At 67.4% G+C, this 55986-nt stretch carries 56 protein-coding genes (2 of these 56 running past the window's edge); 41 read left to right on the top strand and 15 right to left on the bottom strand.

What is annotated here, in order from left to right; all coding sequences use genetic code 11:
• The 5 genes from efeO to AADH62_RS10910 all read left to right on the top strand — a co-directional run.
• Nucleotides 1-425: the end of an iron uptake system protein EfeO gene (efeO, locus tag AADH62_RS10930; protein WP_341579498.1), read on the top strand. The gene continues 808 nt to the left of window position 1, outside the view; only the last 425 of its 1233 coding nucleotides appear in the window; its start codon lies off the left edge, out of view; its stop codon occupies nt 423-425.
• 2 nt (nt 426-427) lie between these two features.
• Nucleotides 428-1717, top strand: a complete 1290-nt coding sequence (gene efeB / locus AADH62_RS10925; protein ID WP_341579497.1) for an iron uptake transporter deferrochelatase/peroxidase subunit — start codon at nt 428-430, stop codon at nt 1715-1717.
• 48 nt (nt 1718-1765) lie between these two features.
• The gene (locus AADH62_RS10920; RefSeq protein ID WP_341579496.1) at nt 1766-2665 is read left to right on the top strand and encodes an alpha/beta fold hydrolase; all 900 of its coding nucleotides are present in this window, start codon (nt 1766-1768) and stop codon (nt 2663-2665) included.
• Nucleotides 2666-2778: 113 nt separating this feature from the next.
• The gene (locus AADH62_RS10915; protein ID WP_341579533.1) at nt 2779-3975 is read left to right on the top strand and encodes an LLM class flavin-dependent oxidoreductase; all 1197 of its coding nucleotides are present in this window, start codon (nt 2779-2781) and stop codon (nt 3973-3975) included.
• Between the two features lies 1 nt (nt 3976).
• On the top strand, nt 3977-4618 hold the full coding sequence (locus tag AADH62_RS10910; RefSeq protein ID WP_341579495.1) for an FMN reductase: 642 nt from the start codon (nt 3977-3979) through the stop codon (nt 4616-4618).
• Between the two features lie 54 nt (nt 4619-4672).
• On the opposite strand, the gene AADH62_RS10905 is transcribed toward AADH62_RS10910, so the two are convergent.
• The 4 genes from AADH62_RS10905 to AADH62_RS10890 form a co-directional block, all read right to left on the bottom strand.
• On the bottom strand, nt 4673-6691 hold the full coding sequence (locus tag AADH62_RS10905) for a fructose-specific PTS transporter subunit EIIC (protein WP_341579494.1): 2019 nt from the start codon (nt 6689-6691) through the stop codon (nt 4673-4675).
• Nucleotides 6692-6711: 20 nt separating this feature from the next.
• Complete coding sequence (locus tag AADH62_RS10900; protein WP_341579493.1) at nt 6712-7677, bottom strand: hexose kinase; 966 nt, start codon at nt 7675-7677, stop codon at nt 6712-6714.
• Entirely contained in the window at nt 7674-8456 is a 783-nt protein-coding gene (locus AADH62_RS10895) for a DeoR/GlpR family DNA-binding transcription regulator (RefSeq protein ID WP_341579492.1), read from the bottom strand. The genes AADH62_RS10900 and AADH62_RS10895 overlap by 4 nt, the downstream gene beginning before the upstream one ends.
• Before the next feature lie 192 nt (nt 8457-8648).
• The gene (locus tag AADH62_RS10890) at nt 8649-9275 is read right to left on the bottom strand and encodes a DedA family protein (protein WP_341579491.1); all 627 of its coding nucleotides are present in this window, start codon (nt 9273-9275) and stop codon (nt 8649-8651) included.
• 138 nt (nt 9276-9413) lie between these two features.
• On the opposite strand from AADH62_RS10890, the gene AADH62_RS10885 reads away from it, so the two are divergent.
• Complete coding sequence (locus tag AADH62_RS10885; protein WP_341579490.1) at nt 9414-11495, top strand: glycosyltransferase; 2082 nt, start codon at nt 9414-9416, stop codon at nt 11493-11495.
• On the opposite strand, the gene AADH62_RS10880 is transcribed toward AADH62_RS10885, so the two are convergent.
• Nucleotides 11471-12166 (bottom strand): alpha/beta hydrolase, encoded by a 696-nt coding sequence (locus AADH62_RS10880; RefSeq protein WP_341579489.1) that lies wholly within the window; start codon nt 12164-12166, stop codon nt 11471-11473. The genes AADH62_RS10885 and AADH62_RS10880 overlap by 25 nt on opposite strands.
• Before the next feature lie 105 nt (nt 12167-12271).
• Here AADH62_RS10880 and AADH62_RS10875 point away from each other — a divergent pair, with 105 nt between their 5' ends.
• The 13 genes from AADH62_RS10875 to AADH62_RS10815 all read left to right on the top strand — a co-directional run bounded on the left by AADH62_RS10875 (nt 12272) and on the right by AADH62_RS10815 (nt 26780).
• Nucleotides 12272-13009, top strand: coding sequence for a GntR family transcriptional regulator (locus tag AADH62_RS10875; RefSeq protein ID WP_341579488.1), 738 nt, complete (start codon nt 12272-12274; stop codon nt 13007-13009).
• Between the two features lie 8 nt (nt 13010-13017).
• Entirely contained in the window at nt 13018-14568 is a 1551-nt protein-coding gene (locus AADH62_RS10870) for an ABC transporter ATP-binding protein (protein ID WP_341579487.1), read from the top strand.
• A complete protein-coding gene (locus tag AADH62_RS10865; RefSeq protein WP_341579486.1) occupies nt 14565-15626 on the top strand; it encodes an ABC transporter permease in 1062 nt (353 codons plus the stop codon). Before AADH62_RS10870 ends, AADH62_RS10865 begins: the two co-directional genes overlap by 4 nt.
• Nucleotides 15626-16555, top strand: a complete 930-nt coding sequence (locus tag AADH62_RS10860) for an ABC transporter permease (RefSeq protein WP_341579485.1) — start codon at nt 15626-15628, stop codon at nt 16553-16555. Before AADH62_RS10865 ends, AADH62_RS10860 begins: the two co-directional genes overlap by 1 nt.
• A gap of 113 nt (nt 16556-16668) precedes the next feature.
• Nucleotides 16669-17829 (top strand): BMP family ABC transporter substrate-binding protein, encoded by a 1161-nt coding sequence (locus AADH62_RS10855; RefSeq protein ID WP_341579484.1) that lies wholly within the window; start codon nt 16669-16671, stop codon nt 17827-17829.
• Nucleotides 17830-17837: 8 nt separating this feature from the next.
• Nucleotides 17838-18446, top strand: a complete 609-nt coding sequence (locus AADH62_RS10850) for a cysteine hydrolase family protein (RefSeq protein ID WP_341579483.1) — start codon at nt 17838-17840, stop codon at nt 18444-18446.
• Nucleotides 18443-19165, top strand: coding sequence for an isochorismatase family cysteine hydrolase (locus AADH62_RS10845; protein WP_341579482.1), 723 nt, complete (start codon nt 18443-18445; stop codon nt 19163-19165). Before AADH62_RS10850 ends, AADH62_RS10845 begins: the two co-directional genes overlap by 4 nt.
• Nucleotides 19162-20967 (top strand): allophanate hydrolase, encoded by a 1806-nt coding sequence (atzF, locus tag AADH62_RS10840; protein ID WP_341579481.1) that lies wholly within the window; start codon nt 19162-19164, stop codon nt 20965-20967. Before AADH62_RS10845 ends, atzF begins: the two co-directional genes overlap by 4 nt.
• Nucleotides 20968-21284: 317 nt before the next feature.
• Nucleotides 21285-23564 (top strand): polyribonucleotide nucleotidyltransferase, encoded by a 2280-nt coding sequence (locus AADH62_RS10835; RefSeq protein ID WP_228177733.1) that lies wholly within the window; start codon nt 21285-21287, stop codon nt 23562-23564.
• A gap of 200 nt (nt 23565-23764) precedes the next feature.
• A complete protein-coding gene (locus AADH62_RS10830; protein WP_341579480.1) occupies nt 23765-24790 on the top strand; it encodes an aldo/keto reductase in 1026 nt (341 codons plus the stop codon).
• 65 nt (nt 24791-24855) lie between these two features.
• On the top strand, nt 24856-25458 hold the full coding sequence (locus tag AADH62_RS10825; protein ID WP_341579479.1) for a histidine phosphatase family protein: 603 nt from the start codon (nt 24856-24858) through the stop codon (nt 25456-25458).
• Between the two features lie 42 nt (nt 25459-25500).
• Nucleotides 25501-26331: a 4-hydroxy-tetrahydrodipicolinate reductase gene (gene dapB / locus AADH62_RS10820; protein ID WP_341579478.1), complete on the top strand. Its 831-nt coding sequence runs from the start codon at nt 25501-25503 to the stop codon at nt 26329-26331.
• Entirely contained in the window at nt 26328-26780 is a 453-nt protein-coding gene (locus AADH62_RS10815; RefSeq protein WP_341579477.1) for a hypothetical protein, read from the top strand. The genes dapB and AADH62_RS10815 overlap by 4 nt, the downstream gene beginning before the upstream one ends.
• 9 nt (nt 26781-26789) lie before the next feature.
• Here AADH62_RS10815 and AADH62_RS10810 read toward each other — a convergent pair whose 3' ends face one another.
• The 4 genes from AADH62_RS10810 to AADH62_RS10795 form a co-directional block, all read right to left on the bottom strand.
• Nucleotides 26790-27698 (bottom strand): TIGR01777 family oxidoreductase, encoded by a 909-nt coding sequence (locus tag AADH62_RS10810; protein ID WP_341579476.1) that lies wholly within the window; start codon nt 27696-27698, stop codon nt 26790-26792.
• Nucleotides 27691-28116, bottom strand: a complete 426-nt coding sequence (locus tag AADH62_RS10805) for an OsmC family peroxiredoxin (protein ID WP_341579475.1) — start codon at nt 28114-28116, stop codon at nt 27691-27693. The genes AADH62_RS10810 and AADH62_RS10805 overlap by 8 nt, the downstream gene beginning before the upstream one ends.
• 117 nt (nt 28117-28233) lie before the next feature.
• Nucleotides 28234-28701, bottom strand: coding sequence for a DUF4395 domain-containing protein (locus tag AADH62_RS10800; protein WP_341579474.1), 468 nt, complete (start codon nt 28699-28701; stop codon nt 28234-28236).
• Nucleotides 28694-29131, bottom strand: coding sequence for a thioredoxin family protein (locus AADH62_RS10795; protein ID WP_341579473.1), 438 nt, complete (start codon nt 29129-29131; stop codon nt 28694-28696). The genes AADH62_RS10800 and AADH62_RS10795 overlap by 8 nt, the downstream gene beginning before the upstream one ends.
• A gap of 144 nt (nt 29132-29275) precedes the next feature.
• On the opposite strand from AADH62_RS10795, the gene thyX reads away from it, so the two are divergent.
• Both thyX and AADH62_RS10785 read left to right on the top strand, forming a co-directional pair.
• Entirely contained in the window at nt 29276-30001 is a 726-nt protein-coding gene (gene thyX, locus AADH62_RS10790) for an FAD-dependent thymidylate synthase (RefSeq protein ID WP_341579472.1), read from the top strand.
• A gap of 28 nt (nt 30002-30029) precedes the next feature.
• Nucleotides 30030-30794: an SDR family oxidoreductase gene (locus tag AADH62_RS10785; protein ID WP_341579471.1), complete on the top strand. Its 765-nt coding sequence runs from the start codon at nt 30030-30032 to the stop codon at nt 30792-30794.
• Nucleotides 30795-30805: 11 nt separating this feature from the next.
• On the opposite strand, the gene AADH62_RS10780 is transcribed toward AADH62_RS10785, so the two are convergent.
• On the bottom strand, nt 30806-31348 hold the full coding sequence (locus tag AADH62_RS10780; protein WP_341579470.1) for an NUDIX hydrolase: 543 nt from the start codon (nt 31346-31348) through the stop codon (nt 30806-30808).
• A gap of 56 nt (nt 31349-31404) precedes the next feature.
• On the opposite strand from AADH62_RS10780, the gene dapA reads away from it, so the two are divergent.
• From dapA to dapF, 13 genes are all read left to right on the top strand, one after another.
• Nucleotides 31405-32382, top strand: a complete 978-nt coding sequence (gene dapA / locus AADH62_RS10775) for a 4-hydroxy-tetrahydrodipicolinate synthase (protein WP_341579469.1) — start codon at nt 31405-31407, stop codon at nt 32380-32382.
• A gap of 23 nt (nt 32383-32405) precedes the next feature.
• Nucleotides 32406-34082, top strand: coding sequence for a ribonuclease J (locus AADH62_RS10770; RefSeq protein WP_341579468.1), 1677 nt, complete (start codon nt 32406-32408; stop codon nt 34080-34082).
• 54 nt (nt 34083-34136) lie between these two features.
• Complete coding sequence (locus AADH62_RS10765; protein ID WP_341579467.1) at nt 34137-34631, top strand: GNAT family N-acetyltransferase; 495 nt, start codon at nt 34137-34139, stop codon at nt 34629-34631.
• A 78-nt stretch (nt 34632-34709) separates the two neighbouring features.
• The gene (locus tag AADH62_RS10760; RefSeq protein ID WP_341579466.1) at nt 34710-37376 is read left to right on the top strand and encodes an FtsK/SpoIIIE family DNA translocase; all 2667 of its coding nucleotides are present in this window, start codon (nt 34710-34712) and stop codon (nt 37374-37376) included.
• A gap of 48 nt (nt 37377-37424) precedes the next feature.
• Entirely contained in the window at nt 37425-38015 is a 591-nt protein-coding gene (gene pgsA / locus AADH62_RS10755; protein WP_341579465.1) for a CDP-diacylglycerol--glycerol-3-phosphate 3-phosphatidyltransferase, read from the top strand.
• Nucleotides 38012-38503: a CinA family protein gene (locus tag AADH62_RS10750; protein WP_341579464.1), complete on the top strand. Its 492-nt coding sequence runs from the start codon at nt 38012-38014 to the stop codon at nt 38501-38503. Before pgsA ends, AADH62_RS10750 begins: the two co-directional genes overlap by 4 nt.
• A 178-nt stretch (nt 38504-38681) precedes the next feature.
• Entirely contained in the window at nt 38682-38990 is a 309-nt protein-coding gene (locus tag AADH62_RS10745; protein WP_195693428.1) for a helix-turn-helix domain-containing protein, read from the top strand.
• A 17-nt stretch (nt 38991-39007) separates the two neighbouring features.
• Nucleotides 39008-39229 carry a DUF3046 domain-containing protein gene (locus tag AADH62_RS10740; protein ID WP_341579463.1) on the top strand — a complete coding sequence of 74 codons (222 nt, stop codon included), beginning with the start codon at nt 39008-39010 and terminating at the stop codon, nt 39227-39229.
• 260 nt (nt 39230-39489) lie between these two features.
• Nucleotides 39490-40539, top strand: a complete 1050-nt coding sequence (gene recA / locus AADH62_RS10735; protein ID WP_341579462.1) for a recombinase RecA — start codon at nt 39490-39492, stop codon at nt 40537-40539.
• Nucleotides 40540-40544: 5 nt separating this feature from the next.
• A complete protein-coding gene (locus AADH62_RS10730) occupies nt 40545-41264 on the top strand; it encodes a regulatory protein RecX (RefSeq protein ID WP_341579461.1) in 720 nt (239 codons plus the stop codon).
• Between the two features lie 100 nt (nt 41265-41364).
• The gene (gene miaB, locus AADH62_RS10725) at nt 41365-42912 is read left to right on the top strand and encodes a tRNA (N6-isopentenyl adenosine(37)-C2)-methylthiotransferase MiaB (protein ID WP_341579460.1); all 1548 of its coding nucleotides are present in this window, start codon (nt 41365-41367) and stop codon (nt 42910-42912) included.
• A gap of 45 nt (nt 42913-42957) precedes the next feature.
• Nucleotides 42958-43869: a tRNA (adenosine(37)-N6)-dimethylallyltransferase MiaA gene (gene miaA, locus AADH62_RS10720; RefSeq protein WP_425355676.1), complete on the top strand. Its 912-nt coding sequence runs from the start codon at nt 42958-42960 to the stop codon at nt 43867-43869.
• A 50-nt stretch (nt 43870-43919) separates the two neighbouring features.
• Nucleotides 43920-44792 (top strand): diaminopimelate epimerase, encoded by an 873-nt coding sequence (gene dapF, locus AADH62_RS10715; RefSeq protein ID WP_341579458.1) that lies wholly within the window; start codon nt 43920-43922, stop codon nt 44790-44792.
• Nucleotides 44793-44808: 16 nt separating this feature from the next.
• Here the strand turns inward: dapF and AADH62_RS10710 are convergent, their stop codons facing one another.
• Nucleotides 44809-45450, bottom strand: coding sequence for a class I SAM-dependent methyltransferase (locus AADH62_RS10710; protein WP_292712090.1), 642 nt, complete (start codon nt 45448-45450; stop codon nt 44809-44811).
• Between the two features lie 85 nt (nt 45451-45535).
• On the opposite strand from AADH62_RS10710, the gene hflX reads away from it, so the two are divergent.
• The gene (gene hflX, locus AADH62_RS10705) at nt 45536-47083 is read left to right on the top strand and encodes a GTPase HflX (protein ID WP_341579532.1); all 1548 of its coding nucleotides are present in this window, start codon (nt 45536-45538) and stop codon (nt 47081-47083) included.
• On the opposite strand, the gene AADH62_RS10700 is transcribed toward hflX, so the two are convergent.
• The 3 genes from AADH62_RS10700 to lexA form a co-directional block, all read right to left on the bottom strand.
• Nucleotides 47046-48986: a S9 family peptidase gene (locus AADH62_RS10700; protein ID WP_341579457.1), complete on the bottom strand. Its 1941-nt coding sequence runs from the start codon at nt 48984-48986 to the stop codon at nt 47046-47048. The two genes, hflX and AADH62_RS10700, sit on opposite strands and share 38 nt — an antisense overlap.
• Before the next feature lie 10 nt (nt 48987-48996).
• Nucleotides 48997-50388, bottom strand: coding sequence for a hypothetical protein (locus tag AADH62_RS10695; protein ID WP_341579456.1), 1392 nt, complete (start codon nt 50386-50388; stop codon nt 48997-48999).
• Nucleotides 50389-50451: 63 nt separating this feature from the next.
• Nucleotides 50452-51132: a transcriptional repressor LexA gene (gene lexA, locus AADH62_RS10690; protein WP_341579455.1), complete on the bottom strand. Its 681-nt coding sequence runs from the start codon at nt 51130-51132 to the stop codon at nt 50452-50454.
• A gap of 266 nt (nt 51133-51398) precedes the next feature.
• Between lexA and AADH62_RS10685 the strand changes: the two genes are divergently transcribed.
• From AADH62_RS10685 to AADH62_RS10660, 6 genes are all read left to right on the top strand, one after another.
• Entirely contained in the window at nt 51399-51773 is a 375-nt protein-coding gene (locus AADH62_RS10685; protein ID WP_341579454.1) for a LysM peptidoglycan-binding domain-containing protein, read from the top strand.
• A gap of 43 nt (nt 51774-51816) precedes the next feature.
• A complete protein-coding gene (locus AADH62_RS10680; protein ID WP_341579453.1) occupies nt 51817-52911 on the top strand; it encodes a histidinol-phosphate transaminase in 1095 nt (364 codons plus the stop codon).
• Entirely contained in the window at nt 52908-53513 is a 606-nt protein-coding gene (gene hisB / locus AADH62_RS10675) for an imidazoleglycerol-phosphate dehydratase HisB (RefSeq protein WP_341579452.1), read from the top strand. Before AADH62_RS10680 ends, hisB begins: the two co-directional genes overlap by 4 nt.
• A 17-nt stretch (nt 53514-53530) precedes the next feature.
• Nucleotides 53531-54178, top strand: coding sequence for an imidazole glycerol phosphate synthase subunit HisH (hisH, locus tag AADH62_RS10670; RefSeq protein WP_341579531.1), 648 nt, complete (start codon nt 53531-53533; stop codon nt 54176-54178).
• A 63-nt stretch (nt 54179-54241) separates the two neighbouring features.
• Nucleotides 54242-54988, top strand: coding sequence for a bifunctional 1-(5-phosphoribosyl)-5-((5-phosphoribosylamino)methylideneamino)imidazole-4-carboxamide isomerase/phosphoribosylanthranilate isomerase PriA (gene priA, locus AADH62_RS10665; protein ID WP_341579451.1), 747 nt, complete (start codon nt 54242-54244; stop codon nt 54986-54988).
• Nucleotides 54972-55787, top strand: a complete 816-nt coding sequence (locus AADH62_RS10660; RefSeq protein ID WP_341579450.1) for an SseB family protein — start codon at nt 54972-54974, stop codon at nt 55785-55787. Before priA ends, AADH62_RS10660 begins: the two co-directional genes overlap by 17 nt.
• 33 nt (nt 55788-55820) lie before the next feature.
• On the opposite strand, the gene AADH62_RS10655 is transcribed toward AADH62_RS10660, so the two are convergent.
• Nucleotides 55821-55986, bottom strand: partial view of a DUF1844 domain-containing protein gene (locus AADH62_RS10655; RefSeq protein WP_341579530.1) — the end only. The gene runs 254 nt beyond the window's last position; the window shows 166 of its 420 coding nt (coding positions 255-420); its start codon lies beyond the right edge, outside the window; the stop codon is at nt 55821-55823.

The following is a 55986-nucleotide window of genomic DNA, read 5'->3' as shown; positions in this document are numbered from 1 at the left end:
AACTGTACGACTACGTGCACGGTCAGGAGTTCGTCGACACACTCGAGTCCCAGGGCATCGCGGGTGTTTCCAACGGCGCCATTGCCCTCCTCGATGAGGTAGCGACCGGGAAGATCAGCGGCGAGGAGGACTGGTGGTCGGGCACCGACCTGTACGACTTCGCCGCCAACGTCGAGGGGTCGAAGATGGCTTTCTCGCTCGTGCGCGACTTCGCGGTCTCGAGCGGCCCCGACGGGGAGCAACTGGTCGCGCAGATCGACGATGGATACGCTCAGCTGGAAGCGGAGCTGGCTGCGTTCGGTTCGCTCAGTGACGGCTTCGTCGCCTACGGCGCCTTGACGGAGGCAGACAAGCGTGCACTGTCCGATCAGATCAACGCGCTCGCTGAGCCGCTGTCGCAGCTGACGGTGACAGTTCTGGAGTGAGCATGACCGATCCTGCATCGCAGGAGCGCCCCGCGGCCGGGCTGAGCAGGCGAGGTCTGCTCGGCCTGGCGCTGGGTGCCGGCGCCGCCGGAGTCGCGGTGGGCGTCGGCGGTGCCGCCGTGGTGGCCCGCGTCTCGGATGCCCAGACTGCGGCGCGCGCCGACACCCATCCCTTCTTCGGGGAGCACCAGTCCGGAATCACGACGGAGGTGCAAGATCACCTCCACTTCGCGTCCTTCGACCTCTCGGGCACGACCAGCCGTGACGAGCTCGTCGAGCTGCTCCAGGACTGGAGCTATGCCGCGTCGAGAATGATGCTCGGACTCGAGGTCAGCGCCTCCGGAGCCGTGGGCGGCTCACCCGAAGCGCCGCCGGACGACACCGGCGAAGCGCTCGGACTGCCGGCGAGCAACCTGACGATCACCTTCGGGTTCGGCCCGGGGCTATTTCGCACCGACGAGGGGGTCGACCGCTTCGGCATTGCGGATCGGGCCCCGGCGGGACTCGCGCCGCTGCCACCATTCCTCGGTGATGACCTCGACCCCGATCACACGGGCGGTGACCTCTGTATTCAGGCGTGCGCCGACGATCCGCAGGTCGCCGTTCACGCCGTACGCAATCTCAGCCGCATTGCGTTCGGGCGGGCTCGCCTCCGATGGTCGCAGCTCGGTTTCGGCCGCACCTCGCGAACGTCAGCTCAGCAGCAGACCCCGCGCAATCTCTTCGGGTTCAAAGACGGCACAGCCAATCTCCTCGCCGGCGACGAGGACGCGCTCGCCGAGCACGTCTGGGTCTCGTCCGAGGATGGGCCCGCGTGGCTCGCGGGGGGCTCGTACCTGATCGCCCGCAAGATCGCGATGAAGATCGAGACCTGGGACCGGGTTCGCCTCGCTGAACAGGAACAGATCACCGGCCGCGCCAAGGGAAGCGGCGCCCCCTTGAGCGGGGGAGAAGAGTTCACCGCGCCCGACTTCGCTGCGCTGTCGGCATCCGGCACTCGAGCGATCGACCCGGCATCCCACGTCGCCCGCGCGCACCCCGACAACAATGGCGGGATCCGGATGCTGCGGCGGGGATACAACTACGTTGACGGCAACACCGCGCTGGGACGCCTCGATGCTGGCCTCTTCTTTCTCGGCTACGTGCGCTCGCCGGAGCGATTCATCACGGTTCAGAAGTCGGTCGCAACCGACCTCATGATGGAGTATCTGCTCACGATCGGATCGGGGATCTGGGCCGTGCCGCCCGCACCGAGTGAAGGATCGTTTGTCGGCGCCGCACTGTTCTCTTAGCCGGGAATGCTGCCCGTGCGCGAGGCGCTGGAGTAGTCTCGGGCGTCGATGACGCTTACCGATGACGCCCGCGAGCGGGACGCGGCGATTCCCGACCTCGACTGGCGGGTGTTCCCGCCCGGGACCGTTCGTGATGCGTTCGAAGCGCCGAGTGGACGCCTGGCGCGAGTGGCGCTCGGGGCCGGTGATCGGGGACGAGTCGTGCTCTTTCCCGGTGTGACCGGTTCCAAAGAGGACTTCACTCTCATGCTGCCGCTGCTTGCCGACGCCGGTTACCGTGTGGAGGCGTACGACCTGGCGGGGCAATATGAGTCGCGGGATGCCGGCCCCGAGAACCTCGATCCGCCCCGGGACCGCTACGACTATCCGCTGTTCATCGATGATCTGACCGCTGTCCTCGAGGGCGGCGCGCGAGCCCACGTCCTCGGCTACTCCTTCGCGGGGCTCGTGTCTCAGCTGATCGTCGCCGAGCGTCCGGAGCTGTTCGCAACGCTCACGCTGTTGTCGACGCCGCCGGCGACCGGACAAGTGTTCCGGGGGGTGAAGCGGATCGGCCGCTTCAGCAATCTCGCGGGCCCGCGAAGCGGCGCATCCCTCATGCTGTGGGGTATCCGGAACAACCTGAACCGCGTTCCCCCGCAACGCATCGCGTTCGTTCGTGAGCGATTCGCCCTGACGCGGCGAGAGAGCGTCGACGACATCGTCGGGCTCATGATGCGGATGCCGGATGTTGTCGATGCGGTGCGCGCGGCATCCGTGCCGACCCTCGTCGCGACGGGCGCGCATGACCTCTGGCCGACCGAGCAGTACCTGTCCTACGCGCAGCGCATCGGCGCGCAGGTGGCGGTCTACGAGACAGGTCATAGCCCGTGCGAAACGGCGCCGCATCAGCTGGTGCGTGACATGCTCGCGATGTTTGCCGAGATAGACGGCCCCATGGATCGGTGACGTCCCGGAAACAACGGGAATAGATTCGACGGGGTCGCGTTACACGAGATACATTCACTTGCATAGATCGGCCGCACACCCCGCGACCGGGAGCGGAGAGCACCATGAGCCAGATGCAGTTCGGGATCTTCACCGTCAGCGACATCACGGAAGACCCCACGACAGGTCATACCCCCAGCGAGGCAGAGCGGATCCGCGCGACGCTGCAGATCGCCAAGCACGCCGAGGAGGTGGGGCTTGATGTCTTCGCCCTGGGCGAGCACCACAACCCGCCGTTCTGGTCGTCTTCGCCGACGACGACGCTCGCCTACATCGCAGGCCAAACCGAGCGCATTCTGCTCTCGACTGCCACGACCCTCATCACCACCAACGACCCCGTGAAGATCGCCGAAGACTATGCGATGCTTCAGCACGTTTCGGGAGGTCGGGCTGACCTCATCCTCGGACGCGGTAACACCGGCCCCGTGTACCCCTGGTTCGGCAAGGACATCCGTCAGGGTCTGAACCTCGCGGTCGAGAACTACGCCCTGCTCCACCGGCTGTGGCGCGAGGATGTCGTCGACTGGCAAGGTCAATTCCGCACGCCGCTGCAGGGTTTCACCTCGACGCCGCGCCCGCTCGATGGCGTGCCGCCCTTCGTCTGGCACGGCTCGATCCGCACCCCCGAGATCGCCGAGCAGGCCGCCTACTACGGTGACGGGTTCTTCGCCAACAACATCTTCTGGCCCAAGGAGCACTTCCAGCGGCTGGTCGCGCTCTACCGTGAGCGGTTCGAACACTACGGACACGGCACCCAGGAGCAGGCGATCGTCGGGCTCGGTGGGCAGGTTTACATGCACCGCAACTCTCAGGAGGCGGTCCGCGAATTCCGCCCGTACTTCGACAACGCGCCGGTCTACGGCAACGGCCCGAGCCTGGAGGACTTCACCGAGATGACGCCGCTGACGGTGGGTTCGCCGCAGCAGGTCATCGATCGGTACGCGGCGATGCGGGAGCACTTCGGTGACTACCAGCGCCAGATGTTCCTGATCGACCACGCGGGTCTGCCCCTGGGGGCCGTCCTCGAGCAGCTCGACATCCTCGGCGGTGAGGTCGTACCGGTGCTCCGCAAGGAGCTCGCGAAGGATCGCCCGGAAGGCGTTGCTGACGCTCCGACCCACGAGAGTCTGGTGGCAGCTGCAGGCGGACCGCGCGAAGCCCGGCCCCGGCCCAACCGTGGCGACAACGTCACCGGCGGTTCCCCGTACCGCGACAGCGCGCCGCTGGCGGGTGCCGCATTCGGTGCCGCAGCGACACGTCAGGGGGCGTGAGATGACCACGCGCCGCATCGCGGTCGTCACGGCGGGGCTCTCGAACCCGTCATCCACGAGGCTGCTCGCCGACAGGCTGGCGGAGGCCGTTCGTGCACAGCTGGCAGAGCGTGAGATCGAGGTCGGGGTGGATGTGATCGAGCTGCGTGAGCACGCTCATGCGATCACCGACAATCTCCTCACCGGGTTCGCCCGCCCCGAGCTTGCTGAGGTGATCGAGACCGTGACCTCGGCTGACGCCCTCATCGCCGTCACGCCGATCTTCACGACCAGCTACTCCGGTCTGTTCAAGTCGTTCGTCGACATCCTGGACCCGGACTCGTTGCGGGGGATGCCGGTCCTGCTGGCAGCCACCGGCGGGTCACCACGACACTCGTTGGCACTCGAGTACGCGATTCGCCCGCTGTTCACCTATCTGCACGCCAACCCGGTCTCGACGTCCGTGTTCGCGGCATCGCAGGACTGGGCCGGCGGCGAGGGAGCATCCTCGCTTCGTTCGCGCACTGAGCGGGCCGCGGGAGAGCTCGCGGATGCCGTCGCTCGCCGGGGCGCGACAGTCGTTGAGGACCCGTTTGACCCGGCGAGCTACCTCGGCAAGGGTCGCTCGTTCGAGAGCCTGCTGGGCGGACTCAGCGCCGACTGACCCGCAGCACCACGATGCCCCGGCCGCACCCGACGGCCGGGGCATCGTGAGTTCTCAGGCGCGGACCGCACCGCTGGCCAGCACGCCGCTGGCCTCAGTGTCGTCGGCAGCTCCCGCGGCTTCGACAGTCGCGGCGCTCGGTCGGCGACCGATCCGCTTGAGGGCAATGACCGCGACAGCGGTGGTGATGGCGCCGATCGCGATCGACAGCAGGAACCACAGGAAGCTGCTGATCGCGAACCAGACGAACACGCCGCCGTGGGGTGCCTGCGAGGTGACCCCGAAGGCCATGGAGAGGGCGCCGGTGACGGCGCCACCGAGCATCGAGGCGGGGATGACGCGCAGTGGGTCGGCTGCGGCGAAGGGGATAGCACCCTCCGAGATGAAGGATGCACCCAGCAGCCACGCCGCGACACCGTTCTCGCGCTCCACCGGAGTGAACTGCTTACGCGCAAGCACCGTTGAGGCAAGGGCGAGGCCCAGCGGCGGCACCATGCCCGAGGCCATGACGGCAGCCATGATCTCCAGCGGCACCTGGTTCGCCAGTGACGCGGCCCCGAGGCCCGCGACCGCGAACGAGTAGGCGACCTTGTTGACGGGTCCGCCGAGGTCGAAGCACATCATGAGACCGAGGATGACGCCCAGCAGCACGATTCCGACGCCGGTCAGGCTGTTGAGCCAATCGGTCAGTGTCGTCATGAGCCAGGCGATCGGCCCTCCAAGGAACAGGATCATGGCTCCGGATGCGGCAATGGACGCCAAGAGCGGAATGATGACGACCGGCATCAGCCCACGCAGCCAGCGGGGTGCCGGGATGCGGGTGAGCGAGGCTGCCACGAGTCCCGCGAGCAAGCCACCGACAATGCCGCCGAGGAAGCCGGCGTTCATCATGACGGCGATCGTGCCGACGACGAAGCCGGGGGCGATGCCGGGCCGGTCGGCCATGGCGTAGGCGATGAAGCCCGCGAGCGCGGGGACCAGGAAGCCCATGGAGGCTGCGCCGATGACAAACGCGACGGCGCCGATGTAGGTCCAGAAGCCGCCGTCGGGCAGGTTCCAGAGTGAGGACGAAGCGACGATGTCGCTGGCCGTCGCGTTGATGTCGTATCCCGCGAGACCGAAGCCGATGGCGATGAGCAGACCGCCGCCGGCAACGAAGGGGATCATGTAGCTGACGCCGGTGAGCAGCCAGCGTTGCAGCTTGCGGCCCGCGTGTTCGCTGGCGGTATCGGAGGTCGCGGTCGTGGTTTCGCTACCCGCGACGCGCGCAGCATCCGGGTTCGCGGCCGCGGCCAGGGCCTCGTCGATCATGGCGCCGGGAGCTTCGACCCCGCGCTTGACGGGGCCCTGAACGACCGGCTTGCCGGCAAAGCGCGCGCGATCGCGCACATCCACGTCCACCGCGAAGATCACGGCGTCGGCGGCGGCGATGACGGCGGGATCGAGGGCCGTCGATCCGCTCGATCCCTGCGTCTCGACCTCAAGGCGGATGCCGCGCTTCTTCGCCTCGGCGACGAGGGCGTCGGCAGCCATATAGGTGTGGGCGATGCCGGTCGGGCAGGCGGTGACTGCGACGAGCACGCGCTGATCCGCCGCCGCCGCCGGTGCCGCGGTGGTCGCGGCAGGCGTCGGGGCGATCGCCTCATCGATAAGGCCAACAACCTCGGGCGCCGAGGTCGCGGTGCGCAGAGACTCCACGAACTCTTCCCGCACCAGTGCGCGCGCAATCGTGGAGAGGATCGCGAGGTGATCGGTGTCGGCTCCGATCGGTGCGGCGATGAAGAACACGAGATCGCTCGGGTCGTCGTCGCCGAAGTCCACCGGGTCCGAGAGGCGTGCGAACGCGAGTGTGGGCTCCGTCACGGCGGCGGTGCGGCAGTGGGGGATCGCGATACCGCCGGGCATACCGGTCGAGGTCTGCGCTTCGCGGGCGTGGGCGTCTGCCGCAAGCGCGTGGGCATCGGTGGTGCGACCCGCGCCGGCGACGATGGTGCTGAGGGCATCGATGACGTCCCCGGATGTCGCGCCCAACGCGACATCGAGAGCGACGAGCTCCGGGGTGATGATGGACATGTTCTCTCCTTTGATGAACGTCACGGGGAAGTGACCGTGGCGGGCAGGTGTATCTCGGTGACCGTGACCTGGTCAGGGTGGGTGTCTGAGGGGCGGGGGATGGTCGTCCCGGGCAGGGCGACGGCAGCGGCGCCGTAGGCAACCGCGTGCGCGAGCCGTGCCGCCGGGGAGCACCCGGCAGCATCGGCGATGAGGTAGCCGGCAAGGGAGGAGTCACCGGCACCGACGGTGCTGCGGGCGGTCACCGGTGGGTGGGTGGCGTGCCACGCGCCCTCTGCCGTGGCGAGAACGGCACCGGCAGAGCCGAGGGTTGCCAGGACGGCAGCGATGCCGCGCGCTCGCAGTGCATCGCAGGCGTCCGCGACCGCGTGCGGATCGGTGAGCGTCGCGGGGTCGGTTCCGGTCAGCTCGGCGAGCTCCTCGAGGTTCGGCTTGATGAGATCGATGGGTACCCCCGCGGTGCGCAGCGCGGTCAGCGGAGCGCCCGATGTGTCGACTGCCACGCGGATGTCGGGCGTCGCGATCCGGGCGGTGCGCGCCAGGTCGGCAAGCAGCTCGACATCCGCCGCCGGAGGCAGTGAACCGGCGAAGACCAGCCACTGTGCCCGGGGGGCCTCAGCAGCGACGACGTCGTGCAGGGCCGCTACAGCCGATGCGCTCAGCGGCGAGCCGGGTTCGTTGATCTTCGTCGTGGTGCCGTCGGGTTCGACGAGAGAGATATTGGTGCGCACGCTCGCGCCGGGATCGACCGTGACCACGGCCAGCCCGCTTTCGACGAGTTCACGAACATAGGGGTCGTGGTAGTCGGCGCGAACGATGGCGCGGGTCGCGACGGATGCGTGAGCCAGCGCTCGCGAGACGTTGACGCCCTTGCCGGCTGCCTGCGAGGTGACGGCGCTCGCGCGAAGGACCGCATCGCGAACGAGGGGCGAGGGGAGCTGAATGGTGCGATCGACGCTCGGGTTGATCGTGACGGTGACGATCATGCGCGCACCAGATCCACGTCGGCTGCGCGCAGGGCAGCGCTCAGGTCGGCATCCGGTTCGCCGTCGGTCACGAGGGCGTCGATGTCATCGAACCCTCCGAACCGCACGAGAGATTCTTCGCCGAGCTTCGATGCGTCAGCGACGACGATCACCCGCCGCGCCGAGGCTACCGCGGCCCGCTTGACCTCGGCCTCGGCTTCGTCGGGCGTGCTCAGCCCGAACTGGGCGTGCACGGCGTTGGTCCCAATGATTGCCACATCCGGCCGCAAGCCCGCGATCTGGTCGATGGCTCCTGCGCCGACCAGCGCGCCGGTCACCGCTCGCAGTCTTCCGCCGATCACGCGCACCGCCGGGGTGGTGAGGTGGCTGAGCGTCGACGCGGTGATCACGGAGTTGGTGATGAGCGTGAGCGAAGCGTTGCCGTCCTCTCGGGCGGCCAGAAGCCGGGCGACGCGTGCTGCCGTTGACCCGGCGTCGATGTGCACGGCCCCGCCGAGACCGCGGGGGATCAGATCGAGCGCCGCCGCGGCGATGCGTTCCTTGGCTTCGGTCGCCGTGGCTTCGCGGGCCGCCAGACTCGGCTCGGCGGCGCTCGTTCGACCCGCGGGAACCGCGCCCCCGTGCACGCGCAGGAGCACGCCGTCGGCCTGCAACTGATCAAGATCGCGGCGGATCGTTTCTTGTGCGACGCCGAACAGAGCTGACAGGGCGGTTACCGATGCCCGGCCCTCGTCGGTGACGATTCCCGCGATGCGCTGCTGGCGCTCCGTCGCGTACATGTGTTCTCCCACCCGGCGTCATCCGTGACGTCGAAATCTGTGTATGTGTGAGAGTAACTGTGAATGTGATGGTTTACAAGGGTCGATCTGCTTTTCGGGCGCGCGTCAGTGGCAGAGACGGGTGTGGCCACACGTGCAACGTCGCGCGTGGCCAGGTGGTGAGCGTCGCAGACGTCGGGCTGGCGGCCCGACTCAGACAGAGGGGCCCGCAGTGTCCGGGGGAGGCGTGTCTCGTGCAGAGGACACACGCGTGACGATGAGGTCGACGATCAGGCCCAGCGCGATCGCGGCGCCGATGGAGATGAGGACGGCCACCACGGGTCCGCCCGGAACCAGGCGTCCGACGATGGCGCCGACTGCAGCCTGATACACCGCCCACCCCGTGGCGGCGGTGGCGACGAGAACGAGGTATCGAGGAGCCGGAACTCGCGATGCACCAGCCGTCAGGTTCACCGCCAATCGGGCGAACGGGATGAACCGGGCGGTGAAGACCACCGTCGCGCTCGAGCGGTGCAGTCGCCGGTGCGCCCACCCGATCGCGGCGCTCACCCTGCGGCCCCGCATCCACCCCCACCGATCCAGCCCGACGCGGCGCCCGACGACGTACACGATCATGTCGCCGAGGAACGCTGCGACCGCGGCCAGTAGCACAACGCCCAGGAGTGGCGGTGAGCCGACGGTGACAGCGAGCGCACCGAAGGCGGTCACGGCGACCTCTCCCGGGACCAGCACCAGGAGGCTGTCGGCGAGGACGAGCGCGAACATGAGAGGGAGCGCCCAGGGGCTGCCGGCAACGTGCGTCAGCACCTCATCGATCACACTTCTGGGTAACACGCGAGGGTGAACGGAGACGGAACGGGGCACGTCCGGTGACGCGCTGGCGTGCATCCGGTGAACTCTCGGCGACCGGGCCCTCGTGAGCGTATTCGGTGGTCTGACACGCGTCACCCTGGAGGCGTGAGAGTCGCGGTATTGGCGGAATCGTTCCTCCCCCACATGAACGGAGTCACCGGCTCGGTGCTCCAGATCCTTCGTCATCTGGCAAGCGAAGGGCATGAGACGCTCGTCATCGCTCCCAAAGCTGGCGATGTCGAGGCCGACCTGCGCGGCGCCGACCTCTCTGGCGCTCGCACGACCATGCTCCGGTCCGTGCCCTTGCCCTCCTACCCTCAAGTTCGTGTGGTGTTCGCCCGCGCTGCGAAGCTGGCGGCGCACCTGCGTGAGTTCCGGCCCGATGTCATCCACCTGGCATCGCCGTTCGTGCTCGGATGGCAAGGAACCGCTGCCGCCGACGCGCTCAAGGTGCCCGTCGTCGCGGTCTACCAGACCGACGTGGTCGCGTATGCCCAGAAGTACGGGCTTCCGGCGGCGACCTCGATCGTGGAGTCGCACGTGACGCGACTGCACCGTCGCTCGACGCTGACGCTGGTGCCGTCCTCGGCGAGCATGTCCCAGCTCGAAAGTCTCGGCATTGATCGCCTGCGCCGGTGGGGTCGGGGAGTGGATGCCGTGCGCTTTGATCCCGCGCTCCGCAGCGCCAGCTGGCGCCAGCGTGTTGCACCGGGCGAGACGATCATCGGCTACGTCGGGCGGCTCGCCCCCGAGAAGCAGGTCGAAGACCTCGCCGCGCTGCACGATCTTCCGGGAACCCGGTTGGTGATCGTCGGTGATGGGCCGTCGCGACCCGCACTCGAGCGCGCCCTGCCGCGAGCGGTCTTTCTCGGACACCTCTCCGGCGATGCACTCGGCGAGGCGATGGCATCCTTCGATGTCTTCGTTCACCCCGGCGAGAGCGAGACGTTCGGCCAGACGATTCAGGAGGCTCTCGCGGCTGGAGTTCCGGTCGTCGCGACGGGAACAGGCGGTCCGGTCGATCTCGTTCGCAGCAGCGTCGACGGATGGCTCTATCGGCCGGGTGACCTGGCCGACCTCCACGCGCGCGTGTCAGACCTCATCGGAGACGAATCCAAGCGGCGAGCCTTTGCGGCCGCGGCCCGCGAATCCGTGCGCGAGCGCACCTGGGAGGCTCTGGGCCGCCAGCTTGTCGGTCACTACGCAGAGGCCCGGATGCTCCGCCCGATCGACGACTCTTTGTTCGCCCGTGCCGCGACGCGCCCCGCAGCTCCGCCCGCACCCGCGACGGAGGGAACCCCGCGGTGGTCGCGTTTCGTTGCCCTCGGTGATTCCTTGACCGAGGGGCTGTGCGACACATCGCGGATGCCGAAAGGTCAGTATCGCGGGTGGGCCGACCGTCTCGCGGATCTGTTGGCCGGCGCCCGAGAGGCGAGACTTCCAGCGAGCGCGGAGCCGTTCCGGTACGCGAACCTCGCTGTGCGCAGCCGCAAGATCCGGGACCTCCTCGACGAGCAGCTCCCGCGCGCGCTGGAGATGGCACCCGATCTGGTGTCGGTGTTCATGGGCGCAAACGACCTGGTCAGCCGCGGAGCCGATCCGCTCATCCTGGCGAAGGGGCTCGAACGGGCGGTCGTGGATTTGCGGTCCCGCGGGATCGATGTGCTGCTGGTGAGCATCGTGCTTCCCCGGCGACCAGCCGCCATGATCTTCGCCCGCCGCGTTGCGGTCTACAACTCCGAAATCAGACGCATTGCGGCCAGCACCGGCTGCATGCTGCTCGATCTTGAGGCCCAGCCGGCGATCAGTGACCTCGACATGTGGGCCGACGACAAGGTCCACTTCCGGTCGAAGGGTCATCGCTTCGTTGCCTACCGGGCTGCCGAGGCGCTCGGCGTCCCGTACGCTGACGAGCTGGCGACGCTCGACTCAGCTTTCCATGACGATGACGACCCGAACCCGCGCGGCTGGGTTCGTCGCGATGCGGTGCCCTGGCTCTGGCGGCGCTTGCGTGGACGAACGGCTGGTGACGGGCTGAGTGCCAAGCACACCGACTATGTGACGATCTCTCGGCGCTCGCTGCCTGCGGTGAGCCGATCGGCGCATGCACCCTCGGTGCCGGCCGTCGTCACCGGCCCCGGGGTTGCGCTCCCCGTCGTGGATCAGGGCGCCAACGGGCGACGCTGAGGGGGAGCTGGCGTCCCGCCGGTATCCGCGGCCGCGAGGTTCGCTGCGTGTCGTGCGATGGCGTCCGCGAAAGCCTCCGGCGCCTCCCGTGCGACGAAGTGCCCTGAACCGGGAACGAGGGTCCACGGATAGCCGAACCGATCATGCAGCGCCTTGGCCGCGTCGTGACGGATGCTGGGAGAGAGCGTCCCGACGGTGACCAGTGTCGCCGCGGCCGCAAGACTCGGGGCCGAAGGCTCGAATCCGCGGAACATCGGAAGCTCGCGAGCCACGGCGTCGGTATCGCCTCCCGCGTCGGCCAGCGACCAGGTCGGGCCGTACAGTGCTGCCCCGAAGGCCGCCACGCCGCCAGCGGCATACGCGGCAGACACCGGCCCGAGCAGGCCCGGCACCAGACTGCCCACCGCGGGTTCGTGGCAGAGCACTCCGGCTACGGGCGCCGCGATACCCGCTAAGCCCAGCGCTAACGTGGCACCTCCGCTCTGGCCTACCACGAGTGCACCCTCAGATCGCTCCGCGACGAAGCTGAGTTCGGTGTCGAGAGTGCCCGAGCACGGTCGGCGCACCGCCTCGACGTCCTCGAGTCCGCGCCGCTGCAGGGCCGCGAGGAGGGCGTCCCATACGGCGGGAGTCGTGGCGGCTCCGTGGACGAGGACGATGCGCAGCGACATGACGCCACGCTATCCCGCTCATTCGCCCCATTTCGCCGGGATCGGAAACAGGGCGTTTACATCAGCACACCGCAGGTGAAACAGTCCGCCGCCATGATCATGGCTATGGATACAGATCGGGATACGGCACGGGATACCGTGCGGGATGCCGTTCCCGGCGGCGAGAAGCGCACTCGCCGTGAGCAGGCTTACCTCAAGATTCGGCGGATGGCGCTGCAGGGCGAATTCCCGTTCTGGCAGCGCCTGCCCGAAGAGAGCATTGCGGAGCGGCTCGGCGTTTCGCGCACGCCGGTGCGGGAGGCGTTCGCGCGCCTGGACGCTGACGGCATCCTCAGCCGATACGACGACGGCGGCTACTACGTCGCCGAGCCCAATCTGGTGGATCTGCGCGACCTCTATGAGCTGCGTCTGACGCTGGAAGTTCGGGGCATCGTCCGCGCGAAGGAGGACGGCGTCGAGCACGATATCGAGGCGCTCGAGGCGCTGCGCGAGGAGTGGCTGGAGATCAAGGGCGCCTCCCATCGCGCGGACGGCTCCTTCATCGAACGTGACGAGTCCTTCCATGTCGGCCTGCTCCGCGCCTCCGGCAACCTCGTGCTCACCGAGACTCTGGAGGCCGTGAACATTCGCATCCGCCCCGTGCGGATGCACGACTTCCTCGATGCCGAGCGCATCGAGATCAGCATCGACGAGCACCTCGAGATCCTCGACGCAGTCATCGCGGGGGAGATCGACGAGGCAGCGGTGCTGTTGAAGCGCCACATCGGGATCTCGCTCGATGTGGTGGAAGATCGCGCCGCTCGCGCGATGACCCAGATGATGCGACTGCGCAGGCGGAGGTAGAGAGTGCGATGACGAACGTCGTGGAATCAGCGTTCCCCCCAGATCAGAGCTCCACTTCGAACGTCCCGATACTCCAGGTCGAGAACTTCACGAAACACTTCGCCGAGGTCAAGGCCAATACCAACGTCAGCCTCGACGTCCGCCCCGGTGAGGTGCACGCCCTGGTCGGCGAGAACGGCGCGGGCAAGAGCACGCTGCTGAAGATGATCTACGGCGTGTACACGCCTGACTCGGGCACGATGTTCGTAGACGGCAAGGAGGTCACCGCAGGCTCCCCGGCCGAGTCCAAAGCTCTCGGCATCGGCATGGTGTTCCAAGATCTGCGTCTGGTGCCCGCTCTGAGCGTGACAGAGAACATGGCCCTGTCTTTGGAGACCGGACCCGTGCTTCGGCTCAACTCTCTCGCGAAGCGAATCAGCGCGGCCAGCGCCGAGTACGGTCTCGCCGTCGATCCGAAGGTCCTGGTGCAGCACCTCTCGATCGGTGAGCGTCAACGCGCGGAGATCCTCAAGGTCCTCATGACCGGCGCTCGTCTGGTGATCCTCGACGAGCCGACCAGTGTGCTGGCGCCGCAGGAGGTCCAGGCGCTCTTCGGGGTGGTGAGCACGTTGCGGACACAGGGGTTCGGCATCCTCATCGTCACCCACAAGCTCGGCGAGGTGCGCCAGATCGCGGACCGCGTGACCGTGTTGCGGGGAGGCGAGCTGATCCTCGGGGGGGTGGATCCGAAGGATTACACGGATGAGGAGCTCATCGAGGCGATGGTGGGCCATGCGGTCCCCTCTCTGCCCGCCGAGCGCGTGCCCGTCACTGACAGCGAGGTTCCGGCCCTGCGGATGCAGGACGTGTCCTCCCGCGGAGACAAGGGTCATGAGGCGCTGAAGTCGATCTCGCTGACGGTGCGCCGAGGCGAACTGGTCGGGATCGCGGGCGTTGCGGGGAGCGGCCAGCGCGAACTCTGCGAAGTCGCCACCGGCTTGCGCGAGATCACGTCGGGAGGAGTGTGGATCGGCGGGGAGCCCATCTCGACTCCCCGTTCTGCCATCGGGGCGGGGAGCGTGAGCATCCCCGAGGATCCTGTCGCCGACTCGGTTGTCACCCGCCTCTCGGTGCTGGAACACATGCCCCTGGATGGCCGGGTCGTGCCTCGGCGCGGTCTCGGGGTGAACTGGAAGCGCATCAGTACGACCACGAGCGAGAAGAACGAACGCCTGGGGCTGCGGATCGCGCCGCAGAGCCGGAAGCTCTTCGAACTCTCGGGGGGAAATATCCAGCGCGTCATCCTCACCCGCGAACTGGGTATCGACTCCAGCCTGGTGGTCGCGGCCTACCCCTCGCGCGGGCTGGACATCTCCAACGTGCGACGCACTCAGCAGATCCTTCTCGATCGCCGTGAGGCGGGCGCTGGAGTCTTGCTCATCTCGGAAGACCTTGACGAACTCATGACGATGGCCGATCGGATCGTGGTGCTCCACGACGGCCACATCTCGGGTGAGGTCGGTCCCGCCGATTACGACAGGCAGGCCATCGGCCGCCTCATGCTGGGGGGTGCCGCATGACCGTGACGGATGCGACGGGTGTGGACAGCGTCTGGACGACGACCAGGAGGACGGGCGTGCCCACAGTGGCCCGTTGGGCCGCGGCGATCGGTGGCGCGCTGGTGATCTTCAGCGTCATCATCGCAACTCAAGGGGCGAATCCGATCGAGGTCTTCGCCGACATGTTTGCCTCGACATTCCTGCGTCCGCGGTCGATCGCGGACATCTTCAACGCCATGGGCCCGATCGTGCTCGCCGCGCTGGCGGTGGTCGTTCCCGCTCGAGCGGGCATGTCGAATGTGGGCGGCGAGGGGCAGGTGATGGTCGGGGCTATCGCCGCCTGCGGGGTCGCTTTGCTGACTGATGCGTTCCTGCCGACGGCGGTGGTGCTCCCGCTCATGATTCTCGCGGGGATCGTCGGCGGGGCCGCATGGGCGGCAATCGCAGGGCTGCTGCGACTGGTTTTCTCGGTCAATGAGGCGGTGAGCACGCTCCTGCTGAACTTCGTCGCGCTCTATCTCCTGCTCTTTCTCATCTACCAGCCATGGCGGGAGAGCTCTGCAGGGCAGCCGACGACGCGGGAACTTGCCGACACAGCGAAGCTGCCTGAACTGGCGGGGATAGGCCTGATGGTCGGGATTTTCGTCGCCGTGATCGCGGTGGTAGCGGTCTGGCTCGTGCTCGATCACACCCGCTGGGGGTACAAGCTCTCGGTGGTGGGCGGCAACGCGGAGGCGGCCCGTCGGGCGGGTCTGCCCGTGTCGTGGCTGATCCTGTCGGCGCTCCTGGTGGGCGGCGCGCTCGCGGGCATCGCGGGCATGATCCAGTACGCCGGCGTGGAGTTTAAACTGCGCGCCGGATTTGCCGATCAGATCGGCTACATCGGATTCCTCGCGAGCTGGCTGGCCCGGCACAGGCCCTTCCCGGTGCTGCTCGCCTCGTTCGTGCTCGCGTCGCTGATGATCGCCGGCGACAGCCTGCAACTTGACGCCCAGCTTCCCGCCGCGACCATCAACATCCTGACCGCGCTGATCCTCATCGCCGTGCTCGGGTTCACCCAGAAGAAGGCGAGCCGCTGATGGACTTCATTTCGCTCCTGCAGAACGTTCTCGCCGGCGGCGTCCGTGGCGGCACCTCCATCCTCTACGCAGGGCTCGGAGAGACCGTCTCCGAACGAGCCGGGGTGATCAACCTCGGAATTGAAGGGTCGATGCTTCTGGGTGCGCTCGGCGCCTACATCGCCGCGGCGGAGACGGGCAATCCGTGGGTCGGTGCGCTCGCCGGTGCTGTGGCGGGTGCCCTGCTGGCGCTCATGCACGGACTGCTCGTCGTCTGGCGCGGTGCGAACCAGTTCGCGAGCGGTCTGACGATGCTCTTCCTCGCACTCGGGCTCACCTCCCTGTTCGGGGCCGCCTACGTGAGCCGGACGATCACTCCGTTCCCCGTCGTCCCGATCCCGTTCCTCTCCGACATCCCTTTCGTCGGCCCGATCCTGTTTCGCCAGGATGCGCTCGTCTATCTCAGCTATGTGGCGGTGCCCCTGGTGTGGTTCGTCCTGTTCCGCACGAAGTTCGGGCTGCTCGTGCGCACGGCGGGGGAGCGGTCGGACGCGCTGACCGTCAACGGCTACGACGTCCGGCGCACACGCATCCTCGCCGTCACGATCAGCGGCTTCTTCGCGGGAATCGGCGGTGCGCACCTGTCGATCGCGTACACCAACTCCTGGTTCGAGGACATGGTGGCCGGGCGGGGATTCATCGCCGTCGCGCTGGTGATCTTCGCATCCTGGATGCCGCTGCGTGTCTTGCTCGGCGCCTGGCTGTTCGGTGCGGCACTCGCGCTCGGCCCCGCACTTCAGGCGCGAGGCATTCCCGTCAACCAGTTCGCCCTCGCCGTCGTCCCGTTCGTCCTCACTCTCGTCGTGCTCGCAGTGCTCGGCAGGCGCACCATCTCGGCTGCGCCTGCCGAGCTCAAGCGGGTGTTCGAGAACGGACCATCCACGACCTAGCCCTCGGGCGCGGTCACCAGCTCCATCCCTCTCTCCCTTCACCCATCCGGTCCCGTTGCAGCGGGGCCGAACAGCCCAGACCGGTTCTGCACCGATCTGAAGAAAGGAACACCATGCAACACAGTACTCCGCGCCTCCTCGCGGTCGCGATCGGCGCGAGCCTCGCGCTGACCCTGGCCGCCTGCGCGCCCGCAGGATCGGGCGGCGGTGACGTCGAGGCAAGCAGCGACGCCCCGGGCACCGGCGGCACCGCGGTCGGGTTCATCATGGTCGGCCCGAAGGATGACTACGGTTACAACCAGGCCGTCTACGAGGGCTCCCAGGCTGTCGCCGAGGCCTTCCCCGATCTCGAGGTACTGACCGCCGAGAACGTCCCGGAGGATGACTCGGCCGTTACCACGATGGAGCAGATGATCGATCGGGGCGCGAAGATCATCTTCGCCACGTCCTACGGTCACCTCGATGCCGCCCAGCAGGTCGCTGAAGCCCACCCCGATGTGGTTGTTGTCCAGCAGGGCAACACCCTCCCTGAGGAGGACATCCTGCCCAACCTCGGAACCTACTTCGGCACTGTCTACGAGCCCATGTATCTGGCCGGAATCGCGGCCGGCGCGGCGAGCGAGACCGGCAAGCTCGGCTATGTCTACGCCTTCCCGATCCCGCAGACGATCGCGAACATCAACGCCTTCACGCTGGGCGCGCAGACCGTGAACCCGGATGTCGAGACGATCGCCGTCGCCACCTCGAGTTGGTGCGACCCGGCCGCGCAGGCGGAAGCCGCGAGCAGCCTGCTGAGCCAAGGCGTCGACGTGCTCACTCAACACCAGGACTGCACCAAGACCGTGATCGATGCGGCCGAGGCGGCAGGCGCCTACACCGTCGGTTATCACGCTGACGCCTCCTCTCTTGCTCCCGAGGGATGGCTCACGGGCGCGGTGTGGGACTGGCCCGAGCTCTACATCGACATTGTCGACACGGCAGTGAGCGGTGAGTTCACGGGCAGCCCGTACAACGCGAATTTCCGCGTGGGTCTGAAGACCGGGACGAACCCGTTCGTGCTCGCCGACTTCGGTCCCTCCGTCAGCGACGAGACGATCGCGGCCATCGCCGATGCCGAGGCGTTCCTCGCCTCCGAGGAGGGTTCGCCGTTCGTGGGTCCGGTCTATGCGCAGGACGGCACCGAGATGATCGCCGCAGGCGTCGTCCCGGACTACGCGGAGATCGACGTCATGGACTACTTCGTCAAGGGCGTCACGGGCAACCTGGCGCAGTAGGAATGACGATGGCGACGACGACCGACAGCATTGCGCGCCGTGGACACGTCCCGGGGACGACACCGTACCCGTGGCCGTGGAACGGGGTATTGAATGCCGAACGCACCGCAGTGCTGGTGGTGGATGCCCTCGGGGCGCCGCCACTGGATGGGGTGACCGCGCGCAACGCCGGGGTCGTCGTCGCCACCGTCCGTGGCGCAGGCGCGATCGGCATCCGGGTGGTCACCCGGGAACCTCGCAGAGCTATCCCCCACCCCGCACCGGCACGGATGGGCGGCGCCGACGCGCCGCCCATCCCGGTCGACGAACTGATCTCCGCGGTGGGTGTCGACGGCTTCTTCGGCAGTTCGCTGGAAGCGTCGCTTCGCGGGCGGGGGATTGAACGGATCATCCTGGTGGGCACCTGGTTGGAGACCAGCGTCCACTCCACGATGCGCACCGCGAACGACATGGGGTTCGAGTGCCTCCTGGTCGCCGACGCGTGCGCGCAGCTCGATGCAGCTATCGAGCGCAACAGCATTTCCATGATCGAGATGTCGGGCGGGATCTTCGGAGCCGTCGGGCACACCGCGGACGTCGTGGAGGCGTACGCGAAAGCAGAAGGAGAACCGACATGACTATCGCGACCACTTCGGGCGTCACCTTCGGTCCCGTCACCGCGGAGCCTTATGTGTGGCCCTACGACGGACGATTCCGTCCAGAGTCCACAGCCCTCATCAACATCGACTGGCAGGTCGACTTCTGCGGAATCGGCGGCTACGTCGACCGCATGGGCTACGACCTGAACCTCACCCGGGCAGGGCTGGAGCCCACCGCTCGCGTGTTGGAGGCAGCGCGTGCTGCGGGTCTGTACATCATCCACACCAGGGAGGGTCACCGTCCCGATCTCGCCGACTGCCCACCCAACAAGCTGTGGCGCTCGAAGCGCATTGGCGCCGGCATCGGCGACGACGGCCCGTGCGGGCGGATCCTCACCCGCGGCGAGCCGGGGTGGGAGATCGTTCCTGAGGTCGCCCCGATCGAGGGTGAGGAGATCATCGACAAGCCGGGAAAGGGCTCCTTTTACGCGACCGATCTAGACCTTCTCCTGCGCAACCGCGGCATCACGCACATCATCCTCACCGGAATCACGACCGACGTCTGCGTGCACACCACCATGCGTGACGCCAACGATCGTGGGTACGAGTGCCTGCTGCTGACCGATTGCACCGGCGCGACCGACATCGGCAACTACGAGGCCGCGTTGAAGATGATCACCATGCAGGGGGGAGTCTTCGGCGCCATCGCGCCGTCCAGCGCACTGCTGGCATCGCTGTCGGCCGGATCGGTCGCGTGAGTCGGACGCCCCTGGAGGGGGAACGATACGCGGAGGGTTCCCTCCGGATCACAGAGCTTGCCCGCGCATACGAGCGAGGCGAGACGACTCCGGCCGAGCTGGTCGAGGTGATCGCTGCGCGGATAGCCCTCCGCGGCGACGACGGGGTGTGGATCAGCCTCGATCTTGACCGCGCCCGCGCCGACGCCGCTGCATTGGGCGACACGCCCGATCCCGCGCTGCCCCTGTGGGGCATCCCGTTCGCGGTGAAGGACAACATCGACGTAGCCGGCTGGCCGACCACGGCCGCGTGTCCGGCGTTCGCGTACGACGCGACCGAATCGGCGACGGCCGTGCGCCTGCTCGTGGATGCCGGAGCGATCCTCATCGGTAAGACGAACCTTGACCAGTTCGCGACCGGGTTGAACGGGACCAGATCGCCGTACGGCATCCCGACCGCGGTGGCCGACGGCGACATGATCTCGGGCGGGTCGAGTTCGGGTAGTGCCGTGGCCGTGGCGGCCGGACTGGTCTCTTTCGCGCTGGGCACCGACACCGCGGGCTCCGGTCGCGTGCCGGCGGCGTTCAACGGGATCGTGGGGTGGAAGCCCAGTCGCGGACTCGTGAGCACCGCGGGGGTCGTGCCCGCCTGCCGAAGCCTGGACTGCGTCAGCGTGTTCGCGGGGAATGTCGCCGACGCTGTTCTGGTCGGGCAGTCGATTTCCGCTCCCGACCCCCGTGATCCCTGGAGCCGTTCACTGCCTTCGCCGACGGTGGCCACACCCGTTGCGCTTGCCGGACTGCGCGTGGGATTTCCGGATCCGGACTCGCTGCAGATCTCCGAGGATCACGGCTACGGTGCCGGCTGGGCCGCTGCCCTGGATGACGTGCGCGCTGCCGGCGCAGAACTCGTGCCACTCGATCTTTCGGAGTTCTTCGAGGCAGGGCGCCTGCTGTACGAAGGTCCGTGGCTTGCCGAGCGGCTGTCGGCGGTATCCGACTTTCTGGCCGGAGAGCCTGACGCGGTGCTGCCCGTGATCCGACAGGTGGTCGAGGGAGGGTCCGGGTTTTCCGCTGTCGATGCCTTTCGGGCGATCTCGCGATTGGAGGAACTGCGAAGCAGCACGCGGCGCACGCTGGGGAACGTCGATGTACTGCTCACCCCGACAGCGCCGACGACCTTCACCGTGGCAGAGATGCGTGAGGATCCGATAGGCCGAAACGGTGTGCTCGGGCTGTACACCACCTACGGCAACCTGCTCGACCTTGCCGCGATCGCGGTGCCTGCGCCCGCACCCCATCCCAGCCGTCCGTTCGGGGTGTCCCTGGTCGGCGTCTCGGGATCTGACGCATCCTTGGCCTCGGTCGCCGCGGCGCTCGAACAGATCTGGAACACGGATGCCGCGCCGGTGCCGCTCGTGTCGCCGCCGGCGCTTCCCATCGCTGTCGTCGGAGCGCACCTCGCGGGGATGCCCCTTCACGGGCAGCTCACCGAGCGCAGCGCGCGGCTGCGCACGCGGACGGTGACGGCGCCGGAGTACCGCTTCGTCGCTCTTGACACCGCGCCACCCAAGCCCGGTCTCGTGCGCGTGGGGGAGGGAGGCGTCGCGGTGGAGGTGGAGGTCTGGGAGATTCCACAGGAGCACGTGGGAACCTTCCTCGCCGGCATCCACGAACCCCTGGGTCTGGGCAGCATCCGCCTCGCAGACGGCAGCCGCGTGCATGGCTTCCTCTGTGAGGAGATCGACGCGCGTGAGGCACCCGACATCGGCGCCTTCGGCGGCTGGCGTGCCTACGTCGCCGACCAGGCCACCCGTAACTGAGGGCGGCCGACCGGAGAGCCACCCGCGGCTCCCGCCACCGCGAAACCGCGCGTCCGGCTCGCCGCTGGTAGGCTTGCTCGGGTTGCCTTACGGCATCCGCTCAACTTCACAGTGAGCTTCATGGAGCAGGCCGGCAGGAAGCTGGTCCCCTGTGGTGGGTTCCCCGTCGTCTTCCGCCGGGTTGTCCTCTACTGGTGGCCAGCGCCGACGATTCACGCGGCGCAGTGCCGCACGCTCGATACTGCCTGTTCCTGCTCCTTCGCATGTGCTCGCGCGCCACACGGGTGCGCGAGTCGAAACAAAGAAGGAGAGACCTCTTGGAAGGTCCTGAAATCACCGCCGCTGAAGCCGTTCTCGACAACGGCCGCTTCGGCACCCGCACCGTCCGGTTCGAGACCGGGCGCCTCGCTCAGCAGGCTCAGGGCGCCGTTGCCGCCTACCTCGACGAGGAAACCATGCTGCTCTCGGCCACGAGCGCCGGAAAGCACCCTCGCGAGGGCTTCGACTTCTTCCCCCTGACGGTGGATGTCGAAGAGCGCTCCTACGCCGCCGGCAAGATCCCTGGTTCGTTCTTCCGTCGTGAGGGTCGCCCCTCGACCGAGGCGATCCTGGTCTGCCGTCTGATCGACCGTCCGCTGCGCCCCTCGTTCGTCTCGGGGCTGCGCAACGAGGTGCAGATCGTTGTCACGGTGCTCTCGATAGCGCCGGGTGAGTTCTACGACGCGCTCGCGATCAACGCAGCGTCCCTGTCGACCCAGATCTCGGGCCTGCCGTTCTCGGGTCCGATCGCCGGTGTGCGCCTCGCGCTCATCCCCGGCCACGGCGAGCACGCCGACCAGTGGGTAGCGTTCCCCAAGGCCGAGCAGCTCGAGGATGCGGTCTTCGACCTGATCGTCGCCGGGCGGGTCCTGCCCGACGGTGACGTCGCGATCATGATGGTCGAGGCTGAGGCAACCGAAGGTAGCTGGAACCTCATCAAGGGCGGCGCCACCAAGCCCAGCGAAGAGATCGTCGCGCAGGGCCTGGAGGCCTCCAAGCCCTTCATCAAGGAGCTCGTGGCCGCGCAGAACGTCGTCGCGAACACCGCCGCGAAGGAGATCCAGCCCTACCCGGTCTTCCCCGCGTACGCCGACGAGACCTACGACTTCGTCGCCGGTCGCGCTTACGACAAGCTCGTCCCGATCTACCAGATCGCCGACAAGGTCGAGCGTCAGAACTCCGACGATGAGCTCAAGGATGCCGTCAAGGCAGAGCTCGTCGCCGCCGTTGAAGCCGGTGAGCTGCCCGAAACGGCTCTGGGTGAATTCTCGGCAGCGTACAAGTCGGTGACCAAGAAGATCGTTCGTGGTCGCATCCTCACCGACGGTGTCCGCATCGACGGCCGTGGGCTTGCCGACATCCGTCCGCTGGATGCCGAGGTCCAGGTGATCCCGCGTGTGCACGGTTCAGCGATCTTCCAGCGCGGTGAGACCCAGATCCTGGGCGTCACGACGCTGAACATGCTCAAGATGGAGCAGCAGATCGACTCGCTCTCGCCCACGACGAGCAAGCGGTACATGCACCACTACAACTTCCCGCCGTACTCGACCGGTGAGACCGGCCGAGTGGGTAGCCCCAAGCGCCGCGAGATCGGCCACGGGTTCCTGGCCGAGCGGGCGCTCGTGCCGGTGCTGCCCCCGCGCGAGGAGTTCCCCTACGCCATCCGTCAGGTCTCCGAGGCCCTCGGCTCCAACGGATCGACCTCAATGGGCTCGGTCTGCGCCTCGACGCTGTCGCTGCTGAACGCGGGTGTGCCGCTTCGCGCACCCGTCGCCGGTATCGCGATGGGCCTGGTCTCGGACGAGGTTGACGGTCAGACCCGCTACGCGGCGCTGACCGACATCCTGGGTGCTGAAGACGCGCTGGGCGACATGGACTTCAAGGTCGCCGGTACCAGCGAGTTCGTCACGGCGATCCAGCTGGACACGAAGCTCGACGGCATCCCGTCGTCGGTGCTGTCGGCAGCTCTCACGCAGGCCAAGGAAGCGCGTCTGACGATCCTGAACGTCATCAACGCCGCCATCGATGGCCCCGACGAGATGGCCCCGACCGCGCCGCGCGTGATCAGCGTGCAGATCCCGGTCGACAAGATCGGTGAGCTGATCGGCCCCAAGGGCAAGACGATCAACGCCATCCAGGACGCGACCGGCGCCGACATCTCCATCGAGGAGGACGGCACCGTGTACATCGGCGCGACCGACGGTCCGTCGGCCGAGGCCGCCCGCGCCCAGGTCAACGCGATCGCCAACCCCACCAACCCGGAGGTCGGCGAGCAGTTCCTCGGAACCGTCGTGAAGATCGCAACGTTCGGTGCGTTCGTCTCGCTGCTGCCGGGCAAGGACGGCCTGCTGCACATCAGTGAGGTCCGCAAGCTCGCCGGTGGCAAGCGTGTCGAGAACGTCGACGACGTGCTCTCGGTCGGGCAGAAGCTCCTGGTCAAGATCACCAAGATCGACGACCGCGGCAAGCTCTCGCTCGAGCCCGTGATCGACGAGCCCGCCGACCAGGAAGGCCGCGCTGCGGCGAACGAGGGTCCGGAGGCTCCGGCCGAAGGCTGAGCCCGGTTTCGAGAACGCCCGTCCCGCTGGGGGCGGGCGTTCTCGCTTTCCGGCGTGATCGAAGCGTTATGTAATATTCACGCCTGTGTCGCCTGGCGCCGCCGCGCCACCGCTGTTACGCCGTACCCTCGAAACACGCGCCGGGGAGCGCGTCGGCATCAGTGACTCACCACCACGGATACCGTGAAGGGGGTGAGGGAATGGCTGTTTTTGGCGCCGGTGCCGCGGCAACGGCAGGAGCCGGGGCGGTGAACCCCGCCCATCCCTCCGCACCGATTCCCGTCCTGGGTCAGCCACTCGGCTCGAACGTGCGCGTCGATCTCGGCGAGACCGGGATGTCGGTCTTCCCCCTGATCGTCGGTGGCGGTGAGTTCGGCTGGACTGTCGACGCAGCCACGAGCCACGCGATCCTCGACACCTATGTGCGTGCCGGCGGCAACGCCATCCACACGGCCGACAGCTTCTCGGGCGGCCGCAGCGAACACATCATCGGCCGATGGATGGCAGACCGCGGCATCCGCGATGACATCGTTCTGGCAGTGCGCGTCGGTGCCCATCCCGACCACCCGGGGCTCGGGCCTGTCGACCTCGTGCGGGCAGCAGAGGCCTCGCTCACGCGCCTCGGTACCGACCGCATCGATGTTCTTTACCTCGACGCTCGCGCAGACACGACCACAGCGGTGGAAGAGACGCTCGCTACCGCTGAGTGGCTCATCAGCGCGGGCAAGGTCCGCGCTATTGGAGCGATCGGGTATCAGGCTGCTCAGCTCGTGGAAGCTCGCATCCTGTGCTCGGCCGGCTACCCGCGGATCTCGGTTCTGGATGTTCCCTTCAACGTCCTGCGGCGCCACGAGTTCGACAGTGATCTGCGCCTGGTGGCCAGCGCGCAGTCGATGGCGGTGACGCCCTCCCACGCCCTCGAGCACGGATTCTTGTCGGGTCTGCACCGCGACCGTCTCAACGGACCGCTGTCGGTTCGAGCGAAGCAGATCACCGCGAACGTCAACCGGCGGGGTACCCGCACCCTGAAGGCTCTGGATGCGATTGCCGCGGAGCTGGGGGTCACCAACGCCTCGGTTGCCGTTGCCTGGCTCCTTGCGCAGCGCATCATCACGGCCCCGATCATCAACGCGTTCGCCCCGTACCAGGTGGACGAGCTGGTGCAGGGCGTGGGTGTGCGGCTCACGCGAGGCCAGCTGGCCGATATCGCCCGCGCGGCGGACTGAGACCTCCCGCCTAGGGCCGAGAGGTTAGGGTAGGACTGTTCCGAGCACGTCGAGGAAGCGGCCCCGTGACCCACTACATCTATCTCGTTCGCCACGGTGAGCATCTGGATGCCGAGCATGGTCTGATCGACGGACCACTCTCCCCGCGCGGCCAACGCCAGGCAGCTTTCTTGGCCGACCGTCTGTCGGGGATCCCCTTCAACGCGCTCTGGCACTCCCCGCTCGATCGTGCCGCTGAGACAGCTCGGGCGATCGCGGAGCGAATGCCAGCCCTCACCCCGACCCCGTCGGCCCTGCTGTTCGATTGCGTTCCCACGGGCATGGTCGAGGAGACTCCGGCTGTGTTCGAGCCGTTCTTCGGAGCGGTCACCGAGGAAGAGGTCGAGGCGGGTCGTGCGCAGATGGCCGATGCCGTCAACGCCTTCCTCGTGCGCAAGTCCGGTGAGGTCCACGAACTGCTCGTGACCCACAACTTCGTCATCGGCTGGTTCGTCCGTGAGGTCCTCCAGGCTCCCGAGTGGAAGTGGATGACGCTGAATCAAGCTAACTGTGGTCTGACGGTGCTGGCCCAGAAGCAGGGGAGACCGTGGACGCTGCTGTCCCACAACGACCTCGCCCATATTCCGGTCGAAGACCGCACCGGGCTTCCCGAGGCTTACGCGTTCTGAGCGTGCGCTGCGCGGCCGGATGCCGCGGATAGGCTGGAACCCATGACCACACGCGTCGCCATCGTCGGTGCCACGGGCAAGCTCGGCGGAATCATCCGCGATGTCGTTGCCGCTGAGCCCGGGTTCGAGGTCCACGCTGAGCTCGACTCGCGGTCGCCGATGTCAGATCTTGACGGCGCCGATCTCGTCGTGGATGCAACGATTCCCGCCGTGTCGATCGATGTGGTTCGCGCTGCAGCGCAGCGGGGGATCGACATCATCGTCGGGACGTCCGGGTGGTCGGCCGAACGTATCGCACGAGTCCGGCCCGAGATCGAACAGGCTGGCATCAGGGCGGTATTCATTCCGAACTTCTCGCTCGGATCCGTGATCGGTTCAGCGCTCTCTGCCGCCGCTGCTCCCTTCTTCCCGTCGATCGAGATCATCGAAGCGCACCGCGAGACCAAGATCGACTCGCCCTCGGGAACGGCTGTGCGTACCGCTGAACTGATCGCTGCGGCCCGTGCAGATGCGGGCCCGGTCGCCGCTCCCCATGTCGACCAGCGCGCACGAGGTCAGCAGGTTGCGAGCGTTCCCATTCATTCCCTCCGGCGACCGGGAGTGGTTGCGAGTCAGAATGTCGTGCTCTCGGGGCCGGGGGAGACGCTCACCCTCACCCACGACACCATTGACCCTGCAGCCGCCTATGCGCCAGGCATCCGGCTCGTGCTCGGAGCTGTCGCCGGTCGCGTTGCCGGTGTCGCGCCCGGCAGTGTCGTCATCGGGCTTGACACCTTCCTTGACATCGGCATCCGCCTGCCGGCGTTTGTCGACCAGGCCCCTGTGGACGAGGGCGGCGTGCCGGGGCAGGTAGCCCGCGCCACCGGCGCATGAGTTCGCGCATCGCCGTCGGAGTGATGGCGGCGCTTCTGCTGCTGTACATCGCCCTGGTGGCCCAGCGGGCGTGGCTGTTGCTGATCAGCGGCGACCCGGTCGGTGTGGCGATGGGGGCGGTGCTGGTCGTCTTGCCGGTGATCGCGGTCTGGGCGCTGTGGCGCGAGCTGTGGTTCGGCGTGCGCGCCGAGCAACTCGGTCGACGCCTTGAGGCCGAGGGGGAGGTACCGGATGATCTGGTCGCGGTGCGCCCCAGCGGGCGGGTCATGCGCGCGGACGGGGATGCGCTGTTTCCGCGCTTCAAGGCGGGAGTCGAAAGCGCACCCGAGGACTGGCGGGCCTGGTATCGGCTTGGGATCGTCTACGACGCGGCCGGAGACCGACGTCGTGCGCGGGCGGCAGTGCGAACTGCCATCCGACTCGAGCGCGGGCAGGCTCCGCAGAACTGACGAAATCGGTCAGCGGCCAATGGCAGCTCGTACCGCTTCTTCCGCGCTCTCGTGCGTCCACGAGAAACCGGACGCGGCCAGCACCTCGGGGATGACGTAGGCGTCGGTCGTCAAGAGCGACTCGGTCGGGTCCGACCCCAACACGAGCTTCAGGCCCCACTCGGGGGCGCGCAGCAGGTACGGGCGGTTCAGCTCTCGAGCCAGTGTGAAGCCGATGTCGTTCGCCGTCGCGCGGGTCGGGCCGCACAGGTTCACGGGCCCCGTCGTGCCGGTGTCGATGATGTGTCGGATCGCGCGAACCTCGTCATCCAGCGAGATCCACGGCCACACCTGCGTGCCCCGTCCCAGGGGACCGCTGAGCCCGAGTTTCGTCAGCAGGATCAGGGGCTTCAGCACGCCGTCACGGTGAATGATCGAGGCAGTGCGTAGCGTCGTCACCCGGGCTTTATCGCCGGCACCGCGGGCGGCGCTTTCCCACTCGCCGCAGAGGTCAGCGAGGAAGCCGTTCCCGCGGGGTGCATCTTCGGCTACGGCGCCGACCGGATCCGTGCCGTAGTAGCCGACAGCGGATGCCGACACGAAGTGCGGGGCGCTCGCGCCCAGCTCGCGAACGGCACGTGCCAGGGCCCGCGTCGGCGTGATCCGCGACCACAGCAGTGTGTGCTTGTAGGACGAGCTCCACGGGAATCGACCGATGCTCGCCCCGTTCAAACCGATGACCGCGTCTGCGCCGTCCAGCACTGCCGGGTCGAGCACGTCGGAGTCGACGAGCCACGGTACCTCGTCAGCACCAGGATCGGGGGTGCGGACGAGACTTGTCACGCGGACGCCGTCGGCCCGCAGACTCTCGGCGAGCGCCCGGCCGATGAGGCCGGACGCTCCGCCGATGACGACGTGTCGCAGAGCGGACTCAGGCAAGCGTCGCCTCAAGGGTGATCTCGATCCCCGCGAGGGCTGCCGAGACCGGGCATCCGGCCTTCGCGGCGTTCGCGATGCGGTCGAAGTCCTCCTGCGATAGGCCCGGCACGGATGCGTGCACGTTGAGGTGGCTTCCGGTGATTCCGGTGCCCGGGACGAAGGTGACAGCTGCCGAGCAGCGCACCGACTCGGGTGGCGTGCCGTTCTGGGTGAGCTCGTGCGAGAACGCCATGCTGAAGCAGGAAGCGTGGGCTGCTGCGATGAGTTCCTCGGGCGTGGTGACCGTCGAGGAGCCTTCGCTACGGGCCTTCCAGTTGACATCGAACGTGCCGAGGTGGGAACTGTCGAACGTCACTGTTCCCGACCCATCGGTCAGGCTGCCGTTCCAGACTGTGGTGGCTTCGCTCGTCACGGACATGGGGACCTCCTTGGTCGTCATGCGCCCGGAGTGAGCGCTTCCGCGGTCAGCCTAATGGCGTTTCGCGGGCGAGGGCAGGCTCGTGACAAAACCCGCGGCGCCGGCCGGATGCCTCGGTCAGGCGGCGCCGGCGGGGCGCCGACCGAGAACCCCTGCTCGCTGCAGCACGAGGTAGAGCTGGCATCCCAGGCACAGCCCGAACACGGCGTTGAGGAACGCTGCGACGAACGCTGCAGCGGCGGCGGCAGGGACTCCCCAGGGCACGCCGAGAAGGAACAGCAGGATGCCGATCGCGGTGACGAACAGGCCCACGCCCTGCGCGAAGCGCGGCGGGCGCGGGTCTTCGAGCTCGCTGGGCGGACCCAGACGGGGCTGGATGAGGGCGCGATACAGGGCGCCCCACGGGGCGGTGCGCGGCGCCACGACGCCCCACAGGAACAGCAGGGCGATCACGACCAGCAGCACGAAGGCCGCGATACTGGCGCCGATAAGCCCCAGGAACACGTCGATGAGCAGCAGGACGGCGGTGATTGCGGCGGCGAACCGCGGACCCCGAGGGTCGATGCCGCGGGCTTTGTCAGACATTGGCGCTCTCCGTCGTCAGTCGCTGAAGTTCGAGCTCGAGCACGTGGCGGTTGGGCACTCCGCCGAATCGGGTCTGGACTGCGCCGTCACGGTCGAGCACGAGGGTTGTGGGTGTCTGCAGCACGTTGAAGTGGCGCGCGATGTCGGGCCTGTGGGTCAGGTCGACATCCAGGTGAAGTACCCCGGGACGCGACGCTGCGATCTCGCCGAGCGTCCGGTGAACGCTGGGGCATCTGCTGCACATCTCCGTGCTGAACTGCAGCAGGGTTGCCGCATCTCCGAGTCGGTCCGCGCCGAGACGCGCGGGTTCGACGATCTCATGGTTGACGTCGCGCCGCGCACGCCCCTGACGGGTGCGCAGCAGGATGCCGATCACGGCACTGACCGCGACCAGAACGGCGATGCCGATGAGAGCAGAGACGGGTTCCACGGCATCCCACACTAAGCGACCGGAACGGGGGAGGGGCGCACGTGACGGACTGTGACGCTGGACGGGCAGAACTCCGGCTGCAGGAGGCAGGACGCGCCCGGCTCGCACCGTGCCGCGCGAGGTTGCGCGAGTAGGGTGTGAGCCGTGACCGACATCGAGTTTCGCAGCGACGTGACCGTCGAGCTTGTCCGAGCCAGTGCCGCAGATTCCGACGTCTTGTTCGCGGCGCGGGTATCCACTCTGGGCGAACAGACCCTCGGGGATGCGGCAGCGGGGGTTGAAGCATCCGATCGAGACCGCGGATTGATCAACTACCTGATGCGCGACCGGCACGGGTCGCCATTCGAGCACAACTCGATGACCTTCTACGTGCAGGCGCCGATCTTCGTGTTCCGCGAGTTCATGCGGCACCGGATCGCCTCCTACAACGAGGAATCGGGGCGGTACCGCGAACTGCGGCCGGTGTTCTACGTTCCAGCTCCCGACCGCAAGCTCGTGCAGGTCGGAAAGCCCGGCGCGTACGACTTCATCGACGGCACTCCCGAGCAGACCGAGATCGTCGACGAGGCGACGCGCGAAGCGTCCGCGCACGCGTTCGCGGCGTATCAACGGATGCTGGATGCGGGCGTTGCCCGCGAGGTTGCGCGCATCGTGCTGCCGCTGAACACCTACTCGTCGATGTACGTCACGATGAACGCCCGATCGCTCATGAACTTCCTGTCGCTGCGGACCAAGGTCGAAGGCTCTCACTTCCCGTCTTTCCCGCAGCGCGAGATCGAGATGTGCGCCGAGAAGATGGAAGACCTCTGGGCGACGCTGATGCCGATGACCCATGCCGCCTTCGCAGCCAACGGACGCGTCGCTCCGTGATGGCTTGCCGCAGGATCCGCTGAGTCGCATGCCGAAGACCGTTCTCGTCACCGGGGCAAGCTCGGGGCTCGGCGCCGAGTATGCCCGCCGCCTCGCCGCACGGGGTGCCGACGTCGTGCTCGTGGGTCGGGACAGGGAAGCCCTGGATGCCGTCGCCGCCGAGATCCGTGAACGCTACCCCGTTCAGGCCGAGACTCTCGTCGCCGACCTGACCAAGCCGCGGCAGCGGGCGAAGGTCGAAGCCCGGCTGACAGATCCCGAACGCCCCATCGAGGTGCTGGTCAACAACGCCGGGTTCGGGCTGCCCCTCGCGTTCGAACGCAACGACATCGAGGATGAAGCGCGGCACCTGGAGCTGCACGTCGAGGTGCCGATGCGGCTCATGCACGCGGCCCTCGGGCCGATGCTCAGCCGAGGCCACGGGCGAATCATCAACGTCGCATCCGTGGCCGCCTACACACCGCGATCGACCTACGGCGCCGTCAAGCGCTGGGTCGTCGAGTTCTCGCGGTGGGCCAACGCGGCCTATGCACCGTCCGGGGTGACCGTGACCGCGGTCTGCCCCGGTTTCACCCACACGAACTTCCACGAGCGGATGGGGCTCGCCCCGGGTCGCGAGGGAGTGGCTGATTGGCTGTGGCTCGACGCTGACGTCGTCGTCGAGCAATCCCTGCGCGATGCCGCCCGCGGCCGGGCAGTCTCGATCCCGTCCCTGAAGTGGAAGCTGATCACTGCCGCCGCGCGCCTGCTGCCGGCATCCGTCTCCGCATCGGCCGGCCGCCGCGGGCGCTAAGACCCGTCAGTTCAGTTCACACGCCCGAGGTGGATCGCGGCGAACATCAGCGCTGCGATCGTCTCGCCGTCGCTGATCGCACCATCGCGAATCATCCGGAGCACCTCCGGAAACGGGACCCACGACACTTCGTCGATTCCCTCCTCGCGGCGCTCGGTCGCATCGGCGGGAATGGGCGTGAGGCCGGTCGCGAGGAAGACGTGCTCGGGGGCGTCGGCGATGCCGTTGAGGGCATACATGAAGCCGATCTCGGTGAACTCGCTCGCCTGGAGCCCGGTCTCTTCACGCAGCTCGCGCTCGGCCGCATCGCGGGGAGATTCGCCGTCGGTGCCGCCCGCGGGAACCTCGATGGATCGGTTGCCGGTCGGATAGCGCTCGAGGGCGACCAGGCAGACCCTGTCGTGTGCATCGACGGCCACGACGAAGACTGCCGGATGCTGCATCCTCACCACGCCGTAGATCCCTGCGCCGGCAGGGCCGCTGACGCTGTCTTCTCGAACCGCGATCCACCGGTTCTCATAGATCGATCTCGACGATTCTGTGCGCCACGACATGGCACCAGGCTAGAGCGCCGAGGCGCCGCAGGATGCCGAACCGATAGCCTGAACCCATGACGCACTCGACAAACCCGTTCGGGCAGGTACTCGTCGCGCTGGTCACTCCCATGACCGCCGACGGCGAGGTCGACTGGCCGGCGGTCGAGAAGCACATCGACGATGTGATCGGCGCGGGCGCCGACGGCATCGTCGTGACGGGAACCACGGGCGAGACCTCGACCCTGACTGACGCCGAGAAGATTCGCCTCGTCGAGGTCGGCAAGGATGTCGCGGCAGGCCGTGCCGCCATCATCACCGGCGGCGGCTCCAACGAGACAGCACACGCCATCGAGCTTTATAAGGCCAGCGAGAAGGTCGGTGCCGACGGCATCATGATCGTCACGCCGTACTACAACAAGCCGACGCAGGCCGGCATCCTGACCCACTTCCGCCTGGTCGCCGATGCCACTGACCTTCCCGTCATCCTCTACGACATCCCGGGCCGCACGGGAGTGCCGATCCAGTACGAGACGATCCTGCGGCTTGCCAAGCACCCGAACATCCTCGCCATCAAAGACGCCAAGGGCGATTTCAGCGAGGTCAGCCGCGTGCTGAACCAGACCGACCTGATGTACTTCTCGGGCGACGATGCGAACGTGTTGCCGCACCTGTCGATCGGGGCGACCGGCCTGATCGGGGTGACCGCCAACATTGCCGCGCAGCCCTACCGCGTGATCGTGGATGCCGTCAACGCCGGTGACCTGGCGGTAGCAACCGCAGCCCACCGCCAGCTCGAGCCGCTCGTGCGGGCAGTCATGACCCACGTTCCCGGCACCGTCTCGGCCAAGTACATCCTCCACGGGCTCGGCCGGATCACCAGCCCCCGCGTGCGCCTGCCGCTGGTTGGCCCGGAGGAGTGGGAAGCCGCCAAGATCGAGGACGAACTCGCCCTTGTCTCGGGTGTTCCCGGTGTCGATTTCTCGAACTTCCGTCCTGACCGCAACGCTGCCGCCGGCGGTGCCCTGCCCAAGGTCTCGGGCACCACGCGCTGATTCCCAGCGCCGATAGGAGTCGCATGTCCAACGCTGTTCTCGCCCCGCCCCCGCTCGAACCGGGAACGCTGCGCGTCATCCCGCTCGGGGGTCTCGGCGAGGTCGGCCGCAACATGACCATCTTCGAGTTCGACGGCAAGATCCTCGTCCTGGACTGCGGGGTGCTCTTCCCCGAGGAGCACCAGCCCGGCGTGGATCTGATCCTCCCCGACTTCGAACCGCTCAAGGAGCGCCTGGACGACATCGTCGGTATCGTGCTCACGCACGGCCATGAAGACCACATCGGCGCCGTTCCGTACCTGCTGAAGCTCAAGGGCGATCTGCCGCTGATCGGCTCGGGACTCACCCTGGCCCTCACGGAGGCAAAGCTCAAGGAGCACCGCCTGCGTCCCTACACCCTCACGGTGAAGGAGGGACAGGTCGAGCGTCTCGGCCCCTTCGAGCTCGAGTTCGTGGCGGTCAACCACTCGATTCCCGACGCGCTCGCGGTTGCCATCCGAACCGAGGCGGGCACGGTGCTGGCCACCGGCGACTTCAAGATGGATCAGCTCCCGCTGGATGGGCGCCTCACCGACCTGCGGGCGTTCTCGCGCCTGGGCGAAGCGGGGGTCGACCTCTTTCTGGTCGACTCCACGAATGCCGACGTGCCCGGATTCACGCCCCTCGAGAAGGAGATCGGCCCGGTCCTCGACCAGGTCATTGGCAAAGCGCCGCGCCGCGTCATCGTCGCGAGCTTTTCCAGCCACGTCCACCGCGTTCAGCAGGTGATGGATGCGGCAGCTGCCCACGGGCGCCGTTTGGCGCTGCTTGGTCGCAGCATGGTGCGCAACATGACGATCGCCGAAGACCTCGGCTACCTGAATGTGCCGGACGGCCTGCTCATCGACTACAAGAAGGCGCGGAACCTTCCCGACGATCAGATCGTCTACATGTCGACCGGGTCGCAGGGAGAGCCCATGGCTGTGCTCTCGCGGATGGCCAATCTCGACCACGAGATCGAACCGGGCCCCGGCGACACCGTCATCCTCGCTTCGAGCCTGATCCCCGGCAACGAGAACGCCGTCTACCGCGTCATCGACGGGCTCACCAAGCTCGGGGCCAACGTCGTTCACAAGGCCAATGCCAAGGTCCACGTGTCGGGGCATGCGGCGGCGGGGGAGCTGCTCTACTGCTACAACATCTTGAAGCCTCGAAACGTGCTCCCCGTCCACGGTGAGTACCGGCACCTGATGGCCAATGCTCAGCTGGCGCAGCAGACCGGTGTCCCGGCCGAGAACACGATCGTCGCCGAGAACGGGTCGGTCATCGACCTGCGCGACGGTGTCGCGCGCAACGTCGGTCAGCTCGATCTCGGTTTCGTCTACGTCGACGGATCGAGCGTTGGTGAGATCACCGACGCCGATCTCAAGGACCGTCGCATCCTCGGCGAAGAGGGCTTCATCTCGGTGATCGTCGTCGTGGATGCCGCGACCGGCCGCATCATTTCCGGCCCCGAGGTCCACGCGCGAGGCTTTGCGGAGGACGCGGCAGTTTTCGAGAGTGTGAAGCCCAAGATCGCTGCAGCGCTCGCGGAAGCCGCGCAGTCCGGTGTGCGAGACAACCATGCGCTCTCACAGGTCGTGCGCCGGACGATCGGCCGGTGGGTCAACCAGTCCCTGCGTCGTCGGCCGATGATCGTACCGCTGGTCATCGAGGCCTGAGCTGCGCCGCCGGTCGGCGGATGCTCGACCCGTCGCGCTCGCTACAATCACGGCATGCCCGCCAGCTTCAGCATCCGCCCCGCAACGGCTGCCGATGGAGCGTTCCTGGGTGACATGGTCGTCGAGGCAGCCAACTGGTCGCCGGGACGATCCCGGCCGAGGTATGAGGTGCTGACCGCCCCCGAGCACGGCAGGTACGTCTCGGGCTGGATGCGCCCCGGGGATGCCGGGTTCGTCGCGTCGGATCCGCAGGGCGAGCCGATCGGGGCTGCGTGGCACCGGATGTTCCCCCGATCCGATCCGGGGTTCGGCTACGTCGGGACGGGAGTTCCCGAGCTGATCATCGGGGTGCGCCCCATCTGGCGGGCACACGGGGTCGGCCGCGCACTCCTGCGGTCGCTGTCAGACAAAGCCCGTGCCGAGGGCTTCGCGCGGCTGAGCCTGAGCGTGGAGCGCGGCAACTTCGCCGCGGTCTTCTACCGTACGGAGGGTTTCGCCGTGGTCCAGAGCGGCTTCGGGCGCGACACCATGGTCAAGCGCCTGCGCTGAGAGCGCAGAGCAGGGGCGGATGCCGACAGGCCGCGTCGTTCCGCGGAATTGTCGGTGGTCGCACCTACCGTGGAGGTCATGCCGAGGAGTAGCACCAAGACCTCGACCTCTGGTCGTGCGCCCGCCAAGGGCTCGCGTTCGCGCGCGTCAGCGCCGGCGCCCAAGCGGTACGTCGGTGACGAGGAGCGGCCCGCGCTGATCGTGCGGATGTGGCTGGGGCTCGCGCACGCGACCGGCGGCATGTTCCGTGCGTTCGGTCCCGAGACCCTGGAGAAAGACCAGCGCCGCGACGGATTCCCGTTCTTTCTGGTGCTGCTCGCGATTGCCGGCGCGGTCGTGGAGTGGTTCTTCATCGGATCGGATGTCGGCGAGACGATCTCGGCCTATTCGGTGGGCGCGCTTGTCGGACGCGTCGCGTTCGTGCTGCCGGTCCTGCTGGTGATCCTCGCGGGCTGGCTGTTTCGTCATCCGGCATCCGTTCACGACAACGGCAGGATCGGAATCGGTTTCGGCCTGATCATCCTGGTCATCGCGGCCTTCGCGCATGTCTACGGCGGCCGCCCGCAGCCGCGTGACGGCCTGCCCGCGCTCAGTGCTGCGGGAGGCGTCTTCGGCTGGATGCTGGGGGAGCCGCTCGCTCTGGGGTTGACCTCGATCGGTGCCGGCATCGTGCTGAGCCTGCTCGGCATCCTCAGCATCCTGATCCTCACCAAGACGCCGCCCAACCGCATCGGCAGGCGCCTGGGCGACCTCTATGCCTGGATGTTCGGCGCCGATCGCGTCACGGGCCCCGCCGAGTCGGCCGATGCCGACGAGACCGAGTCTGCCGAGCGCACGTCCTTGCCGTGGTGGCGCCGGAACAGCTCGGGGCGCGAGCAGGATCCCGATGGCGGCATGTCGACGGAGGACTTCCTCACCGAACTCCTGCCGCCGGGCCCGCCCGAGGGAGGCTTCGATCAGGCTTTCGCTGCTGTCGCTTCGGATGCGCCGGCGCCTGATGCGCTTACCGAGGTCATCGATCCGGCCGTCCTCGACGGCGCGAAGAAGGCGGTTGGCGCGTCGCGTACGGGGCTCCAGGATGACGATGCCGATGACGAGGATGCCGCGTTGCCCGGCGTGATCGGCATTGGCAGCGATGCGACCCGGTCCGCTCCGACCGCGCCGTACCGTCTCCCTTCCGTGAACAATCTCTCGGCGGGAACTCCCGCGAAGGCGCGCTCCGAGGCCAACGACGCCGTGGTCCGAGCCATCACGAGCGTCTTCGAGGAGTTCTCGATCAACGCGCGGGTGACGGGGTTCTCCCGCGGACCGACAGTCACGCAGTACGAGATCGAGCTCGGCCCCGGCGTGAAGGTCGAGCGCATCACGGCGCTCACCAACAACATCGCGTACGCCGTCGCATCCAACGAGGTTCGTATCCTCGCGCCGATCCCCGGCAAGAGCGCGATCGGGGTCGAGATCCCGAACACCGACCGTGAGATCGTCACGCTTGGTGACGTCCTGCGTTCGGCTGCTGCCACTGGGTCGACGCATCCGATGACGATCGGTGTGGGCAAGGACGTCGGCGGCGGATTCGTCGTCGCGAACCTCGCCAAGATGCCTCACCTTCTGGTTGCAGGCTCGACGGGTTCGGGAAAGTCGAGCTTCGTGAACTCGATGATCACGAGCCTGCTGATGCGCGCCAAGCCCTCAGAGGTCCGCATGGTGCTCATCGATCCCAAGCGGGTCGAGCTGACCTCGTACGCCGGCGTGCCGCATCTGATCACGCCGATCATCACGAACCCCAAGAAGGCTGCCGAAGCTCTTCAGTGGGTCGTGAAAGAGATGGACATGCGTTACGACGACCTCGCGTCGTTCGGTTTCCGCCACATCGACGACTTCAACCGCGCTGTCGTCGCTGGCGAGGTGAAGCTGCCGCCCGGGAGCGAACGCGCCCTCAAGCCCTACCCATATCTCCTGGTCGTGGTCGATGAGCTCGCCGACCTCATGATGGTCGCCCCGCGCGATGTGGAGGACTCGATCGTCCGCATCACGCAGCTGGCGCGAGCGAGCGGCATCCATCTGGTGCTGGCGACGCAGCGACCCTCGGTAGATGTCGTGACCGGCCTCATCAAGGCCAACGTCCCCTCGCGTCTCGCGTTCGCGGTGACTAGTGTTACCGACTCCCGCGTGATCCTCGATCAGCCCGGAGCTGACCGCCTGATCGGCCAGGGTGATGGCCTCTTCCTGCCGATGGGGGCCTCCAAGGCCCTTCGCGTGCAGGGCGCATGGGTGAGTGAGTCCGAGATCGAGAAGGTCGTCGCTCATGTCACCGGGCAGGCGCGCCCCGAGTATCGGTCGGACGTTCAGGCGGCGGCCGAGAAGAAAGAAGTGGATGCCGACATCGGTGACGACCTCGAGTTGCTGCTGGCTGCGGCAGAACTCGTCGTTTCGACGCAGTTCGGCTCGACCTCGATGCTTCAGCGCAAGCTCCGCGTGGGCTTCGCGAAGGCGGGTCGCCTGATGGATCTGCTCGAGTCACGCGAGATCGTCGGTCCCTCCGAGGGCTCGAAGGCGCGCGATGTGCTCGTCACGGCCGAGCAGCTGCCGGACGTGCTTGCGCGTCTGCGCGGCGAGGACGCGCCCGGTGCGGCATCCGAGGACCCGTACGGTCCCGATGCTGTCGATGGGCAGTTCGCCGGGTATGAGGTCGTCGACGGTGACGAGGGCAGCGAGGATGCCTGGGGGCTGACCGGCCGCGACTGACCGGTCTCGTCCCCCGAGCACGCGGGTCTTGCGCAGTAGGCTCGCCCCATGGCGATTCCGAGGCAGCTGCCCAACGCGATCACGATCGTGCGCATTCTCATGGCGCCGGTCTTCCTCTGGATGCTGCTGGCCGATGCGGGATCGGACGGTGCGCTGCGCTGGTGGGCTGCGGTGATCTTCATCGTCGCCATCGCCACCGACGGGATCGACGGCTATCTTGCGCGCAAGTACGAGATCGTCACCGACCTCGGCAAGCTCCTGGACCCGATCGCCGACAAGGTGCTGACCGGGTTCGCGTTCATCGGACTGTCGATCCTTGGCGAGCTGCCATGGTGGATCACGATCGTTGTTCTGATTCGCGAGGTCGGAATCACGATCTACCGCTTCATCGTCGTGAGCGATCACGTGCTGGCTGCAGCGTGGATGGGAAAGCTCAAGACCGTCGCGCAGGCCGTTGCGCTCTCGCTCGCCCTGCTTCCGCTGTGGAACCTCGTCGGCGAGTGGATCTTCTGGGTCAACGGCGTTGCGATGACGATCGCTGTCATCCTGACCATCGCGAGCGGGATCGACTACGTCGTCACCGAGGTTCGGGCCGCGCGTGCTCGGCGGGGTGAGGTGGCGCGGTCGGCGGAATCATGACGTCCGCCGCCTGGGCGCGTGCGTCCGAGGTTCTCGCGACGCTTCGCTCCCGAGCGTGGCGGCTGGGTGTTGCCGAGTCGTTGACCGGCGGCGCGCTCGCTTCGGCGTTCGTGTCGGTTCCCGGTGCTTCGGACGTTTTCCGTGGCGGGGTCGTCGCCTACGCCACCGATCTGAAGGCAAGCCTTCTCGGGGTGGACGCTGCGCTCCTGGACCGCGAGGGCGCGGTACATCCCGAGGTTGCCGGTCAGATGGCCCGCGGCATCCGGGTCGCAACCGCTCAGGCCGGTGCGCTCACCGAGGTCGGGGTGGCGACGACCGGCGTTGCCGGACCCGACCCGCAGGACGGAGCACCGGTCGGACGCGTTTATGTTGCCGTCGTGACACCGGAGCGTGAGGCGGTCACCGAGCTTGAGCTCGCCGGTGATCGGGCGGCGATTCGTGCGGAAGCGGTCGCGGCTGCCCTCGAGATGCTGCGCGTTTCGCTCTGAGCGAGCGCGGGCCGCAGGCGGGAACACCCGGTGTTTCGGATGCGTTACTTTCGGTGATTCCCACCCATTCCCCAGAAGGCGGCATTAGTGTGACCTACATCGGTGTTGTACTGTTGTCCACCCGCGACACCAGCGGAATCACCACCAACAGAAGCAGTCAGTGAGGAGGGGACCCGAGATGGTACTGGTACGTCAAGAGATCGGCGAAGTCCTGCGTGACTTCCGCCAGCAGAAGGGTCGCACCCTCCGTCAGGTCGCCAGCCGCGCAAGCGTCGCGCTGGGTTACTTGAGCGAAGTGGAGCGCGGCCAGAAGGAAGCCTCGAGCGAGATTCTCGCCTCGGTCGCCGAAGCGCTCGATGTTCCCATCTCAACGATCATGCGCGAAGTCGGAGACCGTCTCGCCGTGCTCGAGGGCCTGCAGACCTTCCCCGACGTCGTCCCCGACGAGCTCGTCGCGTCGATGGACGCCGAGCTCTCCCTGCGCTGACCAGCGCCGCAATCTGCATGCGTCGTAGCGAGTTCGACCGCGCCGTAGCCGACGAGTTCGGTGCGCAGTCAGCTGCACTTCTGGCCGACCTGGTCCTTTCCGGTGTCGGTGGGCGCACTGCGACCGAGGCGATCGCGGCCGGTGTTCCGCCACGGGATGTGTGGCTCGCGCTGTGCGCAGAGACTGACGTGCCCGCGCAGCGCCGGTATGGCGTCGGTCGCCTCGAACCTCGCCGCTGACGCGACGGCGTGTCGTCGAAGATCTGTTCGATGACCGCGTAGTCTCCTGCACAAGTGGAGTCGAGAAGGCGTTCCCTCACGACACGCGGACCGACCCGCAGCAATGTCGGGACCCCCGCGTACCGTGAGCAGCGTCGAACGACACCATGCGCCTTGTCGCACTGATACTCATCCGAGTCGCAGCGCGACAGCCTACAGGCGGCCGATTCTCCGGAGCCGGATAGACCGACGACGGACCGAGTGCTGAAGGAGCACACGCCATGCCCACACCCGCAGACCGCGAGAAGGCGCTCGATTCAGCGCTCGCGCAGATCGACAGGCAGTTCGGAAAGGGCTCGGTGATGCGACTGGGCAGCGACGAGCGCGCACCGGTCGAGGTCATCCCGACCGGCTCCATCGCCCTTGACGTGGCACTGGGTGTCGGCGGCCTGCCGCGCGGCCGCATCATCGAGATCTACGGTCCGGAGTCCTCGGGTAAGACGACTCTTACCCTCCACGCGATCGCGAACGTCCAGAAGGCTGGTGGTATCGCCGCGTTCATTGACGCTGAGCACGCGCTCGATCCCGACTACGCGCAGAAGCTCGGCGTCGACATCGATCAGCTTCTCGTCTCACAGCCCGACACGGGAGAGCAGGCGCTGGAGATCGCAGACATGCTGATCCGCTCGGGGGCCATCGATCTGGTGGTCATCGACTCGGTCGCTGCGCTCGTGCCCAAGGCCGAGATCGAGGGCGAGATGGGTGATTCGCACGTCGGTCTGCAGGCTCGTCTCATGTCCCAGGCGCTGCGCAAGCTCACCGGTGGCCTGAACCAGACCAAGACCACGGCGATCTTCATCAACCAGCTGCGCGAGAAGATCGGCGTGTTCTTCGGCTCTCCCGAGACCACTGCCGGTGGAAAGGCGCTGAAGTTCTATGCATCAGTGCGCCTGGACATCCGTCGGATCGAGACGCTCAAGGACGGCACGGATGCCGTCGGTAACCGCACGCGCGTCAAGGTCGTCAAGAACAAGATGGCGCCGCCATTCAAGCAGGCCGAGTTCGACATCCTCTACGGCACGGGTATCTCTCGCGAGGGCAGCCTCATCGATTTCGGTGTGGAGCACAGCATCGTGAAGAAGTCCGGAGCCTGGTACACCTACGACGGCGAGCAGCTGGGGCAGGGCAAGGAGAACGCGAGGTCTTTCCTGCTCAAGAACGAAGACATCGCTGCCGACATCGAGACCAAGATCAAAGAGAAGCTTGGCATCGGCGGAGCAAAGCCCGCGGGTGATGTCGAAGACGAGCTCGCCAAGCGGCGCCCGGCCTGATCATGATGCGTGAGACCGGGGGCGAGCAGTCGCTCGCTCCCGTCATCCCGCTGTTCGGTGACGGGGCCTTCTCTCGCGGCCCAGCTGCCCGCGACGCAGTCTCCAGCGATGATGACCTCTTCGGTGAAGATCGCGGTGAAGCCTGTGCGGAACTGTCCGCAGGCACGTGGCATTCGACGTGGGTCGATGACGACGATCTCGCTGAGGATGATGACGACTCCTACTTCGCCGACCCATACGGGGAATCTCGTGCGTCGTCGGCCGTCGCCCGTGCTGCGCTCGATCGACTGATCAAGCGGCTGCGCCGGCGCGGACTGTCGGAGGGGGAAGCCACCGATGAGCTGGTTGCGGACGGCGTTGAGAAGGTCGTCGCAGAGGTGCTCGTGGCCGAACTCGTGGGAAAGAGATGGCTCGGTGATGCCGACCTCGCAGAGCAGCTCGTGCACACCGCGGTCACCAGGCGTCGCGAAGGACGGCGAGCAATCGCCCAGCTGCTAGCCAAGCGCCGCATTCCCCGTGACGTCGCCGATGCGGCGCTGGCGACGCTTCCCGATGACGACGCCGAACGGGCTCTCGAGTTCGCACGGCAGAAGGCCGGTGGCTACCGTGGTGTGGCCGTCGATGTCGCGATCCGGCGCCTCGTCGGTCAGCTACAGCGACGCGGTTACCCACCGGGGGTGGCGATGACCGCGGCACGGCTTGCGTTGGCTGACCCGCGCGACTGAGACCTAACCCGCCGGCTGCGCAGGTACCGGTGGCTCGCTGTACCCGGGCAGCCTCGCACTCGGCCAGTACCCCGGAGCGGCTCGTAGAATGGCAGGCACTATGACCACCCCCTCCGCTTCGCCGACGTTCATCGCGCCGTCGCCCGCAGCCGTGTCACCTACGGGAGCGGCGCGGACCTACGAGGTGCGCACGTTCGGCTGCCAGATGAACGTCCATGACTCCGAGCGACTCTCCGGATCGCTCGAGAGCGCTGGTTACGTACGCGCGGCCGCCGGTGACGAAGCCGACATCGTCGTCATCAACACCTGCGCGGTCCGTGACAATGCCGCCGGCAAGCTCTACGGCACCCTCGGCCACCTCAAGTCCCGCAAAGACAAGCGCGAGGGAATGCAGATCGCGGTCGGCGGATGCCTCGCACAGATGGACAAGGAGCGAGTCCTCGAGAAGGCGCCGTGGGTGGACGTTGTCTTCGGCACGCACAACATGGGATCGCTGCCGACCCTGCTCGAGCGTGCGCGACACAACGAGGAAGCAGAACTCGAGATCCTCGAGTCGCTCGAGATCTTCCCCTCGACTCTTCCGACCAAGCGCGACAGCGCGGCGTCGGGGTGGGTGTCGATTTCGGTCGGGTGCAACAACACCTGCACGTTCTGCATCGTTCCGAGCCTTCGTGGCAAAGAGAAGGATCGGCGCCCCGGCGACATCCTGAACGAGATCCGCCTGCTCGTCGATGACGGGGCGATCGAAGTCACTCTCCTCGGGCAGAACGTGAACTCCTACGGTGTCGAGTTCGGCGACCGGCAGGCGTTCGGCAAGCTGCTGCGCGCCGCGGGCGAGATCGAGGGTCTCGAGCGTATCCGCTTCACGAGCCCTCACCCTGCTGCGTTCACCGATGATGTGATCGAGGCGATGGCCGAGACGCCGTCGGTGATGCCGCAGCTTCACATGCCCCTCCAGTCGGGAAGCGACCGGATCCTGCGAGCCATGCGCCGCTCGTATCGCAGCGACAGGTTCCTTGGCATCCTCGACCGTGTGCGCGACCGTATTCCGCATGCTGCGATCTCCACCGACATCATCGTCGGGTTCCCGGGCGAGACTGACGAGGACTTCGAAGACACGATGCGCGTCGTCGAACGCGCCCGGTTCGCCAGCGCCTTCACCTTCCAGTACTCGATTCGCGAAGGAACGCCCGCGGCGACGATGGCCGACCAGGTGCCGAAGGCTGTCGTGCAGGAGCGTTACAACCGGCTCATCGAGCTCCAGGAACGCATCAGTCTTGAAGAGAACCAGGCTCAAGTGGGCCGGGAGCTCGATGTGCTCGTTTCGACGGGCGAGGGCAAGAAGGATGCCGAAACCCGACGACTGACCGGCCGCGCCGAAGACAACCGGCTGGTGCATTTCGAGGTTCCCGACGGCTCGGATGTTCCTCGGCCCGGCGATGTCGTCACTGTGGCGGTTACCCATGCTGCGCCGTTCCATCTGCTTGCCGATGCCCCCGAGGGTGGACGACTTCGCGTCCGCCGCACGCGCGCCGGGGATGCGTGGGATCGGTCACTCGCCGAGTCGTGCGCCATACCCACACCGTCAGCGACCGGTGAGCGCCGTGCGGTCTCGCTGGGAGTCCCCTCACTGCGTGTGAGCGCGTGACGCAGACCCGTGGGGATGGCCGGCATGGGCGCCCGCGCTGACATGATGGCGGAGCCGACGCTGTGGGTCATCGTCGGGGCGACGGGAACCGGCAAGAGCGAGACCTCGCTAGCCCTGGCTGAGGAGCTGACGCGGCGCGGGCGGCGCGCAGAGATCATCAACGCCGACGCCATGCAGCTGTACCACGGCATGGACATCGGAACGGCCAAGCTCCCTGAGGCGGAGCGGAGGGGCATCCCGCACCACCTCTTCGACGTACTCGATGTGACCGAAGAGGCGGCTGTCGCGGCTTATCAGCCCGCAGCACGCGCGGCGATCGCACAGATCCAGGCGCGCGGTGCTGAAGCGATCCTCGTCGGGGGATCAGGGCTCTACGTCTCCAGCGTCATCTACGACTTCCAGTTCCCCCCGCGCGACCCCGCGCGCCGAGCTGCGCTGGAAGCCGAGGCGGCGGCGAAAGGCGTCGGCGTCCTCGTTGACCGCCTTCGCGCTCTCGACCCCGACACCGCGGCGAGGATCGATCCGGCCAACGAGCGGCGGGTGATCCGCGCTCTCGAGGTGATCGAATCGGGAAGCGCCGGCCACGGCGCGGCGCTCCCCGATCGACCGGTGACGTGGCACCCGCGAACGCGGATCCTCGGCCGACGGATGCCGAGAGCGGACCTTGTCGCTCGCCTCGATGTCCGTGTCGAACGGATGTGGGCAGACGGGCTCCTCGGCGAAGTGGAATCACTCCGTGCCGCCGGGATCGAGCGCGGGGTCACCGCGCGCCGCGCCATCGGCTATGCGCAGGCGCTGGGCCAGCTTGCGGGAGAGCTCTCGCAGGCGGAGGCAATAGCGCAGACCCAGGCCCTGACGCGCCGCTACGCCCGTCGCCAGGTGTCGTGGTTCCGCCGGTACGCCGGTGTGCACTGGCTCGAATCTCATGACGACGTCGCGCGGGTGCTGGACCTGTGACGGGATCACCCCGGGGCGAGCACACGGCGGTGCGCTTCTAGACTGAAGGCATGTCGATCCCCATCTCGTTCACCAAGGGCCACGGCACGGGCAACGACTTCGTCATCGTGCCCGACGCCGACGGGGATCTCGACCTCTCCGACGACCAGGTGGCGGCGCTGTGCGACCGACGGTTCGGGGTCGGTGCCGACGGGCTGCTGCGGGTTGTCCGCGCCGCAGCGATCCCCGAAGGCGCTGCAGCCACCGCCGCGGGCGTGGAGTGGTTCATGGACTACCGAAACGCCGACGGGTCGGCTGCGGAGATGTGCGGGAACGGCATCCGTGTCTTCGTGCGCTATCTCACCGCGGTCGGCTGGGCGGATGCTGCAGCGGGCCCGGTCCTGGTGGGCACCCGCGCCGGCATCAAGCCCGTGACGCTTCATGAGCGCGGCTTCGAAGTGGATCTCGGTGCCTTCCAGATCGACGAGTCCGAGGTTCTGGTTCGGGCTCGCCATCTCGATGTCGCACGGCCCGGAATCGGGGTGGATGTTGGCAATCCGCATGTCGTGGTCGCCCTCCCCACTGCCGATGAACTTGCCGGCATCGATCTCGCGCGCGTCCCACAGCTCGAGCCGGCTCCCACCGCCGGTGCGAACGTGGAGTTCGTCGTGCCGAACGATCCTCTGGTCCAGGGCGGCACGGGGGGCCTCAGCATGCGGGTCTTCGAACGCGGCGTCGGTGAAACGCTTTCGTGCGGCACGGGGGTCGCTGCGGCTGCCCTCGCGGTGCGTCACTGGGCCGGCGCTGCAGCGCCCGATGCCTGGCAGGTCGGTGTGCCCGGCGGCGAGCTCGGGGTTCGCGTGGCATCCGTGGATGGTGTCTCGCACGTCTTTCTCGCGGGCCCCGCCACCCTCGTCTTCTCCGGCGAGATGGCGCTGGCCTGACCTCGTGCGGGCGGCGTCAGACGATGTCGATGGCAGCCGTCGGAGTGGACCCGTGGCGGCGCACCCGAAGCACTCGGAAGCCCTTGGCTGTCGCTGAGCGATGCACCGAGTACCCGCGGTGGAAGGTCGTTGTCATCCACCGTTGCAGGGAGTCCGAACCGAGGTTGCGCGAGACGACGAGCCACGCATCCGAGCGCTCGTCCAATCGCGGGATCCAGTTCTCGAGCAGCCCGTGCAACTGATTCTTGCCCACCCGGATCGGCGGATTGGACCGGATCGTTCGAAAGACGACGTCGTCGGGAACATCGTCAGGCAGTACGGCGTTGACATTCGAGAGACCGAGCTCGCTGGCGTTTGTGCGGACGAGGTCCAATGCTCGCTCGTTGACGTCGACAGCCCACACCGTGGCGTGGGGAGCGTCCATGGCAAGGGTCAGTGCGATGGGCCCCCAACCGCACCCGAGGTCCAGCAGATGTCCGCCTGCGGGCGGGGGAGGTGTGTTCTCCAGCAGGACGGTTGTTCCGATGTCGATGTGATCCGGGCTGAAGATCCCGCCGGCCGTCGTGACCTCGACGGGATGCCCCGCAATCGAGACACGAATGCGGCGGAGATTTTCGGGACTGGAAGGCGACGACGTGAAGTAGTGATCGCTCTCCATGGCGACGAGCGTAGCGGAGGACGGGCCGCCTCCGGGAGGCTAGAGTTTACGGATGCCTGACGGCGGGCATCCCACGGAAATGATGATGGACGAAATCCCAGACCCCCAGACCACCCCAGCGGAGCACCCTGTCGACCCCGTCGACCGGGTGCTCGAGCGCGCCCGCGGCCGATCGGACGTGTGGGTCTTCGGCTCAGCGCAGGCTCTGCAGGATTCCGCGACAGCCGGGGGAGCGGACTCGGACGGCGACCAGTGGGATCGCGAGGAGCGCGCCGCGCTGCGACGCATCCCGGGTCTGTCGACCGAACTCGAGGACGTCACCGAGGTCGAGTACCGCCAGCTCCGGCTTGAGAATGTCGTCCTCGTCGGTGTGCACCCGCAGGGGGAGCAGGAGAACGCGGAGAACTCTCTCCGGGAGCTGGCGGCGCTTGCCGAGACCGCGGGTGCCGTGGTGCTCGATGGTGTCCTCCAGCGTCGCCCGCATCCGGATCCCGCTACCTACCTTGGACGAGGCAAGGCCGACGAGCTCCGCGACATTGTCGCCTCGCTCGGTGCCGACACCGTGATCGCCGACACCGAACTGGCTCCGAGCCAGCGACGCGCGCTCGAGGACGTCGTCAAGGTCAAGGTGATCGACCGCACCACCGTCATCCTCGACATCTTCAGCCAGCACGCCAAGAGCCGTGAGGGCAAGGCGCAGGTCGAACTCGCACAGCTTGAGTACCTGCTGCCGCGCCTGCGCGGCTGGGGTGAGTCGATGAGCCGACAGGCCGGCGGCCAGGTCGGCGCTGGCGGTGCCGGTATGGGTTCGCGTGGTCCCGGTGAGACCAAGATCGAGCTCGACCGCCGCCGCATCCGCACCCGGATGGCGCAGTTGCGGCGACAGATCCGCGACTTCGCACCGGCGCGGGATGCAAAGCGTGCTGAGCGTCGGCGTAACACGGTGCCGTCGGTTGCGATCGCCGGGTACACGAACGCGGGAAAGTCGAGCCTGCTCAATCGGCTCACGAACGCCGGTGTGCTGGTCGAGAACGCGTTGTTCGCGACGCTGGATGCGACGGTCCGGCGCACTGAGGCATCCGATGGTCGGGTCTACACCCTCACCGACACTGTCGGTTTCGTGCGCAATCTGCCGCACCAGCTGGTCGAAGCCTTCCGGTCGACTCTCGAGGAAGTCGGCCAGTCGGACGTGATCGTGCACGTGGTGGATGCATCGCACCCCGATCCCGCGGCGCAGTTGGCTACCGTCCGTGACGTCATCGGCGATGTCGGAGCGCGCGATCTGCCGGAGCTCGTCGTCTTCAACAAGGCCGACCTCGTCGACGAATCGACGCGCATGGTTCTTCGAGGACTCGAGCCCGCGGCGCTGTTCGCCTCTTCCCGCACGGGGGAGGGCATCGCGGAGCTTCGGGCTGCCATCGAGCGGGCGCTTCCGCTTCCGGCTGTCGAAGTGCACGCGATCGTCCCGTACGGCCGCGGCGATCTCGTCTCAGCGGCTCACGAGACCGGCCACGTGATCACCATCGCGCACGAGGAAGCGGGGACGGCGCTGCACGCGTTCGTTTCGGAGAAGCTCGCGGCAGAGCTCGCGCCCTTCAGCTCAGCGTCAGCGGTGCGACGTCCGGCGGAGTGAAACCGAACACGGCGCCGAGGAAGGCAAGCTCTGTTTCGAGGGCGTGGATGACGGTCTCGGCGCGCCGGAAGCCGTGCGCCTCTCCCTCGTAGAGGACGTAGGCGTGCGGGATGCCGCGCGCCGCTAGCGCTTCTCGAATGGCCTCTGCCTGTGCCGGGGGCACGACCTCGTCCTCGGCTCCCTGGAGCAGGAGCATGGGGACATCGAAGCCGTCGGGATGCGAGAGTGGAGAGCGCTCGATGTAGAGCTCCTCCGCGTCGGGGAGGGGACCGATCAGACCGTCGAGGTACCGGGCTTCGAAGTCGTGGGTGTCAGCGGCCAGTGCCCGAGCGTCGCCGACGCCGTAGCGGGATACCCCGGCGGCGAACACGTCTGTGCGGGCGATCGCGGCCAGGACTGTCCATCCTCCTGCGGACCCGCCGTCGATCGCTATGCGGGCGGGATCTGCGAGGCCGGCATCCCCCAGCGCGAGCGCAGCGTCGCGAACGTCCTCGACATCGACGACGCCCCACTGTCCCCGAAGCCGCTCGCGATAGGTGCGTCCGTAGCCAGACGAGCCGCCGTAGTTGACATCCAGCACGCCGATGCCGCGGCTGGTGAAGTAGGCGATCTTCGGGGATGCCGACCCGCCGACGTGACCCGTCGGTCCACCGTGCACGAGAACGACGTAGGGAGGGAGTTCGTCCTCCGGAGCCGAGGCTGTCGGGTTCGTCGGGGGAAAGGCGAAGGCGTGGACCTCTCCGCGGGATCCGTCGGTGGTCAGCGCGATCGGCCGTGGCGTCCATTCGGCGGGCCAGGCGTTCTCACCGCCGGCGACAGGCTCCCAGCGCGCGCTGTCGATATCGACCAGCCACACGCCGGCGGCGCCGTCCGTCCGGGAGCCGATCACGAGGGCACGCCGGCCCGCGGCATCCTCGACCGACGCGTCGGAACTCACCGGTCCGCCGAGATCGTGCAGATCGCCGCCTGGAGCGACGGCGACGACTCGATCAGTGCCGTGGGTACGGACGCAGACAGTGGTGCCGTCTGCCTCCTGCGCGTACCAGCGGCCCCCGAGTGACCACAGCGGTCCGCCCGTGTCCTCCGAGGCTGGAGCCACGCGCCTCGGGCCGTGAGAGGCCGACCAGGTGTGCAGGTTCCAGCGGTCGTCAGGATCGTCGAGGAACAGGAGGTGCTCGGCGTCGGCCCACTCGGGTTGCAGGGGCGCTCGGCCTGGGCCACCGGCGATGGTCTGCCAGGTCTGGATCCGACCGTCGACGAGAGTGCCGAGACGGAGCTCGGTGCTGTCCCAGGGCATGGCTGGATGATTCCAGGCGATCCAGGCGAGGCGGGATCCGTCGGGCGAGACGGCGGGGTGGGCGACGAAGTCACTCCCTGCCACCACGGAGACGATCTGGTCCGCATCCGTCGCGGCAGAACCGTCGCGCGGAACTCGCACGATGTCGCGAGCGGGCACACCGGGCCGTGTGTGGTCTTCGCGGATCGCCCACAGCTCTCCGGCGGCGAACCGCAGTCCGCCGAATCGCATCCGCGTCCCGGCCGGTGTCAGGGCGCGCGGCTCGGACTCGGGATCGAGGATCCAGATCCGCTGGTCTGTCTTCTCGACGAAGCACAACGCTCCGTCATCCGTCGCCGCCCATGCGCCGCCGCCGTACTCGTGCACGCGAGATCGAGCGTTCCACGGGGAGGGCAGGAGCTCGTCGACAGTCCCATCGGCCAGGCGTCGTCGGACTGTCGTGCGCCCGTTCTCGGTCGGAACGCTCTGTCCCCACCAGATCTCCTCGCCGTCCGGGGCGGCGACGAACGCCGCACCCTCGAAGCGCGGGGATGCCGCTGCAACGGATGCCGCAGAGATCGACGAGGGCCAGGTGCCGTAGGGGAGCCGGGGCTGGGAGGAATCCATAGCCCCCACGCTACGCGCGGTCGCTGGCGGGCTCCTCGACGACGATCTCCTCGGAGCCCTCTGCCTCGGCCACAGCGACCTCTGTGTCGGCCGCGTCCACCTCGATGACCTCCACCTCGACGAGCTCGCGCCGCTGCAGCAACTCGAGGACCCAGGCGACGATGACTGTCACCAGGAACACCAGGACGACATCGCTGAAAGAAAGCGGTCGCAGCGCGAGAAGCCAGACAACGGCGAGGACGACCAGCACGATCCGGATCGCCACGCGATACCGAGCGAGGAATCGTCCGAAAGCGCCGGTGTCGAGGCCCCGGGTGGCGAGGGCGCCGCGGATGGTTGCGTTGAAGCCGCTGACGCCGCCGCGGGTGGCGGTGGCCGAGCGACTCGATCCCATGAGCCAGCCGATCACGGCGATCACGACACCGAGCAGCGCGATCACGAGCGCGCTCTGCGCCATGGATGCCGTGAGCTGCGTGTAGATCACGCCGAGAGCCGTGGGTGAGAGATCGAGCTGACCGGCGACGACAGTGCTCGCCGCAGCTCCGATTCCGAAGCCGGCGGCAAGCATGCCGCCGCCGATGAACAGTCCCACTCCCGTGCCGATCACGGCAACGCTGCGGCGTCGTGCGATCACGATGGCCAGAACGAACAGCGCAATGGTGACGACCGAGAGCCACCAGCCGACGGCGTCAGCAAGCGCGTACACGGTCCGGAAGGCGATGAGTGCTTCCCCGTCGCCGATGATGATCGTCTTGTCGATCGTCGGGATGAGCCCGGCAACACCGACCCCGCTGTCGACGAGGCGCTGCTTGACCTGTTCGATGATCGGTCCCAGGGCGATCCCGAGGCCGTCGCCATCGAGCACGAGGATTCCGCCTCCGTCGGCTGTCGCGACGGTCGTGATCGAGCGGTGGACCCCCCGCAGGGCGAAGGCCCAGACATCCGAGAATGCATCCGAAGCGACGATGCGCTCGACAGCGGAGTTGACAAGGTTCTGAACACCCTGAGCCGCTGGCGCGCGCAGCGCGTTGAGCGCTGTGGCCGCGGCTGGAGGCAGTCCTAGGTCCTCGATACCGTCGAAGACCTGGTCGGTGAGACCGGCGAAGTCGACCTGCTCGTCAATGGCGGCAGTGGCCTCATCGACGATGAGTTCCTGGACCGCGGGATCCTCGGTCAACGGAGCGAAGGTCGACACGAACGCCTCTTCGTCGACCAGCTGCACGCGCGCCCAGGTGGTCACCACCGATACCGGTACGAGAATCGTGGCGATCACGATCACGAATGCTGACAGCGCTGCGCGCCACCAGCCGCCGGATGGAGAGGTTCGTCTCGTCAGGCGAGCGTTTTCTGCCTCAAGGGCGAGGATGCGGGACTCGAGGTCTTCGGGTGTCGGCGAGCTCATGGGCCTCATTCTGGCGGAAAGACCGCTCTGCGCGCCTCACCCGATTGTGGCGATTGATGCGGCTCAGACCGCCCGCAGTACCGCCACGACCTTGCCGAGGACCGTCGCTTCGTCACCCAGGATCGGCTCGAAAGCGGAGTTGCGCGGGAGGAGCCAGGTGTGGCCGTCCCGCTGACGGAAGGCCTTGACCGTCGCTTCACCGTCGAGCATTGCGGCGACGATGTCGCCATTGTCTGCCGTCGCTTGGGAGCGCACGACGACCCAGTCGCCGTCGCAGATTGCCGCGTCGATCATCGACTCGCCGCTCACGCGCAGCATGAACAGCTCTCCCTTGCCCACGAGCTGTCGGGGCAGGGGGAAGATCTCCTCGATCTGCTGGTCGGCAGTGATCGGAACTCCCGCGGCGATGCGGCCGACGAGCGGAACCATGGCGGCGTCGCCGACTGCCGGGGCGGAATCTGCGGGGTTCTCTGCGGCCATGCCCGGAAGATCGATCAACACTTCCATGGCTCGCGTCTTGCCCGCGTCGCGTCGAAGGTATCCGCTGAGTTCGAGCTGGTTGAGCTGGTGCGTGACGCTCGAGAGGCTCTTGAGCCCAACGGCATCGCCGATCTCGCGCATGCTCGGCGGGTAGCCGTTTCGGGCGATCGCTCGTTGGATCACCTCGAGAATGGCGAGCTGCTTCTCGCTCAAGCTGCGGCGCCGCCGCGTGCCAGTGCGCTCCCGTGACGGCTCCTCGTTCATGTGTCCCGCTCCTGTCGCTGCTCGCATCCGCCCCGCACTCCTCTTCGAATGTCGGAGGTTGGTGATGACCTGTCTTCATCGAAACCGTAACCGCTTCAGGACCGTTTCGTGGACTACGGGTCCGCGTGTCGCGTTCGAAAAAGCCGCGAGGTAACTCGCACTTGACAGCCAGAATACTCGAAGATAGCTTCGGAAGAGAGCTTCGTATCCGCCACTCCTGGCCGAGCGGTGGATGCGAATCTCTCCCCGAGATAACGGAGGATGACATGACGACGATTGCTCTCGGTCCCGCACGCACGACCACGACTGCGGTGCGACCTGCTGCGACCCGGCTTCGGCTGACCGCTCGTGGTCGGGCCGTGCTGACGACGCTTGCTGCGCTTCCGGCGGTCCTGGTCATCCTCGGAGTCATTTGGGGAGGCGGGGCAGCCCTCGCATCGCTCGATCCCTCGGCGCCGTCGGGAACCTTCGAGACGGTCACCGTTTCGGCGGGTGACTCCCTGTGGTCAATCGCACAAGAGATTGCTCCGGATGCCGACCCCCGCGACGTCGTGGCTGAGATCTCCCGCCTGAACGGCCTCACGGGAAGCGTCGTGAGCGCTGGGCAGCAGCTGGCTATCCCCCTCGCGTACACGCAGTGAGCAGGACTACAGGACCGGGTGCGGCGCCGTCGCGCACCGTACGATGGGACGGGTGACGATTCGCCTCGATGATCTCCCGCTCCGCGATGACCTGCGGGGTCTCACCCCCTATGGCGCGCCGCAGGCGCCACTGCCTGTCGCTCTGAACGTCAACGAGAACACCCACCCGGTGCCGCGGGAAGTCGCGGACGACATCTTGGATGCGATCGGGCGGGCTCTCGGCGAGATCAATCGCTACCCCGACCGCGAGTTCAGAGAACTGCGCGCGGGATTCGCCGAGTACCTTCGGCACGGCCTCGTCGCCGACCAGATCTGGGCGGCCAACGGATCCAACGAGGTGCTTCAGCACGTTCTTCAGGCTTTTGGCGGGCCTGGGCGCCGTGCGTTCGGCTTCGCTCCCACCTACTCGATGTACCCGCTCTTGACGCGCGCGACGGGGGCCGAGTGGGTGTCTGGGAGCCGTGGTGCCGACTACACCGTGGATGTCGAATCGGCGGTCGACCAGATCACCGCAGCCGATCCCGACATCGTCTTCCTGTGTGCACCGAACAATCCGACCGGTACGCCGATGAGCCTTGAATTGATCGAGGCGGCCTACGAGGCAACCCGCGGGATCGTGATCGTCGACGAGGCATACTTTGAGTTCGCGCCGCGAACTGCAGCATCGGCGCTCTCGCTGCTGCCGGGTCGGGAGCGCCTCCTCGTCTCGCGAACGATGAGCAAGGCGTTTGCCTTCGCGGGAGCCCGGGTTGGTTACCTTGCCGCCGATCCCGCCGTGATCGATGCCCTGCGCTTGGTGCGGTTGCCCTACCACCTCAGCTCTCTCACCCAGGCGGCGGCGCTGGCCGCACTCGCCCACGCTCCGGTGATGCTCCAGATGGTGGACGATATTGTGGCGCAGCGCGATCGCATCTCGGCGACCGTCGAAGCCCTCGGCTATCGTGCCTACGAATCGTGGACGAACTTCGTGCTCTTCAGTGGGGTGGATGACCCCGGTCGCACCTGGCAGCAGCTCTACGATCGCGGCATCCTCGTTCGCGACATCGGAATCCCGCGAAGCCTGCGCGTGTCGGCGGGTACCGCAGAGGAGACCACCGCGTTTCTGGAAGCACTCGCGTCGATAGACTCTCGCGCATGAGCAGCAGCCGCACCGCAACACTCACGCGAGCCACGAGCGAGTCGCGCGTCGAGTTGAGTCTTGACCTCGACGGCACCGGCGCCAGCACCATCGACACCGGAGTCCCGTTCTACGATCACATGCTCACGGCTTTCGCGAAGCACTCCCTCACCGACCTGACAGTCCGGGCCGAAGGCGACGTCGAGATCGACGCCCACCACACCGTCGAGGATGTTGCGATCGTGCTCGGCGACGCCATCCGGGAGGCTCTCGGCGACAAGGCGGGCATCTCACGCTACGGTGACGCGCTCGTTCCGCTCGATGACGCTCTGGCCCAGGCAGTCGTCGACATCAGTGGGCGTCCGTACCTCGTGCACGACGGCGAGCCCGACGGGTTCGCACTGCACCTGATCGCCGGTCACTTCACGGGGTCGCTCGTACGGCACACCTTCGAGGCGATCAGCTACCACGCCGGCCTCACGGTCCACCTTCGTGTCCTGGCCGGACGCGACCCGCACCACATCGCCGAGGCCGAGTACAAAGCCTTCGCGCGCGCCTTCCGTCAGGCCAAGGCACTCGACCCCCTCGTGCGCGGCATTCCGAGCACGAAGGGTGCGCTGTGACTGGCGCGCCGACAAAGATCGTGCGGCCGACGGTGGCCGTGCTGGACTACGGATCGGGCAACGTTCACTCTGCCGTCAAAGCGCTGGCTCTGGCAGGGGCCGACGCGCAGCTGACAGCGGACCGCGACCTGATCATGGCTGCGGATGGTCTGGTGGTTCCGGGCGTCGGTGCCTTCCGTTCGGTGGTGGATGCTTTGCGCGACTCGCGTGCCGATCAGCTCATCGAGCGACGCTTGGCAGGCGGACGCCCGGTGCTGGGGATCTGCGTCGGGATGCAGGTGATGTTCGAGCACGGTGTCGAGCGCGGAGCCGACAGCCTCGGGCTCGGGCAGTGGCCGGGGGCAGTCACTGAACTCGACGCGCCGGTGCTCCCGCACATGGGATGGAACACCGTGGATGCCGGCGCCGGGTCGACACTGTTTCGCGGCATCGAATCGGAGCGGTTCTACTTCGTCCACTCGTACGCCGCGCAGCACTGGACTCTTGAGGCCCAGGCTCCCTTCCCTAGCCCGGTTGTGACCTGGGCAACGCACGGCGGGCCGTTCGTCGCAGCCGTCGAGAACGGCCCGTTGGCGGCGACGCAGTTCCACCCCGAGAAGTCGGGGGAGGCGGGTATCCGCTTGCTCGCGAATTGGATCACGAGCCTTCCCGCGGCTACCCTCTGAACTCGTGCCTGCCCCCGATCCTGATCGGCGTGCCGCGGGCTCCGTGAACCCGCCCGAGGAACCATGAACGACTTCGCGTCAACGCCCGAACTGATCCTGCTGCCCGCCGTCGATGTCGCCGACGGCAAGGCGGTGCGCCTGACCCAGGGCGCTGCCGGCTCGGAGACGAGCTACGGTGACCCGGTGGAGGCTGCCGTCGATTGGGCCCGCCAGGGTGCACAGTGGATTCACCTCGTCGACCTGGATGCCGCGTTCGGCCGCGGCAGCAACGCCGGAGTTATCCGCAAGGTCATCAAGCAGGTCAAGGGCGTTCACGTCGAGGTTTCGGGAGGCATCCGGGATGACCGCAGCCTGGAACTCGCGATCGAGTACGGTGCCGAGCGCGTCAACCTCGGTACCGCGGCGCTTGAGAACCCGGAGTGGGCTGCCGACGTGATCGGCCGCTACGGCGAGCTGGTCGCCGTCGGGCTTGACGTGCGCGGTACGACCCTCGCGGCTCGGGGTTGGACGCAGGAGGGCGGCGACCTGTGGGCGGTGCTCGACCGCCTCGAGGATGCCGGGTGCAGCCGCTATGTCGTCACGGATGTGACCAAGGATGGGACGCTTCGCGGGCCCAACCTCGATCTGCTTCGCGAGGTCGCGACCCGCACCCCGAAGCCGGTCATCGCCTCGGGTGGCGTGGCGACGCTGGATGACATCGCGGCGCTGCGGGAGCTCGTCCCCCTCGGGGTCGAGGGAGCGATCGTCGGGAAGGCGCTGTATTCGGGCGCCTTCACCCTGGCCGAGGCACTGGATGTCGCCGGAGGCTGACGACTCGCCGCGGCATCCGCACGCGCACGGCCACGGATCGGATCACACCGCCGACTCCGCAGGATTCCCGTGGGCCGGGCGCAGCTTCGAGGCGAACCCGTTCGCCGGCGACGACGGGTCGGCAGATGCGGCGCTGATCGGCGCGATCGGGCGGTTCCGGGCGGGCGAGGCATCCGTGGTCGAGGTGATCGAGGCCTACCGATCGGCGCGCCTGTTGATCCCTCTTGTCGCCGAGAAGGGCGACGAGGGTGTCGGTGCTCACGGGCTGACGGTCGACAAGACGCAGGAGCTGTCGATCGTCACTGTCGCCGCGCCCGACGGCAGGCGCGTGCTTCCGGTGTTCTCGTCGGTCGCGGCGATGAGCGCATGGGACGCCGCCGCCCGGCCTGTCCCCGCCGATGGGGTGCGGACCGCCGCAGCTGCTGTCGATGACGGCACCGACCTCATCGTGCTCGACCCGGGATCCGAAACCGAGTTCGTCATCCGTCGCCCCGCCGTCTGGGCGATCGCGCAAGGTCAGGTGTGGGAGCCCGCGCACACGTCACCGGAGGTCTTCGCCGGATTCCAGGAAAGCATCGGTGCGGAACTTGCCGTCCTCGATCTCTCGCTGGCACCCGCCGACCCGCAGGCACGGGGGAGAGGCCCCGAGGTGCAGGTTCAGCTCGACATCATGCCCGGCCTTGACCGTGAAGAGCTGGATGCCGTGCTGCAGCGGCTCGCGAAGCGCTGGGCAGCCGATGACCGCATCGCGGTGCTCGTGGATTCCCTTGCTGTGAAGATCCGGCGCTCGACGGTCTGAGTCGGTCCCCGCATGGGTCTGACGGGCTGCGGCTCAAGTGACCGGCCCGGTCCACTTCTCGCCGGGTCCCTTGCCGATGGGATCGGGGATCACTGACGCTTCGCGGAACGCGAGTTGCAGCGAGCGCAGACCATCGCGCAGAGAGCGAGCGTGCATGTCGCTGATCTCCGGGGCGCCGGCGGTGATCAAGCCGGCGAGG

Source organism: Microbacterium schleiferi (genome assembly GCF_038150145.1).
Classification (GTDB): domain Bacteria; phylum Actinomycetota; class Actinomycetes; order Actinomycetales; family Microbacteriaceae; genus Microbacterium; species Microbacterium schleiferi_B.
This window is presented reverse-complemented; position numbering and strand designations above follow the sequence as displayed.

What these genes read in the sequence shown, in the direction of transcription:
- AADH62_RS10660 (WP_341579450.1), top strand. Translation starts at nt 54,972, where the DNA reads ATGTCGCCGGAGGCTGACGACTCGCCGCGGCATCCGCACGCGCACGGC.
- priA (WP_341579451.1), top strand. Translation starts at nt 54,242, where the DNA reads ATGAACGACTTCGCGTCAACGCCCGAACTGATCCTGCTGCCCGCCGTC.
- AADH62_RS10870 (WP_341579487.1), top strand. Translation starts at nt 13,018, where the DNA reads ATGACGAACGTCGTGGAATCAGCGTTCCCCCCAGATCAGAGCTCCACT.
- AADH62_RS10770 (WP_341579468.1), top strand. Translation starts at nt 32,406, where the DNA reads ATGTCCAACGCTGTTCTCGCCCCGCCCCCGCTCGAACCGGGAACGCTG.
- AADH62_RS10895 (WP_341579492.1), bottom strand. Translation starts at nt 8,456, where the DNA reads ATGTACGCGACGGAGCGCCAGCAGCGCATCGCGGGAATCGTCACCGAC.
- efeB (WP_341579497.1), top strand. Translation starts at nt 428, where the DNA reads ATGACCGATCCTGCATCGCAGGAGCGCCCCGCGGCCGGGCTGAGCAGG.
- AADH62_RS10785 (WP_341579471.1), top strand. Translation starts at nt 30,030, where the DNA reads ATGCCGAAGACCGTTCTCGTCACCGGGGCAAGCTCGGGGCTCGGCGCC.
- hflX (WP_341579532.1), top strand. Translation starts at nt 45,536, where the DNA reads ATGGACGAAATCCCAGACCCCCAGACCACCCCAGCGGAGCACCCTGTC.
- dapF (WP_341579458.1), top strand. Translation starts at nt 43,920, where the DNA reads ATGTCGATCCCCATCTCGTTCACCAAGGGCCACGGCACGGGCAACGAC.
- AADH62_RS10800 (WP_341579474.1), bottom strand. Translation starts at nt 28,701, where the DNA reads ATGTCTGACAAAGCCCGCGGCATCGACCCTCGGGGTCCGCGGTTCGCC.
- dapB (WP_341579478.1), top strand. Translation starts at nt 25,501, where the DNA reads ATGACCACACGCGTCGCCATCGTCGGTGCCACGGGCAAGCTCGGCGGA.
- pgsA (WP_341579465.1), top strand. Translation starts at nt 37,425, where the DNA reads ATGGCGATTCCGAGGCAGCTGCCCAACGCGATCACGATCGTGCGCATT.
- AADH62_RS10875 (WP_341579488.1), top strand. Translation starts at nt 12,272, where the DNA reads ATGGATACAGATCGGGATACGGCACGGGATACCGTGCGGGATGCCGTT.
- AADH62_RS10915 (WP_341579533.1), top strand. Translation starts at nt 2,779, where the DNA reads ATGCAGTTCGGGATCTTCACCGTCAGCGACATCACGGAAGACCCCACG.
- AADH62_RS10710 (WP_292712090.1), bottom strand. Translation starts at nt 45,450, where the DNA reads ATGGAGAGCGATCACTACTTCACGTCGTCGCCTTCCAGTCCCGAAAAT.
- AADH62_RS10845 (WP_341579482.1), top strand. Translation starts at nt 18,443, where the DNA reads ATGACTATCGCGACCACTTCGGGCGTCACCTTCGGTCCCGTCACCGCG.
- miaB (WP_341579460.1), top strand. Translation starts at nt 41,365, where the DNA reads ATGACCACCCCCTCCGCTTCGCCGACGTTCATCGCGCCGTCGCCCGCA.
- AADH62_RS10760 (WP_341579466.1), top strand. Translation starts at nt 34,710, where the DNA reads ATGCCGAGGAGTAGCACCAAGACCTCGACCTCTGGTCGTGCGCCCGCC.
- miaA (WP_425355676.1), top strand. Translation starts at nt 42,958, where the DNA reads ATGGCGGAGCCGACGCTGTGGGTCATCGTCGGGGCGACGGGAACCGGC.
- AADH62_RS10900 (WP_341579493.1), bottom strand. Translation starts at nt 7,677, where the DNA reads ATGATCGTCACCGTCACGATCAACCCGAGCGTCGATCGCACCATTCAG.
- AADH62_RS10855 (WP_341579484.1), top strand. Translation starts at nt 16,669, where the DNA reads ATGCAACACAGTACTCCGCGCCTCCTCGCGGTCGCGATCGGCGCGAGC.
- AADH62_RS10680 (WP_341579453.1), top strand. Translation starts at nt 51,817, where the DNA reads ATGGGACGGGTGACGATTCGCCTCGATGATCTCCCGCTCCGCGATGAC.
- AADH62_RS10815 (WP_341579477.1), top strand. Translation starts at nt 26,328, where the DNA reads ATGAGTTCGCGCATCGCCGTCGGAGTGATGGCGGCGCTTCTGCTGCTG.
- AADH62_RS10850 (WP_341579483.1), top strand. Translation starts at nt 17,838, where the DNA reads ATGGCGACGACGACCGACAGCATTGCGCGCCGTGGACACGTCCCGGGG.
- AADH62_RS10750 (WP_341579464.1), top strand. Translation starts at nt 38,012, where the DNA reads ATGACGTCCGCCGCCTGGGCGCGTGCGTCCGAGGTTCTCGCGACGCTT.
- AADH62_RS10905 (WP_341579494.1), bottom strand. Translation starts at nt 6,691, where the DNA reads ATGTCCATCATCACCCCGGAGCTCGTCGCTCTCGATGTCGCGTTGGGC.
- AADH62_RS10740 (WP_341579463.1), top strand. Translation starts at nt 39,008, where the DNA reads ATGCGTCGTAGCGAGTTCGACCGCGCCGTAGCCGACGAGTTCGGTGCG.
- AADH62_RS10730 (WP_341579461.1), top strand. Translation starts at nt 40,545, where the DNA reads ATGCGTGAGACCGGGGGCGAGCAGTCGCTCGCTCCCGTCATCCCGCTG.
- dapA (WP_341579469.1), top strand. Translation starts at nt 31,405, where the DNA reads ATGACGCACTCGACAAACCCGTTCGGGCAGGTACTCGTCGCGCTGGTC.
- recA (WP_341579462.1), top strand. Translation starts at nt 39,490, where the DNA reads ATGCCCACACCCGCAGACCGCGAGAAGGCGCTCGATTCAGCGCTCGCG.
- AADH62_RS10880 (WP_341579489.1), bottom strand. Translation starts at nt 12,166, where the DNA reads ATGTCGCTGCGCATCGTCCTCGTCCACGGAGCCGCCACGACTCCCGCC.
- AADH62_RS10685 (WP_341579454.1), top strand. Translation starts at nt 51,399, where the DNA reads ATGACGACGATTGCTCTCGGTCCCGCACGCACGACCACGACTGCGGTG.
- AADH62_RS10830 (WP_341579480.1), top strand. Translation starts at nt 23,765, where the DNA reads ATGGCTGTTTTTGGCGCCGGTGCCGCGGCAACGGCAGGAGCCGGGGCG.
- AADH62_RS10780 (WP_341579470.1), bottom strand. Translation starts at nt 31,348, where the DNA reads ATGTCGTGGCGCACAGAATCGTCGAGATCGATCTATGAGAACCGGTGG.
- hisB (WP_341579452.1), top strand. Translation starts at nt 52,908, where the DNA reads ATGAGCAGCAGCCGCACCGCAACACTCACGCGAGCCACGAGCGAGTCG.
- AADH62_RS10920 (WP_341579496.1), top strand. Translation starts at nt 1,766, where the DNA reads ATGACGCTTACCGATGACGCCCGCGAGCGGGACGCGGCGATTCCCGAC.
- AADH62_RS10910 (WP_341579495.1), top strand. Translation starts at nt 3,977, where the DNA reads ATGACCACGCGCCGCATCGCGGTCGTCACGGCGGGGCTCTCGAACCCG.
- AADH62_RS10700 (WP_341579457.1), bottom strand. Translation starts at nt 48,986, where the DNA reads ATGGATTCCTCCCAGCCCCGGCTCCCCTACGGCACCTGGCCCTCGTCG.
- AADH62_RS10745 (WP_195693428.1), top strand. Translation starts at nt 38,682, where the DNA reads ATGGTACTGGTACGTCAAGAGATCGGCGAAGTCCTGCGTGACTTCCGC.
- AADH62_RS10765 (WP_341579467.1), top strand. Translation starts at nt 34,137, where the DNA reads ATGCCCGCCAGCTTCAGCATCCGCCCCGCAACGGCTGCCGATGGAGCG.
- AADH62_RS10865 (WP_341579486.1), top strand. Translation starts at nt 14,565, where the DNA reads ATGACCGTGACGGATGCGACGGGTGTGGACAGCGTCTGGACGACGACC.
- lexA (WP_341579455.1), bottom strand. Translation starts at nt 51,132, where the DNA reads ATGAACGAGGAGCCGTCACGGGAGCGCACTGGCACGCGGCGGCGCCGC.
- AADH62_RS10860 (WP_341579485.1), top strand. Translation starts at nt 15,626, where the DNA reads ATGGACTTCATTTCGCTCCTGCAGAACGTTCTCGCCGGCGGCGTCCGT.
- AADH62_RS10695 (WP_341579456.1), bottom strand. Translation starts at nt 50,388, where the DNA reads ATGAGCTCGCCGACACCCGAAGACCTCGAGTCCCGCATCCTCGCCCTT.
- AADH62_RS10805 (WP_341579475.1), bottom strand. Translation starts at nt 28,116, where the DNA reads ATGTCCGTGACGAGCGAAGCCACCACAGTCTGGAACGGCAGCCTGACC.